The organism is Desulfovibrio desulfuricans (assembly GCF_004801255.1).
GTDB lineage: Bacteria > Desulfobacterota > Desulfovibrionia > Desulfovibrionales > Desulfovibrionaceae > Desulfovibrio > Desulfovibrio desulfuricans_C.
The window spans coordinates 1,064,211-1,121,881 of the sequence record NZ_CP036295.1; the positions used below are offsets into that span (position 1 = coordinate 1,064,211).

Below are 57,671 nucleotides of genomic sequence, written 5' to 3' on the forward strand. Positions count from 1 at the left end.
CTTGTTGGCTGGCGCGTTGCTCCACAGGGTCTGAAATTCCTTCAAGGCTTTGTCGGCGCGCGGGTCGTCGTCGCTAAAACGGTCAAAATTGAACTTGTCAAAAACCTTGGCGGGGTTCCACGATGGCGGGATAAGCTTTTCCCATGTTATCTCGGTATACTTGCCACTTTTTTTTGCGGCGGCGGCCTTGGCGAGATCCTCGTGCGAGGGATGCCACCCTTCCGCCTTTTGGCGCGCGTAATCGTCAGTAAGCGCCAGGGCTGTCGTGCAGTGCCAGCAGCACAGCAGTACCGCGAGCATGCAGACCACGCGTATTGCGGCCGGAGTTGTCGTCATGGGCTATCCTTGTTTACGTAGAAGCATTAAGCCCGTCGGCCAGACTTATGCGGTAAGCGCGCCATGCGGGTATGAGCCCGGCCAGAAAGCCGGCGGCAAGTATGCCCGCCAGCAGCTGCCACTCCGCAGCGGTGGGGCAGGTAAGCGCAAGGCTGAGCCCGTAGACGGACGCCAGCATCGGGCTGAATACCAGCAGCAAGGCTGCCATAAAGGCTGCCCCGGTCAATGCGCCCGCCAGCACCAGCAGCAGGCTCTCCAGCGAGAGCAGGGCGACAATATCCCATGGGCTGGCCCCGGCCGCCCGCAAGACAGCCAGCTCGCGCCGTCGTTCGCCCAGCCCGGCAAGAATGGTCGCCACCAGCCCGGCCAGGCCAGCCGCTGTGACCAGCCATGATAGAACCCTCAGAGCGTTTTCGCCAGAGCGCAGCAGGGTCCACAGCTGATCAAGGGCAACGCCGGGCATTACGCCCATCAGGGCCTCCTGCTGGTCCGCGTTGATTTCACGCTGCGCGGCAAAGACGCGGGAACGGCTTTTTAACCCGACCAGCACAGCGGTGACGTTCTTGGGGGTAAGGTTGAACTTGGTTACCTGATCCGGGCGGACATGAAAACCCGGTACAGGCGCGCCGCCCTGCCAGTCGATGTGTATGGCCTCCATGGCGGCAAGGCTGATGTACAGCCCCCGGTCTACGGGCGTGCCGGTGTGCGCCAGTATGCCGCAGACCGTAAAGGGCTTGTCCGCGTGCTGCGCAAGCAGGGAATTGCCGTCGCCGTGACTGAGCACAATGCGGTTGCCGGGCTTGTAGTGCTCCCTTGCTGTGACCTCCGCCCCCAGCACCACGTCAAAGATGCCCTCAAAGGGCCTGCCCGCGGCAAACTGCAGGGATGCGTGGCGGCGGTACTGGTAGCGCGTAAAAAAATCAGTGGTGGTGGCCACCACGGCAAAGCCCTTGTGCGAATCGCCCAGCGATACGGGGATCGTCCAGGCCACGTCCTTGCGCTGGGCAATGCGTTGGGCGCTGTCCCAGCCCATGTTGTTCGACGCCTTGCCCATGTGGAAAACGGCATAGAGCAGCAGCTGCAGCTCGCTGCCGCGCGCGCCGACAATCAGGTCAGTGCCGGAAACGGACTGCATGAAATTTTCACGCACCTGGGTGCGGACGCGCTCCATGCCCAACAGCAGGGTGGTGGAAAGCGCGATGGAAAACACCACAAGGCACAGCGTGCCTCTGCGGTTCCAGGCGCTTGAGCACGCCAGACCCAGCAAAAAACGCCAACGCTTCATGCGGCTACTCCTCATGGCAGGGCATGTTGATTTGCGCCATGCTCGCGCGCCGTGCAAAGGCATCCGCAAGTGCCGTGTCGTGGCTGACAAAAAGCAGGCTCGACCCGGCGTCGGCGCATTCGCGCAGCAGCAGATGCATAAAGTCCGCCCGGCGGTCAGCGTCAAGGGCAGAGGTGGGCTCGTCGGCCATGATCAGGGGCGGTGCGCCCACCAGCGAGCGGGCGGCGGCAACCCTCTGCTGTTGTCCTACAGAAAGGCGGCCCACAGGGTTGCCCCACATGTCCGGGCCCAGACCAAGACGCTGCAGCAGGCGTTGCGCGGATTTTTCCGGGCTGCCGTCGCGTGCTGCCGCCCGCGCGGCCCGTGTGGACGAAAATCGGCAGGGCAGCAGCACGTTGTCCAGCATGCAAAGGTGCGGGATAAGGTTGAACTGCTGAAAGATCAGGCCCATGGCGTCGCCGCGAAAGGCGTCGCGCTTTGATCCGGGTAAACGGTCCACGCGCACGCCGTTTACGCTTACGCTTCCCGAGGCAGGCTGCAAAATGCCCGCAACCAGGCTGATCAGCGTGCTTTTGCCCCCGCCGCTGGGGCCGGAGAGAAAGAGCGTTTCTCCCTGCCCAAGACAGAAACTGGGGATACGCAAAATGGGCTGTTCTTGGCCGGGCCAGGAATAGACGACGTTTTCGAGCTCGATTGCCTGCCCAGCGCCGTCCGCGTCTGGCGACGCCGCTTTCGGCATGCCCCCTACCATGAGAGCTGGTGAGCCTGACCGGTCAGCTCGGCGGCGTGCTGTCCAGCGGGCGTCACAAGCTGCACGCGCAGTTCGTGCAGGGCGGGCCACTGGGCAAAAAGGCGCACGTCCATGCCGTGCAGCGCCTCTGGGTGAGCGCACTCAAAGGCAAACGAGGCGTCCAGATCAGCGTGCTCAGCGCTTTGCTCGTGCCCGTCGTGCTGGCCGTGTCCGTCTCCCGTTGCGGCGGCTGGTTGCGCACCCTTTGCGGCTGAGGTTTGCGGCTGCGGGCTTGCAACTGCCTGCAACAGGTCGGCGGGCAGGGCCTCGGATTCGAGCGTTACGCTTTTAAGCCTGCACTGGGCAGCGGCGGGGAAAACAAAAATATTCTCCGCCCGGTGAAGGTTCACAGCCATGTCCTGCACGGCCTGACGCTGTTCAGGGGTGGACGGGGCGTGCTCAAAAGACAGCGGGTTGGCGAGCGGGCTTTCAAGGTCAATATCCACAGTGGAACCGTCAACCGCCACGTTGAGCCGGGCCACGCCGTGCTCGTGCGCGCCATGGGCAAAGGCGGGGGCGGCTGTAAACAGAACGGCGCAGGCCGCCAGGACAAGTGCGTTTTTCATTATATCTCCCTTGGGCAATGAACTTCTTGCGAGATTGCTGAAGTCAGAATTGAAATGATATAATGTTGCATTTTTGTCAACGCACAAAGTTGCGCCAGCACGTCAGCAGCCGGAGGGGCTGGCATGCACACCCCCAATGCTATGCCTGATGCTGCCCCTGGTGCACGCCCAGGCGTTTCCAGCGGGCGACGCGCAACATGTCGGCCAGCATGCAAAGCCCGCAAAGAGCTATGGAAACCGCCGTGGCGGCAAAAACTCCGCGGTAGCCAAAGCCCTCGTACATGACAAGCCCTCCGATGATCGGGGCAAACATGCCGCTTGAGTCAAAGGTGGCCATCATGACGTTGGAATTGATGGAGCGGGTGCTGTTGGTGGAGCGGTCGTAAACCATGGCCGCCAGCAGGGGGTAGAGCAGCCCCAGGCCCAGCCCGTACAGCAGGGTCAGGGGAATAAAAGCCCACAGCGGACCCCAGGCCAGCCCCAGCATGCAGCACACAAGCAGTGCGCTGCACAGTATGGTGATCTTGTGGCGCGGCAGGGTATCAAGCCTGTTGCTGCCCAGCAGGCGCACAAATATGATGGTGAGCGTATAGGTGGTGAAAAACCAGGCGGGGTGCGCGCCGGTGATGGAGCAGAGGCCCTTCATAAAAAAGATAGCCAGTACGGTCATGATGCTGAAGGTCATGCAGCTCATGTACACAAAGAACAGACCGGAATGGCTGACCGCATGCCACAGCTCGCGTCCGGACAGGCCGCCCTCGGTCTCGTGCGGCATTTCGGGGGTACGCAGGCGGGGGGCCAGCGGTATGAGCATGAGCAGCGAGGGAATGCCCAGCAGGGCCGTGACGGCAAACAGGTGCGGCTCGCCGCCCAGCAGGGGCAGTATCTGCTCGCCCAGAGCGGGAATAATGGAGTAGGGCAGCAGCAGGGTAAGCGAAAAAAACGCAAACCCCCGTGCGCTCTGACCCCTGGGTATGCAGCTTACCAGCACGGCCACCGTGCAGCACGAAAAAATCGCCAGCGCGATGCCCTGCACCACGCGCAGCAGCAGGATAAGCCCGATGACATGGGGGCCGCCCACAAAGGGGTAGGCCAGCATGACGCCGCTTGAAACAACAATGGATGCGGCCATGGGCAACAGCTTGCCCCGCCGCAGCAGCGTCACGCTTGCCACCTGTCTGAAAATCAGAACCATGGTAAACATGGACGAGAGCAGGATTCCGCGCCAGTTGGGGCTGACGGAAAGACCTTCGAGCCATTGTTCAAAGCAGTAAAAAACGGCCACAAAGCTGTTGCACGACATGGTCATGCAAAACAGCAGAACAAAATCACGGCTAAAAAGCGTCTGCGGCGGTTCAGAAAAGGCATTGCCTTTTGCGACCTTGGCAGACGACGCGGTTGGCGACGGCATGGGGCCTCAATCGTGTTGCGCCGCGATGGCCCAAGCCGCCGTGCGGGGCCGGGCTCACCCCCGCAAAGGGCGTGCGGCTAATGATATTCGCCATTAAGAAATTTGGTGGCGTAGGCCTGTACAGCGGCGTCGTCCACCATAAGCATATCCATCTGGCGGGTCATTATCAGGAGTCGTCCCAATTGATCCAGGCGCGCGCACAGCTCATGCCTTGGATATTTTTGGTAACGTGCCCGCAGTCTATCACCCGTTATCTCCACGGTAAAGCCCAGCTCCTTGAGGATAAGCCCGATGCAGTGCACGCGCCGTACGCGCTGGGCGTTTGCCGCCGCGCCCCCGGCAAATTCAAAGCGTATGTAGTTTTTGCTCAGGGTCTCGCCGCACCAGCAGTCAAGGATGGCGTAGTGGTAGCCCACACGGGACGAGAAATTGAGGTAGCGGTCGGAGACAATGGCATAGCTGCGCTGACCAAAACGCGAGCAGCCCTCCTGGTTGCCGCCGATGGCTGTTTGCCCCATTACGGAAAGGAACCCGCGCATGTTTACCGGCCTTGGCCCACGGGCCTGCACGGCGGGGTTGAGCATGCCGTCGAGCACGCACTTGAGCGGCGCGCTCAACACGTCGCCGGGCGTAACCTGACGCGACTCGGGGTTGCGCAGTCCGCCGCCGAGGTCGATGACATAAAGATCGAGCGGTACGGTGCACGCCAGTTTGCTGGCAACCCCTGCGCAGTGGTCTGTCACCCGGTCGGATATCTGGAACATCTGCGTGTAGCTCAGCTCGTGCACATAGCGCATGATGTCGTGCAGCGAGGTGCAGTGGCGGGGGGTAAACGTTTCGGCGCGCGGATCCACAAGGTGCAGCGGCAAAATGTAGGGCGCTATGCGGCGCAAAAGCACCAGCGCCGGGCTGCTGGCTTTGGTCTGGGGCCGTACCAGGCGCAGGGGCAGCAACTCCTGTACCTCGCCGTCAAAAACCCTGCCCGACAGCGCATCCACGGTAACCACCTGCCCGTCGGCCAGAATGCTGGTTGCGCCCGGCAGATTCATGATGGTGGGCACGCCGAATTCGCGGCAGATAGACGCCATGTGTCCTGTGAGGCTGCCTGTTTCAGCTATGATGGCCGAGGCCCTGCGCATGGCCGCCATGGCGTTGGGCGACGAGTGGGCCAGCAGCATGACAGCGCCCTCGGGAAAGTGCGTCATGTCTTCACTCTCGCCCACATGCACAACGGGGCCGCAGCCCACGCCTCGCGCGGCCACATCGCCGCCTGAGATCAGGGGCCGCAGATGGCGCAGCGCCGGGGCGGAATGCTCTTCAGAGGCATTGTCCAGCCCCATGGGGCGGGTCTGCAGCAGCACGATCTGGTCGTCCTCGTCCACGGCCCATTCCATATCCTGCGGGTACTGATAGTGCCGTTCGAGCTCCATGACCATTTCGGCCAGTTTGCGCACCTGGTCGTCGCTGAGGCAGGGCACGTCGCGCAGGGCGTCGGGCACAGGCTCAAGCCGGTTGTCCACAAGGCCGCTCTTGGCGCGCACAAGGCGCAGGCGCATGGTTTTGTGGGCAATGGTGGCCATGGTGATTTTTTTTGTGGCGCGCGAGACAAGCCACTGGTCGGGAGTGCCCGATCCGTCCACCACCATTTCGCCCAGACCCCACAAACCGTTGATGACCGTGGCGTTGGAGCGCAGATCAACGGGGTGGCGCGAAAAGGCCACGCCTGCCGCCTTGGCCCGGACCATCTCAACGCAGCACAGGCCCATGCCCGTGGCGTCCAGGTCATATCCGTGTTCGGCGCGGTAGGCCAGCGCGCGTGGCGAAAACAGACTGGCAACGACCTTTTTAAAGGCGGGCAGCAGCTCCTGACGGGTGACGCCCAGGATGCTGCGGTACTGGCCCGCAAAAGACTGCACCCCGTCTTCGGCAATGGCGCTCGAGCGCAGGGCCACCACCACGTCCGCATCTTTGCCAAAGGCTGCGTCCCACTCTGCGGACAGGGCCCGCTCTACCTCTGCGGGGATGGGGGCCGCCAGCACCAGATTTTCTACCTGCTGCGAGATGTCGGCAATAAGCGAGGGCTTTTCGGGGTCAATGCATTTGAGCAGCGAGAAGAGGCTTTTGAACAACCCCGGCGTGCGCAGCAAAAAGAAGCTGCCTGCCCGGATGGTGATGGCAAAGCCGCGCGGCACAGGCATGGACAGCATATTGCGCAGCTCGCCCAGGTTGGCGTTTTTGCCGCCGACGCTGTAGGCCATGCTGGCGTCGACCTCTGAAAGCGGCAGGGTATACTGCGGCACGTCGCCGCGGGCAAGCTGATCGAGCTCGTGCTCGATACGCGAGGCAATGGAATGTACGGCGCTGCCAAGCGATATGTCGCACTGACCTGACATTTCGCTCAAGGTGGAGGCCATGCGCTCGCAGTGAACGATGGCCCTGCGGGCCTGCTTGCGCACTTCGCTGGTTTCCATGTGCCTGTCGCCGCGCAGGGTGGCGTCCAGCCCGGCCATTACTCCGGCAAGATCCGCATTGGCCTGCAGCAGATCCTTGAATGAGGCATAACGTTTGTTAAAGGTTTCCATCGCCGCTTCGCGGCTGACGCGCGGGGCAATGCCAAACAGTTTTTTGAGCAGTGATGCCATGCGGACATCCTTGGTTGCGGTTTGCCTTTAAACCATGAACCGATGGTGCTGTACGCAGGAGCCATGCCCGTCGCTTTGCACCCTTTGCCTGATTACTGACCAGCGCGGCCTCGCAGCCGCTCCATGGCAAAGGGCAGCGTTCGCTAGCGCCCCTTGCCAATGACCACGTAGCGTTGCGCCGGGCCTCGTCCCTCCTTGCGTACAAGCCCCTGCTGCACCAGTAGCTGCAGGTCGTACTGGGCGGTACGCATGGAAATATCCTTGCCCGCCAGCATCTGGTATTCCTGACGGCTAACACTGCCTGCGGCGGCAATGGCTGGCCATGCGTTCATGATGCGCCGGTTGAGCTTTTCCGCCGCTGCATGCCCGTTCAGCGATTCGTCCGGCTGCGCGGACGCGCCGGATTGCCGCGGGGCGTCTTGGCTTTGCCCCGGCAGGCTCCGGGCCTCCGCCAGCGGTTGCTCCGGCGCTGCAAGATTGCCCGTCAGCCCGTCGGGGTTGGCGGCATCTTCGGCGGGGGCGGCGGAGCAGAACCCCTGATCGCACGGGGCATCCTGCAAATTGCGCGATTCCTGCCCTGCAGCAGAGGGCGTTTCGCTTTGCGGAGCCTCGTTCTGACTTTGAACTGCGTGACCCAGCTGTATATCTTCTGCAAAAAGAATGCCGCCTTCGCAAAACGTCAGCGCCCGCGTAAGGGTGTTCTTGAGCTCGCGTACGTTGCCGGGCCAGTCGTATTCCATCAGTTTGGACATGGCCCCTTTGCTGATCTGGGGCAAGGTCGGGGGAACAGCGGCGGCGGTGGCTCCTGCCTCCGCCTTCAGCCGTGCTTTGGCCGCGAGCGCTTCTGACAGAAAATATACGGTAAGTGAAGGGATGTCCGACTTGCGGTCGCGCAACGGCGGGGTATTGATGGTGATAACCGCCAGCCGGTAATACAGGTCTTCGCGGAACGAGCCTTTTTGCGAATCATCGATCAGCGAGGCGTTGGTGGCGGCGATGATGCGCGTATCAAACGGAACGTCTTCATCGCTGCCAAGAGGCCGGATGCGGCGGGTGGAAAGCGCCCGCAGCAGGGCCTGCTGCACCTTGGGGGCCGCATTGCCCACCTCGTCCAGCATAAGCGTGCCGCCCTGCGCGGTGAGAAAGGCCCCCTTGCGCGGTGCTCGGGCCTCGGTAAACGCGCCCTTAACATGGCCAAAAAGCGTATCCATGAGCAGGTTTTCGTCCAGCGCGCCGCAATTGATGGTGATGAACGGCCCGGCGCCCCTGGCGCTGAGCCGGTGTATGGCCTCCGACACCAGTTCCTTGCCTGTGCCGGTTTCGCCCACGACCAGCACGTCGGCCAGCACCTGCGAGGCTTTGCGCACGTTGTCGCACAGGGCAAGCATGGCTGGCGACGTGCCGATAAGCCCGTTGGTGGGCAGATCTTCAGGGTGGGGCAGGTCTGGCGCGGGTTCACGTTGCGCAAGGGCGTCGTCCTCCGCTGCCCGCAGGCGCCGCAACTCGGAGGAATGGTGCAACCGCTCCAGCAGGGAATTGATGCCGAGCTTGAGGCGCTCCAGCTCGCGAGGCAGTTGCGGCAGGTCAAGACTGGTATTGTCCCCTATGGAGTTGCGGCGTTCCAGCTCTTCCGTAACGGCGTTGAGCGAGCGCCCTGTCTGGCGCGCAAGCCACCACAGGCTCAGACCAAGCAACAACAAACCGCCCGCAAATGCGCTGGAATATATGCCCATAAGCTGCAAGCCCGTGCGCGTGCTGGTAAAGCTGGTGTCCAGCACCGCCAGACCGCCCAATACCTCCCGATCGCCCTCGGCCATGGGCCGGAAGGTGATGGGCGCGTAGCTTACGCGCTCAACACGCATCTGGTTGTTGCTCCACAACGTCTGCTGCTGGTAGAGGGGCAGCTGCCCTGAGCGGCCCTCGTGCACGTCCGACACCATATCCCAGTAATTTACGTAGTCCGGAGCCGGGCGAAACGCCGTGGCAAAGCCGGGTCTGCCAAAGTCGCCAGTAAACCCGGCCCGCACGACGTCGGTGCCCAGGCTTTTTTGCAGCAGGTTTGCATCGGGTATTTCGGACTGAAAGAGCATCCAGCCGTAGCGGTCAAAAAACAGCGTGTGTATGCGGTCGGTTGGGGTCGTGGTGGCAATGGGGGCCTCGGGGGCGGAGTATTCTGAAATGATGTCGCGCAGCTCCCTCAGATCGAGCGACAGCATCAGGTGGCCAATAAAGCGGCCTGCATCATCATATACGGGCGTGGTGAAGCGCAGCACCTGCAGGGTGATGCTGCGCGTGCCGCCGTTGACGGGAACCATGGGGTACGTCGTTTCCAGCGGCTGCGCCAGGCTTACATAGCCCAGACGCATGTCGCCCGAGCCGGTGTGGAATGGGCTGGATGCGCTGGCCAGCGCCTGCTGCATGGGCACGTTGACCACTTCATTGCCTGTGTTGATCAGCAGGTAGCGGCTTTCCGGCACGGGGCTTTCAAAGGCGACTTCTCGATAACGTACGCCCTCCGCCCGTGCCCTGTATCTGAGCCGGTTGAGCATGTCTTCCTGGTTCATGGAACCAGCCGCGAGTATCAGCAGCTCGTTGCGCGTTTCTTCCAGGATTTTCTCAAGCGCAAGGCACATGGCTTGTGATTGGAGTTGCGCATTGCGTGCAATTGCACGATCGAGAATGGACTCGATATTGCTGCCGGTGACGGCAAAAATAATCAGCAATACCAGCGCCAGAAGCGGCAGGCCAAGCATGAGCATGCGGCTTGCCAGGCTGCGGTTCATAAAGAACGCAGCGAATTCCAGCGAGTTGCCCTGGGGAAGTGTTCTGTATAAACGCATAGTGCTCCCCTATTTGCGCAAAAAAGCGCAATCTTGAGGACGAGTATAAAAAACAATGCCGGTTGAGACAAGAATTTTCGCGCAAAAATGGCAGATATTCCGCAATTACCGGCAAAAATTATGCAATGGCACGAGCATTGCTACTAATTTCACATTCGAGGCAACGAGGCGATGCCCAAGCCGTCTGGCTGGGGTCGCAAGTGGATGAAAGGCAAGTTGCGGAAGCAGTGGGAAGTCAAATCTTGACGTGGAGGATGTTATGAAAAAGATGCAGAGGCTCTGGACATGGCTTGTCGGGTGCGCGCTAATGATTGCGGCCTTGCCATGTGTTGCGCTTGCAGCGGGCGGCAAGGCAGCCAACGTGGTTGTTGTGGCCGATACGCGCAAGCTTGACGGCATATTGTATTGGTGGGCTGAGATGTATAATGAAAGTCATTTCTTTTTTGCCATTCTGACCATGGCCATCATTCCGGTTACAGGCTGCATATTGGGTTGGCTGGCAGATATCGTCATGACGCACATGGGCATCGACCTCAGGCACCGCGAAATCTCCGAGAAGTAGTCGGAAGGAGGCAAGTATGGACTGGATGTATCTTTTGATGCCCATCTCCGGCGTTTACATTTTCTGGCCGGGCCTTGTCATTCTCGGCTTGGGCGTGGGCATTATCGGTGGTTTTTTTGGTATGGGCGGCGCTTGGATGGTCACCCCCGGTCTGAACATCCTCGGTTTCCCCATGGCCTTTGCCATTGGCACCGACGTGGCGCAGATGGCGGGTAAATCGCTTATCTCCACCATGCGGCATGGCAAGTTTGGCAACGTGGACTACGGCTTGGGCCTGACCATGCTGGTCGGCACCATCGTGGGCGTGGAAATTGGCGCGCAGATGGTTATGTGGCTTGAACGCCTCGGCTCGGTCGACAAGGTCGTGCGCTGGCTGTACGTTGTTCTGCTCGTGTTGCTGGCCTGGCTTGTATTTCACGACATCGCCGCGCGCCGCAGAAAGGAACGTGAAGCCAAGGCGCAGCACCGTGAGCTTGACAGCACGGCCACCGGCGTTGACTGGGCCACCCGCCTGCACGCCATCAAGATCCCGCCTGTCGTCCATTTTACGCATGCCAACATCACCTGCTCCGCGTGGCTGCCCATCATCGTCAGCTTCTTCACCGGCTGGCTGGCTGGCATCCTCGGCATCGGCGGCGGTCTTATCCGCATGCCCGCCCTGGTGTATCTTGTGGGCTGCCCCACCCATCTGGCGGTGGGTACGGACCTCTTTGAAGTCGCCATCTCCGGCCTCTACGGCGCGGCTTCGTACGCATACAAGGGCCGCGTGGAACTGCTTGCCGCCCTCGTCATGCTGTGCGGCGCAGCCGTCGGCGCGCAGATCGGCGTTGTGGCCACCAAGTATGTAAAGGGTTACGGTATCCGCTTTGTGTTCGGTCTGGCCGTTGTGGGCTGTCTTATTTCGGTTCTGTGCAAGCTGCTCCAAGCTGAATTCCCGGCATGGGGCTGGCTGCTCGGACCGGCTGCTACCGTTGACGTGCTCGGTTTTGTGACGGCTATCTCCCTTTACATAACCGTCAAGATGGTGCAGGGCGCCAAGGCGGAAATTGCCGCCAAGAAGAACCAGCCCGCGGCCAACTAAGAGGAGGCACGCCATGAAAATTCGTAACCTAATGCTTATGCTGGCGATGGCCTTCTCGGTCGCAATGCTCACCGGCTGCAACTTTGACGGGGGCGTGGAACAGGGCCGCTGCGTGGCCTATGACGCCAACGCCCAAACCCTCACCATCGTGGTGGACGTGACGCACGACCAGTTTAACCCGCACTACAGCGGCGGCACGCATACCTTCAAGCTGCCTGTGGAATCCAAGGACATGGGGCCGGTACCCGCCGTCGGCGGCCGCCTGATGATCGACACCGCCAAGAACACCGTGCTGGTGTATGACCAAAAGACCAGCAGCGTGCGTGAAGTGTCCGTGCAGTTTACCGATGTGGAAAAGAACGTGGGCTCCGACCATCCCAAGGTCAAGGGCAAGACCTTCCCCGTCATCGACAAGGAACAGCAGACCGTGACCGTGTACTCTGGCCGCCAGAAGTCGCTGCTCACTTTCAAGATTCCTGCCGACGCACAAGACCTGCCCGCGTATGTGTGGACTGCTGGCGACGAAATGCGCATCGCCTTCAGAAATGCTGAAAAGACTCAGGCCATACGCGTCATGAACGTGACCAAGACCAACATCTTCAAGAAGTAAACCCCAGGGTGACTACCCCCACCCTGCGCGCCGGAGCGGTTCTGCTCCGCTCCGGCGCACCCTTGAACGGAGTGGGGCAAGCACCCAGGAGAACGCTATGAACAGCTACCGTCAGACCCTTTATTCAGGCATAATCCGCGTGGCTGCCAACGCCATCATGGTGGCAGCCGTTTTCGTGGGCATGTATCAGTCTGCCCGCAGTGCCGGGGCCTCGGAACTGGTGTTTTGCGCATGGTTTTTTGGCATTACCGTGCCCGCATGGGCGGGCGCCTTCTGGCTTACCCGGCTGGTGCGCCGCAAGTACCCCGCCGAATTTCAGAGCCTTGTGGAATTGCCCAGGCTTGGGCAGCGGCTGGTGAGCTGGCATGTGGGCGATGCCGCCGCAAACCTTGCTTTGGTGCGCAGATAGCGGGGGCAACAGCATGTCGTGCACTTTGACCATACCACAGGCAGGCAGGAAGGAACCCATGGGGGAACTAATCGATTCCAGGGGTTGGCAGGTATGCAGGCAGATACGTTACCGCCAGCGGTATTGGGGCGTGCTCTGCGCCGTGCTGCTGGGGTTTGTCATGCTGGGCATGCTTGACGGGCTGCAGGGGCTGGTGCGGTCTGGCGCGGACGTTATCGAGGTGCTGCCCGGCGGCAGCGTGCCCATATCTGGCCCGTTGACTATCAAAAACCCCGTCAACAGCGACCTCAACGCGCAGTTTACCCCAGCAAATCCTTCGCTTGTCTATGATCTGGAAGGTTTCTTTGCCGGCTACTGGTTTGGCAACGGCATGTGGCGCGCGCATGTGCGCGCAGCTGGCGTGGTTGAACCCGGCAGCTACAGTCTCAAGGTCACCTTCAGGGGCGCGCCCGCAAGCACCACGCAAAACTATAAAATTACGGTGTATGCTGACGACGCCGCCATGCGTGCGGCCTCAACCTCGTATTTGCGGCGTATTACAGGCTACAACCCCTTTGTGCTGGCCGCTGGCTGCGGCGGGCTGGCCCTGCTGGTCGGGGTGATGGTGTACAGGCTGGGCTGCCGCTACATACGGCAGCTCACAAGCCTGGGCTGCGGCGAAATTGTGCGCGTGCAGCCAGATAAGACCAATGCTTCGCAGGCGCGGCCCGGCCAGGTTTTGTGCCTGCTCTATGGGCTGCGCGCCCCAGCGGCTGGCGCACTGTGCGCGGTGTACGACGCCCAGGGGATGCACATTGGTCATGCCCGCGCGGTGGCGGCCAACAAGGGCACGCTTGAGCTGAATTTTGATTCGTTTTCTTCCCCGGCGGCGGATGCCGGTGTAACGCATGACGCCGTCCGTCCTGGCTGCCTTGTCCAATTGCGGCCCCCAAAGCCGCTCTCTCCTCCGGACTAGGCAGGCTGGCCGAACGGTCATCCAGCGGCATGCACTTGGCGCGTCACCTGTGCATGCCGCTTTTTTTGCGCCCATGGCCTCCATCCCGCCTTGCCGCTCTTGCCGCCCGCTTTGGCATAAGCTATGCTTATTCCGTTGCATATGCCCCTGACGGGCTCAAACCAAGGCGGATTTCATGTCTCAACTTTGCCCCTGCGGCAGCGGTCTGGCTCTGGACCAATGCTGCGGCCCCCACATTGAAGGCGCGTCCTGGCCCCAGAACGCGGAAAACCTCATGCGCTCGCGCTATACGGCCTATGTGCTTGGCCGTCACCAATGGCTTGTGGAAACCACGCACCCCGATTACCGGGAAAATGTGGACGCCGACAAGCTGGCCGAACAAACCAAGGATATCACATGGCTGCGGCTTGATATCGCAGCTACTGAAAACGACGTGCCCGCCGGTAAAAACGGCGAGCTTTTTGATGTGGTTGAGTTTTATGCCTATTACGAGCTGGAGGGCATCCCCCGTCAGCTGGGCGAACGCAGCTTTTTTCAGCGCAAGGACGACAAGATATATTATGTGGACGGCGTGGCCCTCAGGCCTGATGCCTACCGCAGGCAGGAGCCCAAGGTAGGGCGCAATGATCCCTGCCCGTGCGGCAGCGGCAAAAAATACAAAAAATGCTGCGGGGCCGCCAAATCCTGATGCCGGACGCCGAACACGCAAAAAATCCTGGCCGGGGCAAAAACAGCCCGCTGGCGGTGATCCGGCAGTTTTGTCTGGAGTGTCAGGGTGCGTCAGCCAAGGCGGTGCGCGCCTGCGCCGACGAGGGCTGCCCCCTGTGGGCCTGGCGACTGGCCGTGCTGGCGGGCGAGACTTGCCCCGCACAGGCGGATGAGGCCCCCCGGCAGGCTCTGCGGGCCATACGCAGGCAGTGCATGGGCTGCGCGGGCGACCGGGTGGAGGTGCGCGCCTGCGCGGCGCGCGAGGCATGCGCCCTGTGGCATTGCCGTTTTGGCGTGCGGCCCCAAACCTACAAGACCGTGCGGCGGCGTTTTTTTGCTCCAAAACTCTTGCGACTTTTGTAATGCGCCGCTGTATGCGCGGCGCAACCCACCAGGAGGTATCCATGCCTCATTTGCTTGAATGGTCAAGGGCTTATGCGCATCGGCTCGCAGCGGACAGCGCTGCGCCGCTCAAGGCACGCGCCCCCGAAATAGCCCAACGACTGGCGCGCGAGCTGACCGCTGGCGAACTGCCCTTTCTTTCCTTGCCCTTCCGCGCCAAGCTGGAAGTGGAAATGGCCCCGCTTATCCCCCGCATCAAGGCTTACCGGCATATGCTGGTGCTTGGCATCGGCGGGTCGGCCCTGGGGGCTCGCGCCATGCAGCAGGCCTTTGCGCCGGGGCAGGACGGCCCCAATCATCGCGGCCCCTGCCTGTGGATTGCCGACAATGTCTGCGCGGAACGCTTTGAGGCGCTGCTTGGCAAGCTCACTCCGGCTGAAACGGTCGTGGTGTGCATCAGCAAGTCGGGCGGCACCATTGAAACCATCTCCCAGTATTTTCTTGTGCGCGACTGGCTCAAGGCCAGCGTGGGCGAGGGCTGGCAGGATCAGATGATCGTGGTCACAGACGAGCGCAAGGGCTACCTGCGGGAAGAAGCAACCCGCTACGGTCTGACGGCGCTTGAAGTGCCGGATTATCTTGGCGGGCGATATTCGGCCCTTTCTGCCGTGGGCCTTTTGCCCGCAGCCTTTTTGGGCATAGACTGGCAGGCCCTGCTGGACGGCGCGGCCGATGTGGCCCGGCCGCTGGTGCAGGCTCCCGAGCGTGTGGCGGAGCACCCGTCGTTTGCTCTGGCCTGCTGGGCCAAGGCCCTTGAAGACCACGGCTACAGCCAGCTGATCTTTTTCAGCTACATTCCGCAGTGGTCGGCCTATGGCGACTGGTTTGCCCAGCTGTGGGCCGAAAGCCTGGGCAAGGACGGGCAGGGCAGCCAGCCAGTGCCGGCCACCGGCGTGACGGACCAGCACTCCATCAACCAGATGTTTTTGAGCGGGCCCCGCAACAAGGGATGCATCTTTTTGACCAGCCGTGATCAGGCGCAAGGCCCCAACTTTGGCATGGATGTGCCCGACCAGTGGGCATGGCTGCGGGCCAAACCCTTTGGCAGCCTGCTGGAGGCCGAGGCCCTGGGAACGCGCATGGCCTTGTGCCAGAAGGGCGTACCCCTGCTGCATGTCGAGATGCACAACAGCGGCCCCCGCGCGGCGGGTTCGCTTATGCTGCTGCTTGAGGCGGCCACGCTGTTTACCGGCTGGCTCATGGGCATCAACCCGCTGGATCAACCCTCGGTAGAGCTGGGCAAGCGCCTGGCCAACGCCCGCCTGGGGGCGGGGGGCTATGCGCAGGAAGAGGCCGATCTGGCGGAATATCTGGCAGTGCCCAGGATGGAGCAAGGCTTTTAGGCGGCCTGCGCGCTGCGCGACTGCGCGCGGCGCAGGGCCGGCTTTTGCCTGTTGAGCCTCCGGCGGTTTTTTATTGTGTGCTGAAATATGCTTCAGGAATGGCGAAGGCCGCAACAGCGGCCTTCGTATGCCTGGGGTTTTTGAAACCTGTCGCGTGTCGGCGGCTTTGCGGCGGGGCGCAGCGGTCGTTTTCCTGCGTCCCGGTGGCGTTGCCATAGGGCTGCGTCCTCCTCAGCCGCCGCGCGCGCAAAGGCATTGCCATGTTCAGAAAAAAGCAGCGCAACGAGGCCTGCATCCGTCAGTGCGAGGATGTCTGCGCTCAAACAGTAGAAGCGGAAAGCGCCCTGCCAAGCTACGCCCGGACGCTTTCGTGGCTCTCGCTGGTGGTCATTTTGCTGACCAGCCTGGGGCTTTCGTTCTTTATTTCCAATTCTGCCCGCGAGACGCTGCTCACCCGGCAGGAGAACTTTGCCCAGCAGCTGGTGGAAAATCTCAACAGCCAGATTTTCCGGCGGTTTGCCCTGCCTACGCTGCTGGGGTATGGCCGCATTGCCCTGCGCCAGCCCGAGCAGTACGACAGGCTTGATCAGGTGGTGCAGTCCGTCATCCACGGTTTGCCGGTGGAGCGGCTGCGCATCTATGATTTTTCGCGTCTGGTGGCCTATTCGACCAACAAGGAAGACCTTGGCCGCGCCGGGCTTTCGCCGCCGTATCTCGACGAAATACTGCAGGGCGGTGCGCCCCGGTCCGAGATCATTTCGTCCATGCCGGTCTGGCAGGCTCCCTTTCGCGTGCCCCTGCAGGAAGGCTCCTTTGTGTTGCGCGTGCTTTATCCCCTGCGCGGCGAACCCCTGCATCCGGGCGAAGAACCCCCGATCATGGGCGCGCTGGAGCTTACCCAGGACATTACCGGCGACTATGAACAGGTGCTGACCTTTCAGGGCATCATTGTGGTCATGTGTCTGCTTTCGTCGGTGGTGATGTTCGGCCTGTTGCTCATGCTCATTCACAGGTCCGAGCGGGTACTGGCCGCGCGTATGTACAAAAACCGCATTCTCGAAAACCAGCTGCACAGCAACGAGCGGCTGGTGAGCATGGGCCGGGTGGTGGCCAGCATCGCCCACGAGATACGCAACCCGCTGGGCATTATCCGGTCAAGCGCGGAGCTGCTGCAGCGCCGTACGGACAAGGCCGACGCAAGCACCCGGCGTATTCTCGGGGCCATTTACGACGAGGCCGTGCGCCTGTCGCAAACAGTAAATGATTTTTTGGACTACGCCCGGCCTCGCCAGCCCAAGCAGGATGTGGTAGACCTTAATCTGGTGCTTGATCAGGTGCTGGCCTTTCTTGAAGGAGAGATGGGGCGTTGCGGCGTTGCGCTTGAGCGGCAGTGCGAGGAAGGACTTTTTTCGTCCGGCGACAAGGATTTGCTGTATCGGGCATTTTACAATATTCTTGTCAACGGCCAGCAGGCGATGGAAGGACCGGGCATCATGCGTATTACAGGACGCAATGACGACGGTGGCAGCGTTTGCATTGAATTTCTCGATTCCGGCCCCGGCTTTGACCCCACCACGCTGCCCAACCTGCTGGACCCATTTTTTACGACCAAGGATGGCGGCACAGGGCTAGGTTTGCCCATTGTGCAGTCGATCATCTCAAGCCATGGCGGCACTATTCAGCTTGAAAACGGCCCCAATGGCGGGGCGCTGGTAAGGGTTCTGCTGCCCAGAGCTCCAGCTGGCGCATAGGAATACATAATGAGTGAGAAAGCGCATCTTCTGGTTGTTGACGACGAAAAAAACTATCTGCTGGTATTGCAGACCCTGCTCGAAGACGAGGGGTATGTTGTTACTGCCATCAGTGACCCTGAAACCGCGCTCGCTTTTCTGGATGAAAGCGAAGTGGACGTCATTGTGACAGACATGAAAATGCCCAAGGTCACAGGGCGCGAGGTGCTTGAAAGGGTCAAGAAAAACTGGCCATATATCCCCGTGCTGATAATGACGGCCTTTGGCTCCATTGAAAGCGCCGTTAAAGTCATGAAGTACGGCGCGTTTGATTACATCACCAAGCCGTTTTCCAACGACGAGCTGCTGCTCTCGATCCACAATGCCGTGGAGCTGTCGCGGGCCCACCGTCAGTACAGGCTGCTGCAAGAGGTCATGGAAGACCGCTACGGCGTGCACAAAATCGTGGGCCGCAGCAAGGCCATACGTGACGTGCTGCTCATGGTCCAGCGCGCTGCTCCCAGCCGCTCAACAGTGCTGATCACAGGCGAATCAGGCACCGGCAAAGAGCTGGTGGCCCGTGCCATCCACTATACAAGCCCCCGCAAAGACAAACCCTTTGTGTCGGTCAACTGCATGGCGCTGAACCCCGGCGTGCTTGAGAGCGAGCTTTTTGGTCACGAAAAGGGGTCGTTTACCGGTGCTGTGGCCATGCGACGCGGCCGGTTTGAACAGGCCGACGGCGGTACGCTGTTTTTGGATGAGATAGCCGAGCTTACGCCTGATCTGCAAGTCAAGCTGCTGCGTGTGCTGCAGGAAAGGCGTTTTGAACGCGTTGGCGGCGGCGAAGAAATTGAGGTGGACATCCGCGTTGTGGCGGCCACCAACAAAGACCTTGCCGCCCTGGTTGAGAAGGGCGTGTTTCGCGACGACCTCTATTATCGCCTCAACGTGGTGCAGGTTCCCCTGCCGCCCCTGCGCGAACGGCGCGAAGACATTCCCCTGCTGGTGGCGCATTTTGTGGAAAAGGTCTGCACCGATAACTCCATGCCGCCCAAAACCTTCAGCACCGAAGCGTTGAACTACCTTACGGGCTATGAGTGGCCGGGCAACATCCGCCAGCTTGAAAACGTGGTGGAGAGTTGCCTTGTGCTCGTCCCCAGCACCGTCATCGACGTGGATAATCTGCCTGCGGAAATCCGCGATGAAGAGTCGCAGTTTAAAAGCGCCGTTGACCTGCTGCCCGTGCAGCTTGATCTGGCTGACACGCTGGAAAAAATAGAGGCCGCACTCATCAGGCGGGCCCTCGTGCGGGCAGAGCTTGTGCAGGTTAAGGCTGCGGAATACCTTGGTATTTCAAAAAGTTTGCTGCAGTACAAACTCAAAAAATATGGCATAACAGGGCATTAAGCCCCCCAAAACAACACTGCAGGTTAAAGCGCCCTGACTTTGGTCACGGCGCTTTTTTTGAAACTTTTTTTAGCAGCGTTACGGTAAAAAAATATTGCAATGCCAAATTGATGGGCTGCGTAGTGTGCTGATAACCCCTCGCGACGAGTTGCAAAATTGCGTCAGGGGTCTTTACAGATTATGTATCTTTTTATAGTTTGAGCAAACAGTCAAGTGCCTGATCGCCGCTTGATTTAACGGGTTTACCCGGTAATTGCCCACAGATATTTTGCATGGTATCACTTCTTGAAATGTTATACTATTGACAGAGCGAGTGATCAAACAGGCTGTGATTACTGGGTCTCCGGCAGTAGAGACGCATGGGCCTGCGAGCCTGCAGGGTATGCGGCAATGCGCCCCACTGAAGTTCGCACAGGGCCCCACATAAAAAAGGGCCGCGCTTGCGAGCGCGACCCTGTGCGGGAATTTTTAAGGGTGGTCTGGCGGTTAGCCTTGGCGTTTGGCCAGACGCTTCCGGAGGTTTTCCGCCACCTGGCTGGGCTCCAGATGCACGCGGGCGATGCCGCTGTCCATTGCGGCCTTGGCGGTGGCGGCCGCGACCAGCGGGGCCACGTCGGGGTTCAGTGTAGAGGGTATGATCATGCTGGGGCTGAGCTCTTCAGGCTTGACAAGCTCGGCCAGCGCCTTGGCGGCGGCAATTTTCATGGTGTCGTTGATGTCTGTGGCGCGCACGTCGATGGCGCCCCGGAAGATGCCGGGGAAGGCGAGCACGTTGTTGATCTGGTTGGGGCAGTCGGAGCGGCCGGTGGCCACCACCTTTGCTCCGCCGTCAAAAGCGCGCTGCAGAGGCCAGATTTCTGGGATAGGATTGGCTTGGGCAAAGACAATGGGGTCTTTGGCCATGCTGCGGATCATGTCTTCGTTGAGCGAGTTGGGTGCGGAGACGCCGATAAACACATCGGCTCCCTTGATGGCTTCGGCCAGACCGCCCTTGACCCTGCCGGGGTTGGTGTGTTTGGCGATTTCGTCCTTGTAGGGATTCATGCCTTCGGGGCGGCCTTCCCAGATAGCGCCCTTGGTGTCGCACATGATGACGTTTTTGAGTCCCACGGCCATGAGCAGCTTGATGATGGCAATGCCGGCAGCGCCAGCGCCGCTAGTGACGACGGTGACATCTTCAAGCTTTTTGCCGACAATTTTCAGGGCATTGATAAGCCCGGCCAGGGTGACGACCGCAGTGCCGTGCTGGTCGTCGTGAAAAATGGGGCCCTTGAACACGCCGTTTTTTTTCAGGGTGTCTTCAATGATAAAGCATTCAGGAGCTTTGATGTCTTCAAGGTTAACGCCGCCAAAGGTCGGAGCCATCAGTTCCACAAGCTCAACGATTTTGCCGGTGTCCCTGGTGTCTACGCAGATGGGGAAGGCGTCCACATCGCCAAAGGTTTTGAAGAGCAGCGATTTGCCTTCCATAACAGGCATTGCGGCGGCAGCGCCAATGTTGCCGAGACCAAGCACCGCGGTTCCGTTGGAGACAACGCAGACAAAGTTGGAGTGATTGGTATAGACGTCAAGCATCGCGGGATCTTTGTGGATTTCCATGCACGGCTCGGCAACGCCGGGCGAATACGCCAGAGTGAGGTCGTCGTTATCGCGCACAGGGGCTTTGACCCGAACCTCAATCTTACCCTGGTATTCCTTGTGCATAGCAAGGGCTTCTTCCCGCAGGTTCTTGATCCGTGACATCACTTGCTCCTTGATCTGTTTTTTCTGCCGTGGCAGTGGAATAAATGCGCGGTGCGGCGCTGGGCAGCCTCAGTTAAAAATTGGCGCAAAGCGTCAGGTGGCCGCCTGAGGCGGGCGGGACAAGGTCAAACTTGCCCGGATGCTGAACGCTCCACGCTTGCAGCCTTTTATAAGTCTACAGAAATTTGCGGCGTAAGGAAATATCTTATGAAAGTTATGTAAACGTTTTTGTGGGATAATTGACGTTGACCACATACATATAAGCTGTTCACGGTGATGCGTAATAACAGCAGAGCGCAAGGAGAAGCGAGTTTCACCATGAGTACCGAAAATTCAAAAAACAGTGATGCCGAGGCTCAGGGCGGGAGACGGCGTAGTATCCAGCGCCCGCGCGTGCATACGGAAGTGCTTAGCTGCCTGCTGGACGACATCCAGAACGGAGTCTATCCGGTAGGGCAAAAGCTGCCTTCCGAGCGCGAGCTTATGGATGAATTTGGCGTGGGGCGCCCTGCTGTGCGGGAGGCCCTTTCCGGGCTGGCAAGGATGGGCCTGATCGAAGTTTCACCCGGCATGCGCGCACGCGTGTGCAGACTTACCCTCAAGCCTCTGCTGCGCGAAATGCGCGCAACGCTCGAAATTTATTCCAGCTCGCCTGATGGCTGGCGGCAGTTGCACGATCTGCGGCTGTTTTTTGAAACAGCCGTAGTGCGCCGCATGGCCCTTGAGGCCACGGACGAGCAGTTGGCGCACATTGACGAGTTGCTGCAAAACCAGCGCAGACTGCTGGACGCTACAGAAATACGCGCCTTTGCGGAAGCCGACATTGATTTTCACCGGTATCTTGTGGAATGCATGGGCAACAATTTTCTCGGCCTTTTGGCAGAGGGCTTTGCTGGCTGGCTGATCACGCCCTTGTACGCCTCGCTGCAGGTGCGCAAGCAGAGCGAGCGCTCGTACCGCGCGCATGTCGGCGTGTACGAAGCGCTGAAAAAGCGCGACCCTGACCTGGCGGAAAAAGCCATGCGTGTCCACCTGGACGAGATGCGCGGCATTTATCAGGTGGATGTGATGGTGACCGACAACGCCCTGCAACACGGTGAGGCCCGGCAGCAGGACGACGCCAAGCAGTAGGCTCTGCAGAGATGGCCGCGCTCTGGGGGAGGCAAACCTTCTGGGCAGGCGGCAGGCTGTTTTCGGTTTGTGCAGGGCGCAGCAGCCCAAAACAAACCGCAAGACGCAAAAAACCGCAACGGGTTACCGTTGCGGTTTTTTGTGGGCCGGACACCCGGCAACGTCTGTTGCCGCTGCTTCCTTTCGGACCTGACGGGGTTGGCAGTGTTGCCGCCGTCCGGCTTGGCAATTGACTTACCCGCAAAGGGGGTGAACTGTCAATGGTCGGGGTGGCTTTTCACCTGCGGGTGCGTTTCGGCCAGCAGAGCGGAGGCGTTGCTCATGATATCCTGCATTTCGCCGTCGCTCAGCCTTCCCAGTTTTTGCAACCGTTGCAGTTCTTCCGCAGGGTCGTAAAGCGGCCAGTCTGTACCAAACAGGATGTGCTCGCGCGGAAAACTGTTAAAAAGTTTTTTTGCCAGCACGGGGGTGGCAAAGGGCGTGGTGCTTGAGGTGTCGAACCAGAGGTTTTCAAACCTGCCGCCCGATAGCGCTGTCAGGGCGTGCGCCCACATGTGGTAGCCGCCAAAGTGCGCCGCTATAACCCTGATGCCCGGAAACTGGCGCATTATGGCCGCCAGCTTGTAGGGGCAGGAGGGGTTTTTGTCGGGCAGGGTCTGGTCGCCAATGTGTATTTCAAACACAAAGTCTTTTTGCGCCGCCTCAAAAATGGGCAAGAGGCGGGGGTCGTCAAGCCGGAAGCTTTGAAAGTCGGGGTGCAGCTTGATGCCGCGAATGCCCGCAGCCTTGATGCGCTCAAGCTCCGCCTCCCATTTTTCGTAACCCGGATGCACCGTGCCAAAGGCAATGACCTGGTCGGGATGTTCCCGTTGCAGGCTGATAGCGTAATTATTGGCCGGTATGACCTGGGCCGGGGCCGTGGCTGCACACAGCACCACGCATTTATCCAGCCCGGCCTTACGCTCCCTTTCAAGCAAATGGGCGATGGTGCCATCGCCCGTGCAGGTAAGACTATAAAAATTATTCAGGTGATCCACGGCCTTGTGTGCAATTTTGGGATGAAAGGCGTGGGTGTGTATGTCGATGTACATGGTAGAAGCCTATTTGACTCCATTTACCACATTGACCGGGGTGCCCGCCTGCCAGCGGCGGATGTTCTCTGCCATGAGGTCAATAATGTTCTGCCGGGCGCGGGTGGTGGCCCAGGCAATGTGTGGTGTAATGAGGGTGTTGGGGGCTGTGAACAGGGGGTTGTCGTCCTGCGGCGGTTCCTGCGCCAGCACGTCGGTGCCGAGGCCGCCCAGATGCCCGGACTTTAACGCTTCGGCCGCGGCTGCCTCATCCACCAGCGGCCCGCGCGAGGTGTTCAGCAATATTGCGCCCTTGCGCATGGCAGAAAGCGACTTGGCGTTGATGATGTTGCGCGTCTCCTTGGTAAGGGGGCAGTGCAGCGAAACAACGTCTGAGGCGCAAAGCAGGTGTTCAAGAGTGGCAAAAGCAAACGGGCTGTATGACGGCGGATCCTTGGGGGTGCGGCAGTATGCCAGCACGCTCATGCCAAAGGCGTGAGCCAGTTCGCCCATGCGGCGGCCAATGGAGCCAAAGCCGATGAGCCCCATGGTCAAACCTTCCAGGCACAGAGGCGGAATCTTCCAGTAGCACCAGCTTTTGCACTTTAGCCAGTCTCCGTTTTTAACGCTCTCCGAGTGCATGCTCGTATGACGGCACAGCTCAAGCAGCAAGGCCATGGCGTGCTGGGCCACATCGCTGACGCCGTAGGCAACCACATTGCAGACAGGAATGTTGCGGGTAGCGAGGGTATCTATGTCCACAATATTGTACCCCGTGGCCAGCACGCCAACCATGCGCACGGTGCTGTCAAGGTGCTCAAGGTTGGGGCCGTTCAGCGGGGTTTTGTTGACAAGCACCACGTCAGCATCGCGGGTACGGTCAGCGATCGCTTCTGTGGGGGTAGCATCATAAATGGACACATCACCAAGAGATGTGATGGGACTCCAGTCCACATCGCCGGGGTTGAGCACGGCGCCGTCAAGAATGGCTATTTTCATGCAAGTAACCTCTGTTGCCTGCACTGTATCCTGTGATGCCCATGCCCGCAAGATCCCGGCCTGCAGGTTCATCCGGCGTTGCTGTGCGTATTGTTGCACTTACGTGAAACTTGCGTGCTGCCTGCGCCTCATTGCGTGCCGCAAAAACGCATGCGACTTCCTGCCGATTTCGGCGGCGGTACGCTGCATACGCGCGCACGAGTGATGCGACCAAGGCCGCATTGACCAGCCGTGCTTAGGGGGCGTTGGCCCTGCCATGTCTAAGCAGAACAGGCATGGCGGCAATGGGTGCATGCCGTGCGCGCGTATGCAAAAAATCTTAGGCGCGGCAAGTGCGGGCCGTAAACGTGCTGCCTTGCCCCCGAGCGGCAATGAGGCGCAGGTAGACGCAAGGAGACGTAAGGCTGGCAATGGCAGTCGGGATGGCAGCTGTGGCGTCTGGAAACCTAGACCGGAAGGTCGCACAGAGCAGAGTGCGCGACAAAAGGGCGGCTGACCAGTAACGGGCGTGGCGCATGGGACGCTGCTGGCAAGGGGCAGCATGCCGGTGACCGCCGATAACAGCAAAAAAAAGAGCCGCCCGTAGGGCGGCTCTTCAAGCACTTGTCTCTAAAGACTAGTGGGCGATCACGCGGAAGTCATCGCGGCGGTTCTTGGACCACGAGGCTTCGCTGTTACCCTGCACGGCGGGGTTTTCCTTGCCGTAGCTGATCATTTCCAGCTGGCTGGGGTTCACGCCAAGCGTAACCATGTATTCGTAAGAAGCACGGGCGCGGCGTTCGCCGAGGGCGAGGTTGTATTCCTGGGTGCCGCGTTCGTCGCAGTTGCCTTCGATGCGCACGCGGATAGAGGAGTACTTCTTCAGCAGATCGGCCTTGGTCTTCAGCATTTCTTTGTATTCGGGCTTGATGTCGAATTTGTCGAAAGCGAAGTAGACGCGGGCGTCAGTGATCTGCTGGATGGCCGCACGCATTTCGGGGGTCAGGCCATCGTCATAGCCGGGTTCGCTGGTGGTTTTCTTAGCGCAGCCAAAGCCGGCGGCCAGGGCCATAACCAGAGCGAGAATAAGAGCATAGCGTTTCATTGTGTGTCCTCCTGAACAGCTCATTCTCCAAAAAAATTGATACCTTTCCTTTCTGCACACGCGAGGCCGTTTCGTCCTCGCATAACAGATGGTATCTGGCCCGCAATTTTTGTCAAGGCGTGGAAGGGGGTTTCGACGCACTTTCGTAAAATATTTTTTACCCATGCCATCCCGTAGGGGCGGGAAAATCGAGTAAAAACGCGGGTAAGAGGCCAATCTGTTAATTTCAAGCTATTTCTGCTGACCGGGCATCCCCCAGCGCGGGAAGTAGGCAGCGCCACCCCCGGTGGGAACCATTTTGGCGTCGCCGCCGTGACGGGTGGTCAGGAAAATACTGTGACCACTACGCGTCGAGGAAAACGCTATGAAGTAACTGTCGGCACAGAAAGCGGGCTGTTCATCGCTGCCGGGGCCGAAAGTGATCTGGCGTTCCATGCCGGTAAGCATATCCTGAACAAAAATGCGATGACCGTAATCGGTCATGCGGCTGAACACTACCAGGGTGCCGTCGGGCGACAGGTTGGCCTCGGTGTTGTACGTGCCGTTTTTGCTCACGCGCGTGACAGATCCGCTGCTCAGATCCTTAAGGAAAATCTGCGGACCACCCATGCGTGAAGAGGTAAATGCCATCTTGGTGCCGGTGCTGTCAAATGTTGGTGAAACGTTAATAGAATCACCCTGTTCCAGCACGCGTTCCTTCTGGAAAACATGGTTCAACTGAAAGATGACGGGGTACTTGCCGTTGGAGAGGGCCACCGCAACTTTGTTGTCGGGCATAAAGGCAGGGCCGATGACCACGTTGCCGGGAAAGCGGATGCGCTGCACCTTGCCGCTGGTGCGGTCCCAAACGCCGAGGGCGTGCGACTTTTCGTCAATATGGGTAAAGACCACAAAACGACCGTCGGGCGACCAGGCAGGCGACATGGATTCGCCGGGCATGTTGGTGATCTGGCGCAGGTCGCGTCCGGTGGGCTTTACAAGCCAGACGTTGGCGCTCATCTTGCCGGTCTTTTTTACAAAGGCAAGTGTCGAGCGGAAGAAAGACCCGTTGCCCGTCAGGGCTTCAAGCAGGTCGGCGCAGAACCTGTCCGCAACTTCCGGCAGGTCGTGCGCGGTTACCTTGGGGTATTCCTTGCCAAACAGACGGCCGCCGCTGTTGGTCTCAAAAGCGCGGATCTGCACCGGGCGGGTGCCGCTGTCGCCCTCTGGCCAGTTAGTGGTCACCACAATGTCCGAGCCAGCAAGCTGAAAGCGCTTGAAGTCAAGGGACGGCGGCTCGCACCCTGCCAGCACTACGCCGCCGAGCACCGCTCTGGGATCGGTAAGACGCATAAAGGGCAAAAAGCTCAGGTTTTGCTGCACAATCTTTTGCAGGTCAGCGCCCATGCCGCTTGCTTCGGCCTGGGGACCCTTGAGGGGAGCCGCCAAAGCAAGATTAACAATGTTTTGCCCCGGACCGTAAATGTCCACGCGCATGGCGGCCTGCGCCCCGCTTCCGAGAGCCAGCCAGAACCCCAGTGTCAGGAGAAGAAGCTGTTTTTTCATGGCGTACGTATTCCTTGTTCAAGCAGCGCGCCTCAGTGGCGCACCAGTATAAGGGTGATGTCCAGCGTTCCCCCCAAGTCGGCAGGCGGAGGGGGCACGCTGCCTGCTCGGCGTATGCCCCGCTGCACATATTTGTCAAGGAGCTTATCGCCTGTGGGCGTAACCACCTTGAAATCTGTTATATCTCCCTGAGGAGAAATTGTAAGCCTTACGACGGATTCATACCTGCCCGGCGCTGTTTCCGCAGGAATAATCATGCCGTCGCGTAGCAGGCGTGCAACCTCGCGGCGGTATTTGTTGCGGTCGGTTGCCTTGGTGCTCGCGCCCGGCGCAGCCACTTTACCCTGGGGCGCGGAAGCTGCCTCCGCCTTGGGCGCGGGCATAGGGCTTGTGCGCGGCGGCGGCGGGGAGATTTTTTGCGGCTGCGGTTCGACGGGCTCTCCGTAGCTCGGCAGAGTGTCGGCCTGCTGCGGCCTGACTGCGGCCTGCGGTTGTGCGGCGGTCGCGCCCTGCGCGCTTGGACCTGCCGGTTTTGCGCCAGCTTTGCCGTCGGCAGCTGATGGCTTGCTTTTGCCTATAAGCTGCGTGGCCGGGCCATTTTCTGTTTGGCCCGCTGCTTGCCATGAGTTAGTCGTAGCAGATTTTTTGCCGTTGTCATCTACTTTTGGCGTGCTGCGGGGCGCTACCGGGGTCGGACGCATTTCGGGGATGTTTTTGCCGTCTGCCCTGGCCACCGCTTCGGCCCGCTCGCGGGCGCGATCTTCCGCCGCCTCGGCGCGTGAATCGCCCAGGGCCGCCTCGGCCTTGTTTCTGGCCTTTACTTCGGCCCGCAGCGCTTCTTCGGTGCTCAGGGGGTCGGGCCTTGGCTTGCCCTTGGGGGTGCCGTTCCAGAATGTGAGCTGCACATCGATGGGGGCACCGTAGGGGGGCGTGCCAAACGAGCCTATCTGGCGCACAGCGCCGCACACCGAGTTGTCAAAGGCTTCAAGGCCAGAAGGCTTAATGGCCTTGCAGTCCTTAACCTGTCCCTGGCTGTCGACGCTGACCTTGAGGCTGACCTTGAAGTCGCTTTTTAACGCCGGGGGCGGAGCCCAGATTTCTGTAATCTTGTCCAGCATGTTGCCTGCATAGCTGCTTTGATCCGCGCTGGCAGCGGAAGCGGCAAATGCCCCGCCCGCCGCAGCGCAGTAAAGCGCTGCGGCGGCGAGGCAAAAAATAATGCAAGAGCTGCTGAGGTTCGTGCGCGGTTTGGAAGGCATACATCCTCCTGAATGCGCGCGTTTACCGGATGCGCGTGTCTGTCCTGGCCGCTTTGCGGCCCCGATTGCTACTAAACCGTGCCTGACGCCTGCCGTGCCCGCCTGACAGATGACCCTTGCAATCCCGCGAAGGTCACCAGCTGGTGCGGTCAGTTGTCCGTCTGCCCGCTTGTGCCTCAGGTTTGCTAACCACTTGCTTGCATCAACCATCGATGCAATGCGGGACCAGCCGCGCACCTCAATTTCGGCCGCGCAACTGCTGCAGCATGCCGCCTATCGGCCCATCAATTCGTCCAGCGTAAACACAAGGTCAAGGTCGCCGTAATCCGCTGATGGCGGGGGCGGGAACTGCCCGCTCTGGCTGGTGCGGATGATGGCGTTTACGGCAGAGGCGTCAAACTGCGAGTTGCCCGAGCCGTGCGTTACCGACGTCTGCAATACCTTGCCCTGCGAATCAACCTTGACGTTGATTATGCAGCGCAGGTTTACGCGCCCCGCTGAGGCGAAGCCCCAGTTGGGCCGCACGGCCAGCATAACCTGACCCATGTATACATCGCCCAGGCCGCCGCCGCCAGGGCCGTTGCCTTCGCCGCCGCCGCCGCCACGGTTACCGCCTGCGTGACGCTGCGCCTGCGCCAGGGCCTGCTCAACAGCATTACCCCGGTCGCCGGATTCGGCACGCGAGGTGGCTTTGCGGGCCTGCTGCAATGCCGCTGCCACTGGATCGACGTTGGATTTGCCATCCTTGGCGTCTTTGGCATCCTTTTTAGCTTCGGTCTTGGTTGGCTCTGGCTTTTTCTGGTCCTTGGGGGCTTCCTTGTGCGGTTCTTCCTTGGGCTTGGGCTTGTCTTCCTTTTTCTGCGCGATGGGTTTGGCTTCTTCCTTGGGTTCCGGCTTGGGCTGCGGCTTTGGTTCCGGCTTTGGCTCCGGTTTTTTTACCGCTGCCGCATCCTGCTTGGGCTGCGGCGGCACAGGCTTGGGCTCTTTTACTTCAACGCGTTCAGGGGCTGCAACTTCCGCCTTGGGCGCAGGCGGCGTAGGCGCAAGCGGGCCGTCGCCGGGCTGCCCCATATGCCCAAGAATGGGCGAGGGCGTGCGGTTGCCGCCTGTAGCGCCTTCCACCAGGCTGATCATGACCGGGGGCGTGTCCAGCTTGATGGGCGGGCTACTGGGCCAGAACCATATCAGCAAAAATATGGCCGCGTGCAGGCAGAATGAAAGAACATATGAGGCCAAGCGCATAGAGCAATCCTACTTTCGGGCGCGGGCGGGCTTGCCGCCCTTGGCATCGTCGGGCTGTTCGGCGATAACGCCAAGTTTTTCAATGCCCACTGCCTTGATGTGACCCATGACTTCCACCACCAGCCCGTAGGGCACGGCCTTGTCGGCCTGAAGAAAGAGCGTCTTGTTCTTTTCCTTAACGAGGCGCTGCAGATATCCCTCAAGGTCGTCCATGGTTTCCACAGGGTACTCGTCAAGGTACAGCTTGCCGTCATTGCGCACGGTCAACACCATGTGGTCGGCTTCAGTGGAGAGCACTTCCACCTGTTTGGTCTGCGGCAGGTCAACGTCGAGACCCTGACTCATCATGGGGGTTGCCACCATGAAGATGATCAGCAGCACCAGCATTACGTCCACGAAGGGCGTGACGTTAATGTCTGAAACAAACTTGTTGCCGCCGCCAACGCTAGCGCCCATGCTACATCTCCGTTGCGCCCGTGCGCTGCACGGGGCGGTGGGCGTTGATCTCGCGCTGTACGCGGTTGAGGAACACGCCGGCAAAGTTCACCAGCAGCGTATCAACCTGCGAAAGCTTGCCCATAAAGATGTTGAAGCCGATGGTGGCCGGAACTGCCACCGCCAGACCGATGGCCGTAGCGACCAGGGCTTCGGAAATACCGGGGGCTACTGTGGCCAGCGAGGCCGACTTGAGCATGCCGATGGAGTGAAAGGAGCTCATGATGCCCCAGACCGTACCGAACAGGCCGATAAAGGGGGCTGTGTTGGCGCAGGTGGCCAAAATCGAAAGCGAGCTTTGCAGACGTGCCAGCTCGGTGCCCACGCCCTGGCGCAGGGCGCGGCGCACGTTGTCGACCACCACTTCGCTGCTATTGCCAAGCTCTTTGGAGCGGTTGAATTCAAGCACGCCCTGATGGGCGATGTAGTACAGCGGCGAGGTCGGGTCAGAACCAAGCGACTGCACCGCTTCGCGCAGATTGGCCGCTTTTTCGAACCGCTCTGTGCCGCTGAGCGCCTTTTTATTGGCAGCGCACAGAGCGATGAATTTCTGGATCATCAGCCCCCAGCTCCCAATGGACATCATGACCAGAAACGCCAGCACCGCCTTGGCCACCAGGCTTGCCTGGGCGATCATTGAAAAAAAACTGAATTCCATGTGGTTCTCCATATCTGCGCAACAACTGTGGTCTTTTTCAGTGCGCCGCAAAAAATGCCAGCACGGCAGACGCATAGACGCGCCAACCGTCACGGCGGAGCTGCGGAATCCCGCAAGGACTCTGCTGCGCAGCATGCTACGACTGGGGTAAACTTTCAAGAAATTTTTTAGAATCCTTGCGGAGGGCGGGTTTGGCTTAAAAAAATGGCATTTGCTACAGGTGCGGCCTGTGTAATTTGCAACAGATGTATGAATATAAGTAAAATTTGTTTTTTGATTTTTAGCAGGGGCGTGAGCGTCAATTTTTTTTGATCTGGCAAAAAACTGGGCTGTGTTGCGCTGTATGGTCTTTTATGATGCGCAAAATATATGTGATAACATTTTTTGTGCTACCTATATTGTCTGCATTTTTTTATTAAAAGAAAGCTATTGCAAGCGTACTTTGACAAAATATCTTTTGTTGGCAAGTATTGCCAATGCCGCACGCTGCGGTGTATGAAAACCGTGATAAAGTAATTTTTAACAGGTTGCGGAACTTTTCCGCTTAAAAATATATGAAGCGCATTCCTGAACTGAGCCTGGTGTTTTTTGTTGTGGGCGCGCTTGCAGGTCCCGTGGGGGAGAGCTCCGCACTGGCCGCCTCTTCTTCTACCTATGCCAACCCTCCCGCCAGGGCAGCCGCGCCGGTTTTTAGCGGCAGAACCCTGCCGTCGGGGCAAAGCAGCGTATTGCCGGCTGGTGATGTGACAATGCCCGACGCCGTGGACAGGGCCATGCGGCACAACCCCAGCCTTGGCTCGCAAGAGGCGCAGGAGCAGTCTTCTGAAGAAGCGCGCAAGTCCGCGCGCGGCGCTTTTGGCCCCAAGCTGGGCACGACGTATTCCGTCGCCAAGCAGGAGACCAAAACCACCCCGTCCACTATCAACAAAACGCCGGAAAGGGGAACGTACACTTGGGCTGTGGAAATTTCGCAGCCGGTGTTTCAGGGCTTTCAGCTTTTGGCTAACTACCAGAAGGCGGCGTTACAGGCAGACAGCGACAAGGCCAGCGTGCGCAACGCAGAGCTGAGCATGACGGAGAACGTTCAGACCCAGTTTCTGAACTACCTGCGCTACGAAGAAAGCGTGCGCAGCCAGCGCGACGCCCTGGCTCGGCTGAAGGATCAGCTGCGCATAACAACCGCTTTTTATGAAGTGGGGCTGCGCCCCCGCCTGGACGTGCTGCAGGCCGAGGTTGACGTGCGCCAGTCTGAAAATACGCTGATTCAGGTCGAAAACAGCCGCGACACCAGCCTGGCCAAGCTGAACACCCTGTTGGGGTTTCCGGCCACGGCCAAGATCAAGTTTACTGGCAAGCTTGCGCACGTGCCCTTTACCCGGTCGCTTGAGCAGTGCCTCGAGGCGGCCTACAGGCAGCGTCCCGACCTGTACATTGCCGCCAAGTCGGTAGAGATAGCGGGTAAATCGCAACAGGCTGTGCAGAGCGACTACTACCCGCAGGTTGAGGCCTATTACAATATTTCGCAGAGCGGCAACTCGCTTGATCTGCAGGAGCAGGGCGACCGAGGGTCGCGTAGCGCCGTGTGGGAAGTGGGCGCTCGCGCCACATGGGATGTTTTTCAGTGGGGAACCACCTACTACGCCGACAAAGAGGCTGGCTGGCTGGTGACCAAGATGCGCTATGCCCAAGAAGATCTGAAGCTTAGCGTTGGCTATGACATAAAGTCGAAACTACTGGCAGTGCAGGAAGCCGCAAAGCGGATTACCGTTGCGGAAAAGGGCGTGGAGCAGTCGACCGAAGCTTACAACGTGGCGCTTGCCCGTTATCAGGAGCAGGTCGGAACCAACTTTGACGTGCTGGACGCTTCGTCCAAGCTCACCACTGCCCAAGCGACATTAACAGGAGCTAAGGCCGACTATTTGACCGCCATGGCGCAGCTATATGTAGCCATGGGCGAATTTCACCCTGATCTCATGCGGCGTTGAGCAACGGCACGACGGTTGCCGCGCCGCCCCAAAAGCGATTACGAATGAATGAACCCTACCTGAACATAACCCCCCTCGGAGGGTTAGGAGAGATCGGCCTTAACTGCCAGCTGTGGGAAACCGCAGGCGGCGTGGTAATGGTCGATTGCGGACTGATGTTTCCTGACGATGCCCATCTGGGCGTGGACGTTGTTATCCCGCATTTTGGGGCCGTCAGCGGCATCAAGGACAAACTGCTGGGCATTGTGCTTACCCACGGTCACGAAGACCACATCGGCGCGCTGCCCTGGATTGTGCCCGAAATCAAGGGCACGCGCATCTACGGCTCGCGTTTTACCCTGGCGCTGGTCGAGCACAAACTGCGCGAGCGTGAGATCCTCGACTGGGTGGAGCTCTGCCCCGTCAATGCTGACACCGTGTTGCCTCTGGGCGATCTGACCTTCCACTTTTTTCCCGTCTGCCACTCCATACCCGAAGGTTTCGGCCTGGGTATAGAGACGCCCGTGGGCCGTGTGGTGCACAGCGGCGATTTCAAGATCGACCCGCACCCCCTGGACGCCACGGGCACGGATCTGAATCTGTTCCGCAATTTTGCGGGGCCAGAGGGCGCGCGGTTGCTGCTTTCGGATTCCACCAACGTGGTGCGCGAAGGACGCTCGCTCACCGAGCGCGAGGTTAAGGATTCGCTGGACAAGATATTTGCCAAGGCGGAAGGCCGCATTGTTATTACGCTCTTTTCCAGCCACATCCAGCGCATCCAGGAAGTTTTTGACCTTGCGCGCGAGCACGGGCGCACGGTGGTGATCAGCGGCAAATCGCTGGCCAACAATATTGAGATGGCGCGAGACCTGGGCATAGCCAAACTGCCGCCCTCGTTTTTTAACGCGCACAACGGCGTGCCCGACCTGCCCGACGACCAGATTGTACTTGTGGTGACCGGCGCGCAGGGCGAACCCTTGTCGGCGCTCTCGCGCATGGTGCTTGGCGGTCACAGACAGCTTGAAATACGCAAGGGCGACACTGTGGTCATGAGCTCGCGCATGATCCCCGGCAACGCCAAGGCCATATCCAAACTGATCAACGAAATGTACCGCATCGGCGCGGAGGTGCTGTACGAAAGCGTGCACGCCATCCACGCCTCGGGGCACGCCCAGCGTGAAGAACTGCGCGACATGCTTGAAGCCGTGCGTCCCGAGCTGTTCGTGCCTGTGCACGGCGAGTACCAGCACCTTGTGAAGCATGGCCGCCTGGCTGCCGAGTGCGGCGTGCGGAAGGACAACGTGATTCTGCTCGAAGACGGCCTGCCGCTGACGCTGTTGGAGGATTCCTTCAGGATCGAGCAGCGCGTGCCCGTCGAGTGCACGCTGGTGGACGGCAAGGGCGTGGGCGACGTAGGCTATGCAGTGCTCAAGGAGCGGCGCATCCTCGGCGACGAAGGCATGGTTATTGTCGTGCTGGTTGTGGATTCCGAAACCGGCAGCGTTCTGCACGGGCCGGAGATGATCTCCAAAGGCTTTGTTTTTGAACAGCACTACAGTCACCTGCTTGAAGACGCCAAGTGCCTTGTGCTGGACGAAATTGAAGTCGCGCGCCCCGGCCAGCTCGGGCGGCTGCAGGAGGGCATACGGTCTTCGCTGCGTCGCTTTTTCCGCCGGGTGCTTGAGCGCGACCCCGTGGTCGTGCCGATCATCAGCGAAGTATAAGCGCTGGTCGAAGCGGTTGCAGGTTGACGCTTCGGGCCAAGGCCCGGTTCAGCAGCACCTGGGAGCACCGCAGGGCGCGGGGTATGCAGCTGGAGCTTTTGTTTCTGCTGCGCGCCGGGGGAGTTTAGTGTCCGGAACGAGGGGAATTAATCCCCGCCGCAGGCTTTATAGACTGTTCATATTGCCGCTGCCGACTTGTCTGTTGGCGGCGGCAATATTTTTTTTCAGGCGGGCAAGCCCTGTTGGGCAAAAAGGCATGGACGCAAGCGGGCAGGGGGCGTCACGGAGCTGCAGAATCGGGGTATGGCGGGGCATGCCGCCGCAGCAGCGTAAAAAACGGCGCGTCTGTCAAACAAACGCGCCGCCGTGCAATTATGGCGTGCGGTAAGGCCGCAGGCCCTGTGCCGCAGGTTGTATGGCCTACATGCCCAGGTAGGCGCTGCGCACTTCTTCGCTGGAGAGCAGGTTGGCTGCGGTGTCGCGCATGACGATGCGGCCGTTTTCCATCACATAGCCGTGGTTGGCGATGCGCAGGGCCTGGTTGGCGTTCTGCTCCACCAGAAAGACCGTGGTGCCGTTGGCGTTGACCTTCTGGATAATGGCAAAGATCTGCTGGATGATGATGGGGGCAAGGCCCAGCGACGGCTCGTCCAGCAGCAGCAGCTTGGGCCGGGCCATGAGGGCGCGGCTGATGGCCAGCATCTGCTGTTCGCCGCCCGAAAGCGTGCCGCCAGCCTGTTTGCGCCGCTCTGAAAGGATGGGGAAGAGGCTGAACACGTAGTCCAGATCGTCCTTCACCCCGGCGGGGTCGCGCCGCAAAAAAGCGCCGAGGTCGAGATTGTCGCTGACGCTCAGATCGGGAAATATCAGGCGGCCTTCCGGCACCTGCGAAATGCCCAGAGTCACGATTTCGTGCGGCGGCAAGTGGTGTATGGGCTTGCCATACCAGAGAATTTCGCCTTTTCTGGGGCGGTTGATGCCGCAGATGGTCATGAGCGTGGTAGACTTGCCCGCGCCGTTGGCCCCGATCAGGGTAACGATTTCACCTTCTTCAATCTTCAGCGAAATATCGCGCAGGGCCTGAATGTTGCCGTAATAGGTGTCTACATTACGCAGCTCAAGCATCGCTTTCTCCCAGATATGCCTTGATGACGCGGGGGTTGGTGCGGATTTCGGCGGGTGTGCCTGTGGCGATGCAGGAGCCGTATTCCATGACATAGATGCGGTCGGAGAGCGACATGACCATGCCCATATCGTGCTCGATGAGCAGGATGGAGAGTTGCTGGTGGTCGCGTATGTGGCACACGAGCTCTTTGAGCTCGTTGGTCTCCTGGGGGTTCATGCCCGCTGCGGGCTCGTCAAGCAGCAACATGCGCGGTTCGGTGGCCATGGCGCGGGCGATTTCAAGACGCCGCTGCGCGCCGTAGGGCAGGTTGTTGGCCGTTTCGTTCCAGAAGTCTTGCAGCTTCACCAGCTCGAGCAGCTCATAGCTGTGGTCGATGCAGTCCTGCTCTTCCTGCCGTGTGCGCGCATCGCGCACAATGGCCCCCAAAATGCCAGCTTTGGTGCGGCAGTGGCGGCCTATCATCACGTTTTCAAGCACGGTCATTTCGTTGAACAGGCGAATGTTCTGAAACGTGCGGGCCATGCCCAGGGCTGTGATGATGTGGGGCTTTTTGCCGTTGAGCAACTGCTTTTCGCCCTTGGCGTCGTGCAGAAACATCTGCCCCTCGGTGGGAGTGTAAATGCCTGTAACGCAGTTAAAGAAGGTGGTCTTGCCAGCGCCGTTAGGGCCGATAAGGGCCACAATCTCGCCCTGGTTCACTGTGAGCGAAAGCTCGTTCAGGGCGCGCAGACCGCCAAAATCCTGCGAAAGGTCTTTTACTTCCAGCACCGGGTTCATGAGCGGCCTCCTTCGGCGTCGTGCAGCGCGCCGATTCGGTAGCGGCGTCGCTCGCCACTGATAAGCCCCTGTGGCCGGAAGAGCATCATGATCACCATGATGGCCCCGAAAAGCAGCATGCGGTAGTCAGAGAACGCCCGCAGATATTCCGGGGCAAGTATGAGTATCAGCGCGGCAATGACCACGCCGGCGATGGAGCCCATGCCGCCCAGCACCACCATGGAAAGGATCATGGCCGATTCCATAAAGGTAAAGCTCGACGGGTTGATATAGGTGGTCTTGGCGGCAAAGATAACGCCCGCAAAGCCAGCCCAGCACGAGCCCATCGCAAAGGCCGAAAGTTTTACGCGGGTAATGTCCACGCCCATGGCTTCACAGGCTATTTCGTCTTCGCGCAGGGCCTGCAGGGCAAGACCCACGCGCGAGTTTTTGAGCCGCGTGATGACGACAATGGTAATGATCACCGCCGCCAGCACCAGATAGTAAATGTAGGTGGTGGAAGCCGTAATATCCATGCTCATGCCGAAAAAGCCGGGGCGGGGAATATCGCTGACACCGCGCGGGCCGCCGGTGACGCTGTTCCAGTTTTGCAGGGTCAGGCGCACTATTTCGCCAAAACCCAGAGTGACAATGGCAAGGTAGTCGCCGCGCAGGCGCAGCACAGGAAAGCCCAGGCCAAGGCCAAACAGCACGGTAAGAAAGCCGCCGATAGGCAGGCAGGCCCAAAAGCCAAGGCCAAAGTACTGGTTAAGCAGGCCGTAAGTATACGCGCCAATGGCGTAAAAGGCCACATAGCCCAGCACCAGCTGGCCCGCCAGCCCCACCACGATGTTCAGCCCCAGAGCCAGCATGACATACAGCAGCGCCGAGATCATGATGTTGGTCTGGTAAAACGAGCTGACCATGGGCATGCCCAGCAGCACAACAGCGAGCAGCGCCAGGCCGCCCAGCCTGAGGCCGCGCCGGTTGCGGAAGGCCTCAATAATTTCAGCCAGGTTAAAGCCCGCGGGCAGCGTAACAATTTTTATGCCCGCCGCCTTGCGGGTAAAGCACCAGTCCCAGATCAGGGCCAGAACAAATATGCCTGCGCCCAGGGCCAGAATGCGGTCAAAACGCCAGATTACTGATTTTGCCGCTACGTTCAGCTTGATTCCCAGCACCGGCAGGGTAAGCAGCATGAACCACAGGGCGGCGATGGCGGCTTTAAGTATGCGCTGCATGGCTACACCTTTTGCACTGTGGCTTTGCCCAAGATGCCGTCGGGCCTGAAAATGAGAATGAGAATAAGGATGCCGAAGGCCAGCATGTCTTCATAATTGCCGGAAAAATAGCCCGTGGTGAAGCTTTCGGCCAAGCCAAGCACAAGGCCGCCCACCATGGCTCCGGGGATGGAGCCGATGCCGCCAAGCACCGCGGCGGTAAAGGCCTTGAGCCCCGCCAGAAAGCCGATGCCAAAGTTGACCTGCCCCATGTGCGAGGCGATAAGCACGCCGCCAAGGGCCGCCAGAGAGGAGCCGACGATAAACGTGAGCGATATGATGCGGTCGGCGTTGATGCCCAGCAAGAGGGCCATCTTGCGGTTTTGCGCGGTGGCGCGCATGGCCTTGCCCATACGGGTGTAACGAATGAAGGTCGACAGCAAAACCATGGCAATGGTGCTGACCATAAGGATCAGAAAATCGCTGGCGCCCATGACGTAGTCGATGTGCTCAAGAAAATCCATTTCTGGCAGCAGGTTGGGAAAAGGCACAAAGTCGGATGTCTGCGCGAGCAGCACATAGTTTTGCAAAAAGATGGACATACCGATGGCGGAGATCAGCGGCGAGAGGCGCGGCGCGCCGCGCAGGGGTTTGTAGGCTACTTTTTCCAGCGTGTACCCGTAGGCGGAGCACCAGACAATGGCCGCCAGCGCGGCCACAATGAGGATGCCGCCAGCGGGGAAGCCGTAGACGCCCAGCGCGCCAGCTATCAGCAGGGCCGTAAAGGCCCCCAGCATATACACTTCGCCATGGGCAAAATTGATGAGCCCGATGATGCCGTAAACCAGCGTGTAGCCCAGGGCGATCAGCGCGTAAATGCTGCCTCTGGTCAAACCGCCAAAAAAGAGCTCTATAAAAAATTGAATGTCCATGCAAACTCGCGTGCGGTACGGTAAGTAATGCCGTTCGTTCCGCCTGACCCGTTGGTGCCGTCAGCGATCGGCAGATGCGTGAAAAGCCGGGGCGCGGCCATGGCCGCGCCCCGGTAGACGTTTAGTCCAGAGTGAGGCTGTGCTTCAGTTCAACAAATTTGCCGTCCTTCACCTGGTAGATGGAAAGGCCCATACCTGCGGCGTCGCCGGTCTTGCTGAAGGTCAGCTTGCCCAGCGGGGTTTCCACGGGGGTGTTGTGCAGAGCTTCCACAAGCTTGGCGGCATCGGTGGAGCCGGCCACTGCGATGGCGTTGATGAGCGCCTGGGTGGCGGCATAGCCGTTGTAGTAGAAGGAACCGGGATCGCTGCCGAACATCTTCACATGGCCTTCAAGGGCATGCTTGTAGGCGGGCAGGTTACTGGTGTCCTTGGGGTAGGAGGCGTACACGCCTTCGCAGTCCTTGCCGGCCATCTTGATGAAGGCATCGTCCTTGAGGCCGTCGGGGCCGATCATGGCGGTGGTCACGTGGTCGCGGCGCATCTGCTGCAGCAGCTTGGAGGCGGTGGGCTGGTAGCCGCCGAACACGAGGATGTCGGGCTTGGCGCGGCGCAGTTTGCGCACAACGGCAGAAAAGTCAACGGCGTCGGGGGTAATGGCTTCGTACAGCACGGTTTCAACACCGGCTTTTTCGAGCGTTTCGCGGTTGTTGTCCACAAAACCCTTGCCGTAATCGCCGTTATCGTGCAGGTAGGCGACCTTTTTGGCCTTGAGGCCGTTGAGGATAAAGTCGCTGGTCAACTTGGCCTGGGCCTTGTCGTTGGCGATGGTGCGGAAGAAGTAGGGGTTGGTGCCACTCTCGGTGAGGTTGGGGGTGGTGGCCGAAGGCGACATGGACACGATCTTGGCTTCGGTGTAGAGCGGCAAGGTAGCCTTGGTAGCGCCGGAGCAGATGTGGCCCATAACCACGTTAACCTTTTCGGAAATCAGCTTGGTAGCCGCGTTGGTGGCCAGCTCGGGCTTGCACTGGTCATCTTGGGCGATCAGCTCGATCTGACGGCCGAGCACGCCGCCCTTGGCGTTGACTTCGGCAATGACAACCTTGGCGGCATTCAGACTGGGAACGCCGTATGAGGCCAGGTCGCCAGAGTGCGCGCCGGCAACGCCGATTTTAATGGGGTCCGCAGCCATTGCGGGTGCGGCAATTGCCACGCAAAATGCCATTGCAGCAAGCCATGTCATACCTTTTTTCATCTCCGCCCTCCGCGAGAAAAGATGTGCGCACAAATCATGCGCCGCTTGTGGATGAAGGCTTTTCTATTGCCTCATTGCGGGCATCCTGTCAATGCAAGCATGGCGCGGCGCTTGAAGCTGAGCGTGCGTGCAAGTGGCTCAAGCCTTAACCAAAACAGGTATTTCAGCCTCCCTGCTGCCGTCAGGGCTCAAGAGCTGCGCGCAGGGCCGCAACCCCCCTGTTTATGGCCTGCTCTGACAGGTGGGCGTAGCCCATGATAAGCTGGTGAGCGTGCGCTCCGTCGCGCCGGAGCGAATGTTGCTCCACGGGCGCAGCCAGCACCCCCTGCCGCCGCATGGCGGCCAGAACCTGATCTGAAAACTGTATGCCGTTAAATTCCGCAATCATATGCAGCCCCGCAGCTTGACCGCTGGCTGTAAACCTGCGCCCAAAGTGGTGCTGCAGGCACTGGAGCAAAAACAGACGCCTGCGTTTGTACAGCTTGCTCATTTTCCAGATGTGCCGCTCAAGGCCGCCGCTGGTTATAAAAGCCGCCAGCGTGCGCTGCGACAGCGCATCAGTATGCACGTCGGTATACCGTTTTTCTTCAATCCAGGCTTGGGCCAGCCGCTCGGGCACAACGGCAAAGCCCAGCCGCAGCGCCGGGGCAAGAATTTTGCTGAATGACCCGATGTAGATGACCCTGTCAGGGGCCAGTTCGTGCAGGGCGCTGACAGGCGTACCCTCAAAGCGAAACTCGCCGTCGTAATCGTCTTCCACCACCATGCAGTCGCTGTCGCGGGCAAAGTCGACAAGGGCCAGCCGTCGGGGTGCGGAAAGAATGCCGCCTGTGGGGTACTGGTGCGACGGCGTCACGTACACAAAGGCACAGCGGTCTGCAATCCGTCTCGGCAGGTCGCGCAGGCGGGCCGTGTCCATGCCGTGCGCATCCGCCGTGACGCCTTCTACCGCGTAGCCAGCCCGGGCAATGACCTCTACCAGCCCCCGGTGCACAGGGTCTTCAACAATTGCCAGGGCTTCCGGGCGGCCGAGCAGGCGGGCCACAAGCCGCAGCCCCTGCGTTGCGCCGGTAGTAATCATTATCTGTTCCGGGTGGGCGCGCAGGCCGCGCATGCGCAGCAGCCAACCCGCGATGGCCTCGCGCAGTTCGTCCACGCCCGCCGGGCTGCAATAGCGCAGGGCAGAGGCTGGTACGGCGTCGCAGACCTGACGGTATAGCCTGCCCCATTCCGCAGCGGGAAAGTGCTCGAGCGCCGGTATGCCCGACTGGAAATTTACCAGCCCCGGCGGGTCGCAATGCCTCCTGACCTGTTGTTGGGGCGACACGTCCGCAGCCGCTGCCGTCTGGGGCGCCGCATACGCTTGCGGGTGAATGCCGTGGGCCACTCTGGTTCCCGAACCGCCGCGGGATTCAAGGTAGCCCTCGGCAAGCAGCTGCTCATAGGACTCAAGCACGGTGCTGCGGGCCACGCCCAGCTCTTTGCACAACAGACGGGTGGAGGGCAGCCGGTCGCCAGCGGTCAGGTCGCCGCGCAGGATGAGGGTCTTGATCTGGCCGCATATCTGGCGGCTCAGCGAAAAGGGGCTTTGCGCATCAAGGGTTAGCCACATGGCGCACCTGAATTGGTATGGTTGTAAGTATAAAAAAGTGGCACTTACATGGACCACTTTTCCCAGGCTACGCTCTCCGCAGCTGGATGGCAATGCGCGCCAGCGGACAACCACCGCCGAAAACAGGCAGGAGAGAGGTTCAGTATGGGATTATGCAAAAACAACACGCCTTGCGCGCCGGAAAACGCGCGTGCGGCGGCGCAGGCCGAACAGGTGCAGAATACGGGGCAATATGCGGCGGCGCAGGCCCCCTCGCGTGCAAAACCCTGGGGCGCATGGATCAGCCTTGCCCTTGCCATGAGCATAGCGGGCAGCGCAGTGGTGGCGGGCAAGGTGCTTGTGGGCAGCTTGCCGGTTTTTCTGGCTGCTGGGCTGGGGCTTGGGGCAGGCCTTGTGCTGATGCTGCCGATGCTGTGGCTGCGGGGCGAAACGGGCGGGCTTGACCGCCGCACGCACGCCACGCTGGCGCTGCAGGCCCTGTGCGGCATTGCTCTGTACCGCGTGTGCACCTTTGAGGGGCTGCGCTTTACCAGCGCGGCCTCGGCTGGTCTTATGAGCAGCGCAGCCCCTGCCGTGATCGGGTTGATGGCGTGGGGGCTGCTGCGCGAGCGCCCTCCGTTGCGGCGTATTGGCGGCATCGCCTGCGTGAGCGCGGGGCTGGTGGCCATCAATCTGTCGCCCTTTTGGGCGGGATCCGCCTCGACGGAGCTGGCGGGGGGCGACCAGTGGCGCAGCTTGCTGGGCAACGGTCTTGTGTTGTTGGCGGTGCTGTGCGAGGCGGCCTTTTCGGTGCTCAGCAAGGCTCGGTGCTGCCCCATGTCGCCCCTGCGGCGCACGAGCATTGTTTCGCTGTACGCCTTTGTCATGTTGCTGCCCATGGCGTTGCTTGACGCCAGAGATTTTGACCTGAGCGCAATGCCGGTTCGTGCCGTCTGGGGCATCGTCTATTATGGAGTAGCCGTGTCGTACCTGTCGTACGTGCTGTGGTTCAGGGGCATTGCCCATGTCCCGGCCAGCGCCGCCGCTGCCTTTACAGGGCTTGTGCCGGTAAGCGGCGTGGTCTTGTCGTGGCTGGTGCTTGGCGAAGGGATACTGTGGACGCATCTGGCCGGGCTGGCCTGCGTGACGGCGGGCATCTGGCTGTCGTGCGCGGCAAAAAATGCACCGGCCCGCAACTGACGGCGGGCGGGATACGGCCCTAACCGCCGGGTGGAAGACACCGAAATCAGTCGCGCAACGGCGCGGTAAATCACGGCCTGTCCGTGGTTTGTGGACGCGTTGACGCGGCAAGACTCAAATACAAAAGGGGGGGCAAAAGCCCCCCTTTTTGTAGTTATCTCACGGTCAGCAAACTATTCTTCTTCGCCTTCAAACTTGATGAACCCGGGGTTCACGTTGACCATGGCGTTGACGATCAGTTCCACCAGGCCGCCGTATGCGAAGTTGTTCTTGGTGTACAGGTCGTTGTGTTCCAGCAGTTCGCGGATCTGGCCTTTGCAGTTGGAGCAGGGAGCGCAGATGTACTTGCGGGTTTCCGGTCCAAGGCAGTCCTTGAAGGCTTCGCCGATCTGCCACATCTTTTTGCGGCCAGAGATGTTGCCGCGCCATTGTTCAATGTTGTTGCGCGTCATGATGGCAAAGCCTGATCCGCCGCCGCAGCAGTAGTTGTCCACGCCGTGGCAGGGCATTTCGCGGAACATGGGCGCAATTTTGCGCACGATTTCGCGCTGGGGTTCAACAATGCCCATGAGGCGCACGATGTTGCAGGGGTCGTGCAGGGTCACGGGGAAGTTGTTGCGCGAGGGGTCGAGCTTGAGGCGGCCGGACATGACGATGTCGTGCAGGGTCACGTAGCAGCTTTCGCGCGGCACCTGGTATTCAAAGGGGATGACGCGGTCGGCGATGACGGTCAGGGCCTTGTGGGCGTGGCCGCATTCACCGATGACAATCTTTTTCACGCCAAGTTCTTTGGCGGCCATCATGTGCTGCAGGGCGATGCGGGCGGTCTGGGCGTCGTCGTAAAACACGCCGTAGTTCACGCCGTCGTACGCCAGCGCCTTGCTCGAGAGCGTCCAGGAGAGGCCTGCTTCCTGGAAGATCAGGGAGAAGGCGGCGATGTTTTCAGGCCAGGCCATCACTTCGCCAGCGTTGTGCAGCAGCATGATGTCGGCGCCCTGCACATCGAAGGGCGTGTGGATGCCCACGCCGGTGATTTCGGTGTAGTCCTCGTCGATGAACTCCACGTTTTCTTTCACCACTTCAGGCGTCATGCCGGTAGAAGACCCGCACTTCAGCTGGTTCATGGTGCCTTTTTCGTGCAGTTCGCGAGCGTAGATGCCCATCTCCTGGCTGAAAAGCTTGCGGATTTCGCGGGCCAGCAGGCCGTTGTCAACGCCGATGGGGCAGGTCTGGGCGCAGCGGCGGCAAAGGTTGCAGCGGTAGGCCAGTTCGCCAAGGCGAGCCACGGTCTTCCAGTTAAGGTCCATGTCGCCGTAGCGCCATTTGGCAAAGGGTTCCTTTTTCACATACTGCTTGTAGATGCGGCGAAAGATCTCGGACCGGAAGTTGGGCCGGTACATTTCGTTTTTGCCGGACATCTCGTACAGATGGCAGGCATCGGAGCAGGAGTTGCACTGGGCGCAGTAGTCCATGCTGGTTTCGAGCATGGGCAGGAAGGTCCAGTTGTTCTCCTTGCTGAACAGTTTACGCATGCCGGTGAGGAACTTGTTGACCATTTCCTCTTCTTCTTCCTTGTTCTTGGGCATGGGGATGTTCAGCACGCACACGTCGTCAAGAATGCAGGCGGTGTTCTGCTTCTGCTCGTCGGTAAAGGGCTTCCAGGGCATGGTTTTCACGTCCAGGGGAAGCTCAGGAATATCCTTAAGGTCAATGCTGACCATCTGCCCTTCGGCAGTGGAAACATCTTTCAATTGCAGGGTATCTTTCATGGTGGAACTCCCTAGTCTTCCTTCTTGGGGGCTGCGGGATTGGTGGTGGCCACGTCAACCCAGGTCTTGGGCTGGCCGTCGCCAGCGATATGCTCGGCAGACCACGCCACGTTGTACTTCATGGCGTCCATGATCTTCTGCTGGTTCTTGGGGCTGAAGTTGGTGGGCTCGTCGCCCCAGCGGATGTCATGGTAGGTGAAGTACTTCATGAAGACGTGGCCCATGTGAGTCATGGGAATCCAGATCAGCAGGAAAAAGCCCACCAGCAGGTGCAGGCTGAACAGCACGTTGGTCTGGGGAGCAAAGTGGAACGTGATCAGATTGTACATAAAGGTGCGGGCCAGCTCAAAGTAAGAGGGGGCGGAAGCCCAGGCAGCCAGACCCAGCACGCCGAAGAGAACAAAAACAAGCAGGTTGAAGTAGTGCTCGGGGGTGCTGTAGCGGCGCAGGCCTTCATCGGCCCGACGGCGCAGCACCAGGCTGACGCCGCCCACGATGATGCACAGCGTGCCGGCAAGAGCACAGGCGCTGATAATATTACCTACAAAAATCATCAGGCCGCCCTGCGGGTCGAGGCCCAAAAGCTGCGCAACGGCAGAGCAGAGCACTACGATGGTTCCACCCATGAGCATGTACATGCCCACATGGAAAGGATAGGTGCGCACCCACAGTTTGAGGTTGTGCTCAAAAGTGGCGTGCAGGAAAAGCACTTCGATCAGCAGAGCCTTTACATCGCCCATGTGCTCAACATGCCGGGGCTTGGTCCACCAGTCTTTTTCTTCCATAAAGCTGCCGCCGTACACCGTCTTGGAGCCTTCGTGGGGCACGGGGTACAGTTCCCACCGAACGTGCAGAGGGCTGGCTGCAAGGTAGGTTTTGATTTTGAGGTAGGCCATGCAGAAAAAGCCGGCTACCGCCAAATAGCCAAGAATGTAAAAAAGTGTGCTCATGCGTTTACTCCCGTGGGGTCAAGATGCCGCTAAATCGTGGGTTAGTTGCGGCCGGCACAGCCGACACGCTTTCAAGCCCGGCATGCGTCTGCCTGCCTGCAACCTCTCCTTTGAATGGGCCGACGCCTGATGAATTCTGACCATTGTAATCAGGAATTGATCACAGTAGGACAGATAGTCAAGGTGTACGGTGACCCCCCTGATACTCAAAATTATGAAAAATGCAAAGATGTCAGGTGGAAACAATACAGTAAAGTTAATCCCGATTAAGCTAATTTTATTTAAATAAATCAGGTAGATTACACTGTTTAAAATTTTTTTTCAAGCCAAACAAAAAATTTTTTGAACAAGCGGCAAATAAATTTTTTATACTGATTTGGTAGGATAAAATTTATCTGTGATGTCGGCCCAATAAAAAAGGCCGGCTTGCGCCGACCTTTAGTGCTGAAAAAATGGTAAATTTTTTGATTTGGTATGATTACTTACATGGGTATCTACATGAGGATGCGATGGTCGTGCATCAGATCGCGCAGGGTGATTGAATCAAATACTCCGTCAAGGGTCGACTGCAGGTTTTCCCAGGCTTTTCTTACTTCGCAGCCATCAAAGCGCGCGCATTCACCGGGTTTTTCCATACAGTTGGTAAGTTCTATCCCGCCTTCCATGAGATTGACAATACATCCAAATGTGAGTTCCTCAGGCTTGCGCAAGAGTACATGACCGCCCTTGGCCCCTCGTATGCTGCCCGTTATGCCCGCCAATCGCAGCTGGCGTAATATCTGCTCGCTAAATTGCGAGCTGATGCCCGTTTGCGCTGCCAGATGGCTGGAAGAGACTGGTTTTTCCATGCCGTTTTGGGCCAGAAATAGAAGGATTCTGGCAGCATAGCGTGTTTTGGCCGAGAGCTTCATTTTGTATCCCTCTTGAGCAGATTAAATGTATATCTGCCATGCCTGCCGGCGACTCTGCGCCGTTAATGCGGCTGTTTTCTTACTTTTGACACGCAACCATAACACATAAATTTGTGCATGGGCAGTATTTTTTTTTTGCCGCGCAAGGGTTGCGAAACTATTCACATTGCTGAAAACGCGGAAAAATCGGGTATGTCATGCGGGTATTTTTGATCAGCTTCCCGCTTGACGGCATGAAAATGGTGCGCTAAAAACATGATCAAAACAGTCTAAATTAGACAGATATGGTTTCGAGCCAATTATTGTCTCCTGCAAAATAAGGAATGAATATGCGTATTTCGACAATGGCCTGCCATGCTTTGCACCTGCTCTTGTGCCTTTCTGAACAAAGTGAGGACATCCCGGCCTCTGCGTCCGAGCTTTCGGTCTGCACGGGCATCTCTGAAAAATTTGTTCAAAAGATCATGCGCCTGCTTCAGGCAGAGGGCATTGTCAAAAGCGTTCGCGGTATTGCCGGCGGTCATATGCTTGCGCGTACGCCTGACGAAATTACCCTGGCGGACATTATTTTTGCAGTTGAGGGCGGTATTTCCCTGCCTGGCGTGAACCAGGCCGCGCCCGTGGGCAAAGTGGCCTTTGACGCATGGGATAAGGTCGCCCGCTCCATGCACAGTTCGCTTGAAGCCGTGACTCTTGGTTCAGTTCGACAAAGCAGCGCTTCGACGCAGCGGCATGCCACCCGCCGCAGGGTGGCGCAACCTTCTTCTCCGCTTCTGCCGGAGACCGACTTTGGAGGCACCAATGCAAAAGCATATTCTCTTGGTAGACAGCGATGCCGAAAGCCAAAGCAGGCTGTCCCAAACCCTTCAGCAGTGTAATTACCGGGTAAGCACAGCAAAAACCTGCGCGGAAAGCCTGGCCATGGTCGAGAGCGACCGCCCCGACTGCATCGTGTTTGATGTGGAACTAGAGGGAACCTCTGGAACCATCATGTACAGTCGGCTGCGCCGCAATGCGGGCACGAGGTCGCTCCCTGCTGTGGTATGCACCTCTGTGGGGCCCAGACCGGTCTGCTTTGGTACGGGCATACCTGTACTTTCAAAGAACTGTTCGAGCGACGCGCTGCTGTCTACCGTCAGCGCCGCCATGGCATAGCAGCCTTGCTGCGTGCCTGACGGTCAGGCTGGGATGATGCCCGACCGTCAGGGCTTGTTTGTTCTGCTGGTGCGCCTTGCAAAAGGACAAACCTAAGCGCACCCTGCAGCGAGTCTCTCTACGCAGCCATGTGAGAAATCAATTACTTTGGGCCCGCCTGCCAACAGGCGGGCTCATGTTATTTGCTGATAGCCTGCCTACACCTCGTTGTGGGGTATGTGGTCGGGGATGATCAGCATATCAACCAGCAGAGGCTTGAGGAACGACCACTTGATGTTGTGCTCTTCGTACACTTCCATCATGTCGCGGATGGCGTCCCAACAGTTGTGGCAGGGCGTGATGACCATTTCCGCACCGGTGGCGTGTATCTGATCCAGTTTGTTTTTGAGGCCAATGTTGCGTTCTTTGCGGTAGATGCCGATGCCGTTCAAACCGCCGCCTCCGCCGCAGCAGAAGTTGTGGTCGCCCTTGGGGTCCATCTCGCGGAAGTCTTCGGCTATGTAGCCCATGATTTCGCGGGTGGCCATGCCGAGCCCGTGGTTGCGCACGTAGTTGCACGAATCCTGAAGTGTGCAGGGCATCTTGAGCTTTTTGGCAGGGTCAATCTTGAGCTTGCCCGTGCGCAGCATTTCCGCGACCCATTCCACGTAGTGCATAAAACGCACCGGCGGGTCTCCGCTTTCGCGTCCGGCCCAGTAAGGGCCCTCAACCACTGTCGCGCGGTGGGCGTGGCCGCACTCGGTACCCACCACGACCTTGGGCTTGATGCGGTCAATGGCGGCGTAGATGCGCTTGACGTTTTGCGAACAGCCTTCCCAGTCGCCCGCAAACATGGTGAGGGACGTGTTTTCCCACCCCTCGCGCGGCACGGTCCAGTTGGTGTCCGTAACGTGAAACAGAATGGCGGCCTGGGCGATGTCGTCAGGGTAGTGCTTTACCTCGCGGGCGTTGAGCACATACATGACGTCTGCATTTTCTTTTTCAACAGGAATTTCCAGTTCAGGCCATTCCTCCTGATGTTCTTCGACCATCCATTCGCAGGTTTCGATCCAGTCTTCTTCGGTCACATCCATCTGCGCGCCGTACACGCGGTGCATGCCCGAGCCGATCTTCATCTCCCACGGGATAAAGCCGTGCTTGAACAAAATGCCGCGCAGATAGCTGAACATGACGCCTGTATCAATGCCGTGCGGGCAGTAAACGGCGCAGCGGTTGCAACAGGTGCACTTGCCCCAGGCTGCGTCCATGCACTTGATCATAAATTCGGCATCAACCTTGCCCTTGCGGCGCAGCAGCTCGCCAAGCGTTACCTGGATCTTGTATGAGGGGATCTGCGTGGGGTCGTTGTTGTTGGTGCGGTAAAAGAAACAGCTGTCCGCGCACATGGCGCAGTGCGCGCATACGCTGAGCCATGTGCGGGTGCGCGATTTGCAGGTTTGCTCAAGGTCGCGGGCCAGGGCCTCCTGGTCGACCTTCATTTCCTTCATCTGGCTGTAGTATTGCGCCCCACCCTTGTCTTTGAGCAGTTCAAGGATGCCTTCTTTGGTGGTTATCGGGGTTGGGGTGCACAGCAATTCGGACATGGTTCGCTCCTTTCAGGCGAAAAGATAATTCGTTTGCCCCGCCTACCAGGGAAAAGCGCCGCCGCGTGTTGCGCCGCCTCTTTTGATGGCAAAGTCCATGCCGATCTGGGCACGAGACATAAAGAAGAGCACAATGTGCGAAAGTTTGGTGAAGGGGGCCAGCAGAAGAAACAGTTCGCCGCTGAGCACATGGGCGATCATCCACGTCTGGTAGGCTCCGCCGTCAAAGCGGGCCATCAGGCCGGTGGCAAAGGGCAGAAAGGTCAAAAGCAGTATGAGCCAATCCTGGCCGCTGTTGAGCTGCCTGAGCGTCGGTGAGGAAAGACGCCGCAAGGCAAGCAGCACAAGGCCGGACAGGGCCATGATGGCAAGCACGTCGGCAGCGCCGCCTGGCAGCGACGGAAGGCTTATGCCCACATAGGTTTCAAGCAGAACGGTGTGCCCAAGAAGAAACAGCGGTATCAGCACCGCGCCAAAATGCAAAATAAAGAAAAGAATCGCGGCAACAGGCTGGGCCCGCCAGCCGCTGGTGCCGCCGGGGACAAGCCATTTAAAGATGGAAACGAGAGCACCCGGGATGGATCGGTCAGTATGATAGCTGTAAGCCACGCGCTCAAGGCGGGCATCAAGGCCGCGCACATACATGACCGCGCGTGCGAGCAGGCCGACGACAAATACGGCAAGTGAAATAATAAAGAGTGGTCCGGTAATGAAATCCAGCATCTGATTCTGCCTCCTACGTATTCTTCAGTGTTCCTTGAGCCTACAGGCTATTTCGTTTTGCCGGCAAACTCAGATGCGGTGCGTTCGCTGTGGCAGACCCGGCAGTCCACAAGGCGCGGCCCCTTGCCAGCCTTGACGTGGCAGTCCGTACAGGCGGCGTGCATGTAGGCGACCTGCTTTTTTGCGGCAACCGAAGTAACGTCTTTGAGGGTTTCAGACATGCCTGCGTCAGTCATGTTGTGGCAGGTCGAACAGTCTCCGTTTTTGGCCTCTAACGCCTCCACATGCTTGTCATGGGGAAAAAAGACCTTGGGCATTTCGGGCTTGCTCACGGACGGAGTCTTGACGGGGACAAGCTCGTTGCCAAGCGCAGCGCCGGGCATCAATGCCAGGCCGCAAATCAACAGTAACAGGCAAGGGAGAGTGGTTCTGAATCTGATAAGTTTTTCCCGCATGATGGATCCTTGCTTCCTGACAAAATCCAGATGGTGTTACCCAGGTCTGAATCGCTCCGGGCACAATTGGGGAAATCCCGCACGAATGCTACGGGATTTCCCGTTGCAAACATTTGCCTAGACCTGGGGCTGATTAAGGGCCTCAGCCGCACTGCGCATAAACACGGCGCACTTGTAGGGTTCGCCCTTCATGCAGCGCATGGCAAAGGCAGCCGCCATGTACATGAAGAGCCGCGATTCATAGTCGAGCCTTGTGGTGTGCAGCCAGTGGTCGTGAGGGTTGCCGCCCTCGGCCAGCTTGCGCGCACGCGCCAGATCTTCGGCATATTCATCGCCAGTAAGCTTGGTGAACAGTTCGCAGATTTCTTCGGCCAAATATTCGCGTTCTGACAAAGCTGACATAGCAACCCCCTGCGTCTTCCGCAGTCGCGCCCCAGTCTATATGAGGCGGTTAAAAAGAGCAATTAATTAATAAAAAACTTGATGTAATTAATCCGTACAAATTTATTCTCATATAAAACATACAGTGTCAACGGGGTATGGATTTTTTTATGCGAAAAAACCAAAGTTAAGCTCAAAGCTTGAAAGGATTGACAATTCAATTTGAATGAGAAAAATTGCACAATCAGCTGCAAGTCTAATGTATTGATATTGCAATGAAGCATGCTATTGCATAGCAAATTGCTACTGTTAATGTAAAATAATTTTTTTCCAAGCGCTGTTGTGTATTGTTTATGTATAATCGTAGCTAAATGATTGTTTATTGTTTCTGTAAGTAATCATGTTTGTATGTTCAACCTATGGCAGCAGCACCCGCGAGTACGCGCAGGGCGAATGGAAACTGCTGGCATGCTCCGGCCGCAACATGCAGTAATATTGATGGTTAGCAGTAGATTGTGCAGGTAGGGCAAGAATGGGGACGCCGACGAGGCTTCAGGCTGTCGACGTGGTATGGGCACGCGCTCCGCGCTGGTTTAGGGTGGCGTGTGCTGCAGGCTGGCTGTGCGGATGTAGGGTAACCCAAAAGGGGACCGACACGCCCCGACGCCCCAGACTGAGATGCTGTACATGCACCACGCAGGCCGTGGATCGGTTTGTTGAAACAGAGGTATGGAAAAAGGCTCTGCCGTGGCTATGGCGATCTGTGGCAAGGGAAGGGCGGTCGCAGGCAAAATGCACATGGCCCAGCCCTGCAGCCTGGTTTCGCCGGCGGTGCGGCACTGGCGGCAAATAGGTTGACCAGGCCCACCCCCGCGATCAACCCGTTGGGCCTCCGGCGGTTGTTCCGTGCGTGCAGTGGAATCAGCCAGGCGATTGATGACTGACGCAAGGCAGAAGCGTGAGGCTGCTAGCGTATGATGCGCATAACGACCACCGCATTGCCGTGCACCCCACATTGCGGCGCAATGCCGCGTAAGGCGTACAGGCGCAGGCTGGATGGCCCACACAGGACAGACCGTACATTGCGTACAGGAGCCCTGCAAAACGCAAAAATCCCCCCGAAAGGATTCCTTTCGGGGGGACAGTCGTATGCTTGCCAGCAGACAGCCCAAGGGCGGCCTGCAACGAGGCTTAGTTGTTCAGGTCAACCAGGACGGGGTTTTCCTCAAGGTCTTCAAGGAATTTGTCCGGGCGTTCCTTCTGGTCGGGAACCACGATGTCGCCGTTGACGTATTCGCGGTAGCCCGTACCGGCAGGGATAAGACGGCCCACGATGACGTTTTCTTTGAGGCCGCGCAGGTAGTCCATCTTGCCCTTGAGCGAGGCCTCGGTGAGCACCTTGGTGGTTTCCTGGAAGGATGCCGCCGAGATGAACGAGGATGTCGTCAAAGAAGCCTGGGTGATACCAAGCACCAGCGGTTCCGCAGTGGCGGGAACGCGGCCCTCGGCTATGACCTTCTGGTTTTCGGCCTTGAATTCCGCCTTGTCCACCTGCTCGCCTACGAGGAAGCTGGTGCCGCCGCAATCGAGAACCGTAACCTTTTTGAGCATCTGGCGCACGATGACTTCAATATGCTTGTCGTCGATACCCACGCCCTGGAAGCGGTACACTTCCTGGATTTCGTCCACGAGGTAACGGGCCAGGAACTTCTCGCCCCTGGTGCGCAGGATGTCGTGCAGTTCGGGGTAACCTTCCGTCAGCGGATCGCCCGCCTCCACAAAGTCGCCGTCGGCAGCGGTGATGTGCTTGCCCTTGGGCACGAGGTATTCTTTGGCCTCGCCGATTTCAGGCGTAACCACAAGCTTGCGCTTGCCCTTTGATTCGCCGGCGTAGGTGACAGTGCCCGCGATTTCAGAAACCACGGCCATGTCCTTGGGCTTGCGCACTTCAAAGAGCTCGGCCACGCGCGGAAGACCACCCACGATATCCTTGGTCTTTGACGTTTCGCGGGGCTTGCGGGCGATGATGTCGCCTGCCTGAATGTCCGCGCCGTCCTTGATCATGATGATGGAGCCGACAGGCAGGGTATAGACCGCCGCCGTGCCGCCGTGGCTGCGTTTTTTGACGCTGCCATGCTCATCGCAGATGGAGATGGACGGACGGAAGTTGGTGGTGCGGTATTCCATAATGGTCAGGGATGCCTGACGGGTAATATCGTCCACCTTTTCCTGCACGGTCTTGCCGTCGACGATGTCCGTAAAACGGATGATGCCTTCTTCTTCGCAGACAAAGGGTTCGTTGAACGGATCCCATTCGGCCAGCACATAGCCCTTGGCCACTTCCTGCCCGTCATGGACAAGCAGACGCGCGCCGTTGGGCAGAATGTATTTTTCGCGTTCGCGGCCCTGTGCGTCCACAATGGTGAGCTGGCCGCTCTTGCCGAGCACCAGTTCCACGCCGTCGCGGTTGGTGACGGCGCGCACGCGGTTGAGGATGACCCGGCCCGCGTTCTGGGCTTCGAACTTGTTCTTTTCAATGGTGCTCGACGCTGTACCACCGATGTGGAAGGTACGCATGGTAAGCTGCGTGCCAGGTTCACCGATGGACTGGGCGGCGATGATGCCCACGGTTTCGCCCGTGTTGACCAGGTGCCCGCGGGCAAGGTCGCGCCCGTAGCACAGGGCGCAGATGCCGCGTTCGGCCTGGCAGGTAAGGGGCGAGCGCACGGTGACCGAAGAGATGCCCTTGTCGCTGATAAGCTGGGCCTCTTTTTCTTCGATAAGCGTGTTTTCGGGCAGCAGCACGGTGTTTGGATCATCGGGATCAAACACGGGGTACAGCAGCACGCGGCCAATCACGCGTTCGGACAGCGGGGTCTTGATGTCGCCGCCGTCCTTGAGGTGGGTCAGCTCGATGCCGTCCACAGTGCCGCAGTCGTGTTCGCAGACAATAACGTCCTGCACGACGTCGACGAGGCGGCGGGTAAGGTAACCGGAGTTTGCCGTTTTAAGGGCTGTATCGGCCAGACCCTTACGAGCGCCGTGGGTGGAGGTGAAGTACTGCAACACCGAGAGCCCTTCGCGGAACGAAGAGGTGATAGGCGTTTCAATGATTTCACCGGAAGGCTTGGCCATCAGGCCGCGCATGCCGGCCAGCTGACGCATCTGGTCCTGGTTACCACGAGCGCCCGAATTGGACATCATGAAGATCGGGTTGAAGCTCTGGTTTTTCTCCTGCTTGCCGGTTTTGGGGTCGGTAAGCACGTCGTACGATATATCCTTGATCATCTCGGCCGAGACGTCCTGCGTGGCCTTGGTCCACACGTCGACCACCTTGTTGTACTTTTCAGTACGGGTGATGATACCGTCGCGGTACTGATGTTCGATGTCGTCCACTTCCGCCTGCGAGGCAGCCAGAATGTGCTTTTTGCTTTCAGGAATGGTGAGGTCCTTCACGCCGATGGTCACGCCCGCCCTGGTGGCGAATTCGTAACCCATGTCCTTGAGGCGGTCGCACAGAATGACCGTGGCCTTGATGCCGCATTGGCGGTAGGCAGCGCCCACGAGACGGGCGATGTTCTTCTTGGTCAGCACGCAGTTGACATGATCAAAGCCGAGCTTTTCGGGCAGGATGTCGCTGACCAGCACGCGGCCGGGCGTGGTGTTGTATATGGCGCCGTCGGGCATGCGCACCTTGATGCGGGCGTGCAGCGATACCTGCCCGCCGTCGTAGGCCGCTTCCACTTCCCACGGGGCGCAAAAGCTCATGCCTTCGCCCTGTTCAAAGCTGCGCTCGACGGTCATGTAATACAGACCAAGCACGATGTCCTGCGAGGGCACAATGACAGGACCTCCGTTGGCGGGCGAGAGAATGTTGTTGGTGCTCATCATGAGCACGCGGCATTCGATCTGCGCTTCAACCGAAAGCGGAATGTGCACGGCCATCTGGTCGCCGTCGAAGTCGGCGTTGTAGGCCGAGCAGACGAGCGGGTGCAGACGGATGGCCTTGCCTTCGACCAGCAGTGGTTCAAAAGCCTGGATGCCCAGACGGTGCAGGGTAGGGGCGCGGTTGAGCAGGATGGGGTACTCGCGCACCACTTCCGACAGAATATCCCACACCACCAGCTCTTCACGTTCCACCATCTTTTTGGCGCTCTTGATAGTGGAGGCGTGGCCTCTTTTTTCAAGCTCGGCATAGATGAAGGGCTTGAAGAGCTCAAGCGCCATCTTTTTGGGCAAACCGCACTGGTGCAGCTTGAGGTAAGGACCAACGGTAATAACTGAACGGCCGGAGTAGTCGACGCGCTTGCCGAGCAGGTTCTGACGGAAGCGGCCCTGCTTGCCCTTGATCATGTCGGAGAGCGACTTGAGCGGGCGGCCGTTGGTACCGGCGATGGCGCGGCCGCGGCGACCGTTGTCGAACAGCGCGTCCACAGCTTCCTGCAGCATGCGCTTTTCGTTGCGGATGATGATTTCGGGCGCGCCCAGCTCCATCAGCCGTTTGAGACGGTTGTTGCGGTTGATCACACGACGGTAAAGGTCGTTGAGGTCAGAGGTGGCAAAGCGGCCGCCGTCAAGAGGCACAAGAGGACGCAGTTCCGGCGGGATGACGGGAATGACTTCCATGATCATCCATTCGGGCTTGTTGTCCGACTCCAAAAACGCTTCAACAATCTTGAGGCGCTTGGTGATCTTTTTCTTCTTGGTCTGGCTCTTGGTGGATTCGCCTTCTTCGCGCAGCTCGGTGCGCAGCTTTTCCAGATCCAGCTCTTCCAGCAGGCTGCGCACGGCTTCGGCGCCCATGCCCACGGTCAGCACCTCGTCAGTGCCGTAGTGGTCAAGAATCTGCAGGTACTGGTCTTCAGAGATGACCTGACGCTTCTGCAGGTTGGTCTGACCGGGATCGAGCACGATGTACGAGTCGAAGTAGAGCACCTTTTCCAGATCGGCCATGGTCATGTCGAGCAGGGTGCCGATCTTGGAGGGCAGGGTCTTCAAAAACCAGATATGCGCAACCGGCGCGGCCAGTTCGATATGGCCCATGCGCTCGCGGCGCACCTTGGAGGCAATAACTTCAACGCCGCACTTTTCGCAGACAATGCCGCGGTGCTTCATGCGCTTGTACTTGCCGCAGTTGCATTCATAGTCCTTCACGGGGCCGAAGATCTTGGCGCAGAAAAGGCCGTCGCGCTCCGGCTTGAAGGTGCGATAGTTGATGGTTTCCGGCTTTTTCACCTCACCGTACGACCATTCGCGAATGGCTTCGGGCGATGCGATGGAAATCTGGATGGCTTTCAGGTTGCGGATGTTCGTCACGTTGGTCGTCGACGCGCCGCGTGCGGTGAAAAGATCGTCCAGGCTCATAGTATACCTTGCTTTGTAAAAAGCTCGTTGAAATCGTTAGCCATGCTGTCGCCAGCTGCCGCGATGGTCGCGGCAGCTGGCGCAACGCGTGTCCGGGGCCGCCAGAAAGGGGGTTTTACGCCTCTTCCTCGCGTTCTTTCATAAAGCCCACGCGTTTGGGCTTTTTCTTGCCTTCTTCCTGGTGCAGGGTCACGTTGAGACCAAGGCTCATGAGTTCCTTCACCAACACGTTGAACGATTCGGGCAGACCTGCCTCAAGGAAGTTGTCGCCCTTGACGATCTTTTCGTACATCTTCACGCGTCCGGTCACGTCGTCCGACTTGACCGTAAGGAATTCCTGCAGCAGATAGGCCGCGCCGTAGGCTTCAAGAGCCCAGACTTCCATTTCGCCCAAACGCTGGCCGCCGAACTGGGCTTTACCGCCGAGGGGCTGCTGCGTCACCAGCGAGTAAGGGCCGGTGGAACGGGCGTGGATTTTTTCGTCAACCAAGTGGTGCAGCTTGAGCATGTACATGACGCCTGTGGTCACGCGGTTCTTGAAGGGAACACCCGTGCGGCCGTCGTACAGGGTGGTTTTGCCGTCGTTGGCAAGACCAGCCTTGTCCATCCAGCCCCAGATTTCCTCTTCGGTCGCGCCGTCGAACACGGGGGTCTTGGTGACAATGCCGTTGCGCAGCTTGAGCACGGAGGCCTTGAATTCCTCATCACTCATTGTGTCAACCAGCGAGCTGATTTCGGGCGAGTTGTAAACGCCCTTGAGCTCTTCGCGCACAACCTGCATGGCCGCGCCCGAGTCAACAAGCTCGGCCAGCTGACGGCCCAGTTCCTTGGCGCCCCACCCGAGGTGGGTCTCCATGATCTGGCCGATATTCATACGAGAGGGCACGCCCAGGGGGTTCAGCACGATGTCCACGGGACGACCGTCGGCAAAGAAGGGCATGTCTTCTTCCGGCAAGATGCAGGAAACAACGCCCTTGTTACCGTGGCGGCCAGCCATTTTATCGCCCACCGAAAGCTTACGCTTGATGGCAATGTGCACCTTGACCATCTTGATGACGCCAGGAGGCAGATCGTCGCCCTCGGTGACCTTGTCGCGCTTGGAGTCGTAGATGGCCTTAAGGTATTCAACCTGCTGGTCGTACGACTTGAGCGCCTCGGTCACGGCGTCGTTGACTTCCTTGCTCTTGAACAGGCCCGCAAGCTTCTTGACGGGGATCTGCTCAAGCACGTCTTCGGTCAGGGCTGCGCCCACATCGGCCAGCACCTCGCCCTTCTTTTTGCCCGGCACTGCGGCCGCGATCTGCTTGCCCAGAACGTGGGGGGCAAGCTGCACGCGGGTGCGGTCGGAAAGGGCGCGCAGATGATCAGATTCCTTCTGGTCCAGCACCGACGTGTCGTGGCTTTCGATGGCCAGGGTACGGTCATCCTTCTCGCCGGAGCGGCGGTTGAAGACCTTGACGTCGATGATGGTGCCTTCCACTCCCGGGGGAACCTTGAGGGAGGTGTTTTTCACATCCCTGGCCTTTTCGCCGAAGATGGCGCGGAGCAGCTTTTCTTCTGGCGTAAGCTGGGTTTCGCCCTTGGGGGTGATTTTGCCCACAAGGATGTCGTCGGGCTTGACGGCCGCGCCGATGCGGATGATGCCGCTCTCGTCGAGGTTGCGCAGCATGTCTTCGCTGACGTTGGGAATATCGCGGGTTATTTCCTCCGGTCCCAGCTTGGTGTCGCGAGCCACTACCTCGAATTCTTCAATATGAATGGAGGTAAAGGTGTCGTCGCGCACGGTGCGCTCGGAAATGAGGATGGAGTCTTCGTAGTTGTAGCCGCACCAGGGCATGAACGCGACCACCAGGTTTTTGCCAAGGGCAAGTTCGCCCTCGTCAATGCCGGGGCCGTCGGCCAGAATCTGACCTTTTTTAACGGGCATGCCGGGGTAGCAGGTGGGCTTTTGCCCAAAGCACGAGTTCTGGTTCGACTTGTGGAACTTGAGCAGGTCATAGGCGCGCACGCCGCCCTGCTTGGGAAACACGTCGCCCTCGTACGAAACGATGAGGCGGTCGGCGTCCACATATTCCACCTTGCCGGGCGCGGGAGCCACTATGCACGCGCCGGAGTCGCGGGCCACGTCCACTTCCATGCCCGTGCCCACGAGGGGCTTTTCGGAGCGCAAAAGCGGCACGGCCTGACGCTGCATGTTTGAACCCATGAGCGCGCGGTTGGCGTCGTCGTGTTCCAGGAAGGGAATGAGCGCGGCGGAGATGGAGACCATCTGGCTGGGCGAGACGTCCATCAGGGTCACTTCTTCGCGC

General features: G+C 59.1%; 47 protein-coding genes and 1 other RNA gene (2 of these 48 cut by a window edge). 16 read left to right on the forward strand and 32 right to left on the reverse strand.

Going from position 1 to position 57,671, the window contains the following annotated elements; translation table 11 throughout:
- The 7 genes from DDIC_RS04450 to DDIC_RS04480 all read right to left on the reverse strand — a co-directional run.
- On the reverse strand, positions 1-336 hold the 5' portion of the coding sequence (locus tag DDIC_RS04450; protein ID WP_136399328.1) for a DUF3299 domain-containing protein. It extends 303 nt beyond the left edge of the window; 336 of the gene's 639 nt are visible here — the first part of the coding sequence; its start codon is at positions 334-336; the stop codon falls past the left edge of the window.
- A 13-nt stretch (positions 337-349) separates the two neighbouring features.
- Positions 350-1,621, reverse strand: coding sequence for an ABC transporter permease (locus DDIC_RS04455; RefSeq protein WP_136399329.1), 1,272 nt, complete (start codon positions 1,619-1,621; stop codon positions 350-352).
- A 4-nt stretch (positions 1,622-1,625) separates the two neighbouring features.
- The gene (locus DDIC_RS04460) at positions 1,626-2,360 is read right to left on the reverse strand and encodes an ABC transporter ATP-binding protein (protein ID WP_136399330.1); all 735 of its coding nucleotides are present in this window, start codon (positions 2,358-2,360) and stop codon (positions 1,626-1,628) included.
- Between the two features lie 5 nt (positions 2,361-2,365).
- Complete coding sequence (locus DDIC_RS04465; protein ID WP_136399331.1) at positions 2,366-2,977, reverse strand: DUF2796 domain-containing protein; 612 nt, start codon at positions 2,975-2,977, stop codon at positions 2,366-2,368.
- Positions 2,978-3,116: 139 nt separating this feature from the next.
- Positions 3,117-4,388 (reverse strand): MFS transporter, encoded by a 1,272-nt coding sequence (locus DDIC_RS04470; RefSeq protein ID WP_136399332.1) that lies wholly within the window; start codon positions 4,386-4,388, stop codon positions 3,117-3,119.
- 77 nt (positions 4,389-4,465) lie between these two features.
- The gene (locus DDIC_RS04475) at positions 4,466-7,030 is read right to left on the reverse strand and encodes a PEP/pyruvate-binding domain-containing protein (protein ID WP_136399333.1); all 2,565 of its coding nucleotides are present in this window, start codon (positions 7,028-7,030) and stop codon (positions 4,466-4,468) included.
- Between the two features lie 143 nt (positions 7,031-7,173).
- On the reverse strand, positions 7,174-9,870 hold the full coding sequence (locus DDIC_RS04480) for a sigma 54-interacting transcriptional regulator (protein WP_136399334.1): 2,697 nt from the start codon (positions 9,868-9,870) through the stop codon (positions 7,174-7,176).
- Between the two features lie 259 nt (positions 9,871-10,129).
- Here DDIC_RS04480 and DDIC_RS04485 point away from each other — a divergent pair, with 259 nt between their 5' ends.
- The 10 genes from DDIC_RS04485 to DDIC_RS04530 all read left to right on the forward strand — a co-directional run bounded on the left by DDIC_RS04485 (position 10,130) and on the right by DDIC_RS04530 (position 19,080).
- Positions 10,130-10,432: a DVU0150 family protein gene (locus DDIC_RS04485; protein ID WP_136399335.1), complete on the forward strand. Its 303-nt coding sequence runs from the start codon at positions 10,130-10,132 to the stop codon at positions 10,430-10,432.
- Between the two features lie 16 nt (positions 10,433-10,448).
- Positions 10,449-11,513 carry a sulfite exporter TauE/SafE family protein gene (locus DDIC_RS04490; protein ID WP_136399336.1) on the forward strand — a complete coding sequence of 355 codons (1,065 nt, stop codon included), beginning with the start codon at positions 10,449-10,451 and terminating at the stop codon, positions 11,511-11,513.
- 13 nt (positions 11,514-11,526) lie between these two features.
- Complete coding sequence (locus tag DDIC_RS04495) at positions 11,527-12,123, forward strand: DUF4881 domain-containing protein (protein ID WP_136399337.1); 597 nt, start codon at positions 11,527-11,529, stop codon at positions 12,121-12,123.
- Between the two features lie 97 nt (positions 12,124-12,220).
- The gene (locus DDIC_RS04500; protein ID WP_136399338.1) at positions 12,221-12,532 is read left to right on the forward strand and encodes a hypothetical protein; all 312 of its coding nucleotides are present in this window, start codon (positions 12,221-12,223) and stop codon (positions 12,530-12,532) included.
- A 58-nt stretch (positions 12,533-12,590) separates the two neighbouring features.
- Entirely contained in the window at positions 12,591-13,487 is an 897-nt protein-coding gene (locus DDIC_RS04505) for a hypothetical protein (RefSeq protein WP_136399339.1), read from the forward strand.
- A gap of 175 nt (positions 13,488-13,662) precedes the next feature.
- On the forward strand, positions 13,663-14,175 hold the full coding sequence (locus DDIC_RS04510; protein ID WP_136399340.1) for a YchJ family protein: 513 nt from the start codon (positions 13,663-13,665) through the stop codon (positions 14,173-14,175).
- Positions 14,175-14,558 (forward strand): hypothetical protein, encoded by a 384-nt coding sequence (locus DDIC_RS04515; protein ID WP_136399341.1) that lies wholly within the window; start codon positions 14,175-14,177, stop codon positions 14,556-14,558. The genes DDIC_RS04510 and DDIC_RS04515 overlap by 1 nt, the downstream gene beginning before the upstream one ends.
- Positions 14,559-14,599: 41 nt before the next feature.
- Positions 14,600-15,940, forward strand: a complete 1,341-nt coding sequence (locus DDIC_RS04520) for a glucose-6-phosphate isomerase (protein WP_136399342.1) — start codon at positions 14,600-14,602, stop codon at positions 15,938-15,940.
- 260 nt (positions 15,941-16,200) lie between these two features.
- Positions 16,201-17,691: a sensor histidine kinase gene (locus DDIC_RS04525; RefSeq protein WP_136399343.1), complete on the forward strand. Its 1,491-nt coding sequence runs from the start codon at positions 16,201-16,203 to the stop codon at positions 17,689-17,691.
- Positions 17,692-17,700: 9 nt separating this feature from the next.
- Positions 17,701-19,080, forward strand: coding sequence for a sigma-54-dependent transcriptional regulator (locus DDIC_RS04530; protein ID WP_136399344.1), 1,380 nt, complete (start codon positions 17,701-17,703; stop codon positions 19,078-19,080).
- Positions 19,081-19,566: 486 nt separating this feature from the next.
- Here the strand turns inward: DDIC_RS04530 and DDIC_RS04535 are convergent, their stop codons facing one another.
- Entirely contained in the window at positions 19,567-20,823 is a 1,257-nt protein-coding gene (locus DDIC_RS04535) for an NAD(P)-dependent malic enzyme (RefSeq protein ID WP_136399345.1), read from the reverse strand.
- Positions 20,824-21,141: 318 nt separating this feature from the next.
- Between DDIC_RS04535 and DDIC_RS04540 the strand changes: the two genes are divergently transcribed.
- On the forward strand, positions 21,142-21,954 hold the full coding sequence (locus tag DDIC_RS04540) for an FCD domain-containing protein (protein ID WP_136399346.1): 813 nt from the start codon (positions 21,142-21,144) through the stop codon (positions 21,952-21,954).
- Positions 21,955-22,093: 139 nt separating this feature from the next.
- Here the strand turns inward: DDIC_RS04540 and ffs are convergent.
- From ffs to tolQ, 9 genes are all read right to left on the reverse strand, one after another.
- An RNA gene (ffs, locus tag DDIC_RS04545) (signal recognition particle sRNA small type) lies at positions 22,094-22,179 on the reverse strand.
- Between the two features lie 32 nt (positions 22,180-22,211).
- Positions 22,212-23,045 (reverse strand): amidohydrolase family protein, encoded by an 834-nt coding sequence (locus DDIC_RS04550; protein WP_136399347.1) that lies wholly within the window; start codon positions 23,043-23,045, stop codon positions 22,212-22,214.
- A gap of 9 nt (positions 23,046-23,054) precedes the next feature.
- Complete coding sequence (locus DDIC_RS04555) at positions 23,055-24,023, reverse strand: D-2-hydroxyacid dehydrogenase (protein ID WP_136399348.1); 969 nt, start codon at positions 24,021-24,023, stop codon at positions 23,055-23,057.
- Between the two features lie 616 nt (positions 24,024-24,639).
- Positions 24,640-25,107, reverse strand: coding sequence for a peptidoglycan-associated lipoprotein Pal (gene pal, locus DDIC_RS04560; RefSeq protein ID WP_136399349.1), 468 nt, complete (start codon positions 25,105-25,107; stop codon positions 24,640-24,642).
- Between the two features lie 231 nt (positions 25,108-25,338).
- Positions 25,339-26,652, reverse strand: a complete 1,314-nt coding sequence (locus tag DDIC_RS04565) for a PD40 domain-containing protein (protein ID WP_136399350.1) — start codon at positions 26,650-26,652, stop codon at positions 25,339-25,341.
- A 32-nt stretch (positions 26,653-26,684) separates the two neighbouring features.
- Positions 26,685-27,911: a TonB family protein gene (locus DDIC_RS04570; protein ID WP_168732465.1), complete on the reverse strand. Its 1,227-nt coding sequence runs from the start codon at positions 27,909-27,911 to the stop codon at positions 26,685-26,687.
- A gap of 273 nt (positions 27,912-28,184) precedes the next feature.
- Complete coding sequence (locus DDIC_RS04575) at positions 28,185-29,153, reverse strand: cell envelope integrity protein TolA (RefSeq protein WP_136399352.1); 969 nt, start codon at positions 29,151-29,153, stop codon at positions 28,185-28,187.
- Positions 29,154-29,162: 9 nt separating this feature from the next.
- Complete coding sequence (locus DDIC_RS04580; protein WP_136399353.1) at positions 29,163-29,609, reverse strand: ExbD/TolR family protein; 447 nt, start codon at positions 29,607-29,609, stop codon at positions 29,163-29,165.
- 1 nt (position 29,610) lies between these two features.
- Positions 29,611-30,306 (reverse strand): protein TolQ, encoded by a 696-nt coding sequence (gene tolQ / locus DDIC_RS04585; protein ID WP_136399354.1) that lies wholly within the window; start codon positions 30,304-30,306, stop codon positions 29,611-29,613.
- A gap of 554 nt (positions 30,307-30,860) precedes the next feature.
- On the opposite strand from tolQ, the gene DDIC_RS04590 reads away from it, so the two are divergent.
- Complete coding sequence (locus DDIC_RS04590; protein WP_136399355.1) at positions 30,861-32,291, forward strand: TolC family protein; 1,431 nt, start codon at positions 30,861-30,863, stop codon at positions 32,289-32,291.
- Positions 32,292-32,335: 44 nt separating this feature from the next.
- Positions 32,336-33,994, forward strand: coding sequence for a ribonuclease J (locus tag DDIC_RS04595; protein WP_136399356.1), 1,659 nt, complete (start codon positions 32,336-32,338; stop codon positions 33,992-33,994).
- A gap of 420 nt (positions 33,995-34,414) precedes the next feature.
- On the opposite strand, the gene DDIC_RS04600 is transcribed toward DDIC_RS04595, so the two are convergent.
- From DDIC_RS04600 to DDIC_RS04625, 6 genes are all read right to left on the reverse strand, one after another.
- Positions 34,415-35,119, reverse strand: a complete 705-nt coding sequence (locus tag DDIC_RS04600) for an ABC transporter ATP-binding protein (protein WP_136399357.1) — start codon at positions 35,117-35,119, stop codon at positions 34,415-34,417.
- Positions 35,112-35,897, reverse strand: coding sequence for an ABC transporter ATP-binding protein (locus tag DDIC_RS04605; protein ID WP_136399358.1), 786 nt, complete (start codon positions 35,895-35,897; stop codon positions 35,112-35,114). The genes DDIC_RS04600 and DDIC_RS04605 overlap by 8 nt, the downstream gene beginning before the upstream one ends.
- Positions 35,894-37,117 carry a high-affinity branched-chain amino acid ABC transporter permease LivM gene (gene livM / locus DDIC_RS04610; protein WP_136399359.1) on the reverse strand — a complete coding sequence of 408 codons (1,224 nt, stop codon included), beginning with the start codon at positions 37,115-37,117 and terminating at the stop codon, positions 35,894-35,896. Before livM ends, DDIC_RS04605 begins: the two co-directional genes overlap by 4 nt.
- Before the next feature lie 2 nt (positions 37,118-37,119).
- The gene (locus tag DDIC_RS04615; protein WP_136399360.1) at positions 37,120-38,028 is read right to left on the reverse strand and encodes an ABC transporter permease subunit; all 909 of its coding nucleotides are present in this window, start codon (positions 38,026-38,028) and stop codon (positions 37,120-37,122) included.
- A gap of 121 nt (positions 38,029-38,149) precedes the next feature.
- Positions 38,150-39,280, reverse strand: coding sequence for a branched-chain amino acid ABC transporter substrate-binding protein (locus tag DDIC_RS04620; RefSeq protein ID WP_136399361.1), 1,131 nt, complete (start codon positions 39,278-39,280; stop codon positions 38,150-38,152).
- 181 nt (positions 39,281-39,461) lie between these two features.
- Entirely contained in the window at positions 39,462-40,892 is a 1,431-nt protein-coding gene (locus tag DDIC_RS04625; protein WP_136399362.1) for a PLP-dependent aminotransferase family protein, read from the reverse strand.
- Positions 40,893-41,036: 144 nt separating this feature from the next.
- On the opposite strand from DDIC_RS04625, the gene DDIC_RS04630 reads away from it, so the two are divergent.
- Positions 41,037-42,071: a DMT family transporter gene (locus tag DDIC_RS04630; protein ID WP_168732466.1), complete on the forward strand. Its 1,035-nt coding sequence runs from the start codon at positions 41,037-41,039 to the stop codon at positions 42,069-42,071.
- Between the two features lie 173 nt (positions 42,072-42,244).
- Here DDIC_RS04630 and DDIC_RS04635 read toward each other — a convergent pair whose 3' ends face one another.
- The 3 genes from DDIC_RS04635 to DDIC_RS04645 form a co-directional block, all read right to left on the reverse strand.
- Positions 42,245-43,840, reverse strand: a complete 1,596-nt coding sequence (locus DDIC_RS04635) for a (Fe-S)-binding protein (protein ID WP_136399364.1) — start codon at positions 43,838-43,840, stop codon at positions 42,245-42,247.
- A gap of 11 nt (positions 43,841-43,851) precedes the next feature.
- On the reverse strand, positions 43,852-44,790 hold the full coding sequence (locus tag DDIC_RS04640; protein WP_136399365.1) for a respiratory nitrate reductase subunit gamma: 939 nt from the start codon (positions 44,788-44,790) through the stop codon (positions 43,852-43,854).
- A 494-nt stretch (positions 44,791-45,284) separates the two neighbouring features.
- Positions 45,285-45,701, reverse strand: a complete 417-nt coding sequence (locus DDIC_RS04645; protein WP_136399366.1) for an RrF2 family transcriptional regulator — start codon at positions 45,699-45,701, stop codon at positions 45,285-45,287.
- A 329-nt stretch (positions 45,702-46,030) separates the two neighbouring features.
- On the opposite strand from DDIC_RS04645, the gene DDIC_RS04650 reads away from it, so the two are divergent.
- Both DDIC_RS04650 and DDIC_RS04655 read left to right on the forward strand, forming a co-directional pair.
- Positions 46,031-46,579: an RrF2 family transcriptional regulator gene (locus DDIC_RS04650; RefSeq protein ID WP_136399367.1), complete on the forward strand. Its 549-nt coding sequence runs from the start codon at positions 46,031-46,033 to the stop codon at positions 46,577-46,579.
- Positions 46,503-46,856, forward strand: a complete 354-nt coding sequence (locus DDIC_RS04655) for a response regulator (protein WP_136399368.1) — start codon at positions 46,503-46,505, stop codon at positions 46,854-46,856. The genes DDIC_RS04650 and DDIC_RS04655 overlap by 77 nt, the downstream gene beginning before the upstream one ends.
- A gap of 197 nt (positions 46,857-47,053) precedes the next feature.
- Here the strand turns inward: DDIC_RS04655 and hmcF are convergent, their stop codons facing one another.
- The 6 genes from hmcF to rpoB form a co-directional block, all read right to left on the reverse strand.
- A complete protein-coding gene (gene hmcF / locus DDIC_RS04660; protein WP_136399369.1) occupies positions 47,054-48,439 on the reverse strand; it encodes a sulfate respiration complex iron-sulfur protein HmcF in 1,386 nt (461 codons plus the stop codon).
- 42 nt (positions 48,440-48,481) lie between these two features.
- A complete protein-coding gene (gene hmcE, locus DDIC_RS04665) occupies positions 48,482-49,162 on the reverse strand; it encodes a sulfate respiration complex protein HmcE (RefSeq protein ID WP_136399370.1) in 681 nt (226 codons plus the stop codon).
- Between the two features lie 47 nt (positions 49,163-49,209).
- Positions 49,210-49,617: a cytochrome c3 family protein gene (locus tag DDIC_RS04670; protein ID WP_136399371.1), complete on the reverse strand. Its 408-nt coding sequence runs from the start codon at positions 49,615-49,617 to the stop codon at positions 49,210-49,212.
- 117 nt (positions 49,618-49,734) lie between these two features.
- Positions 49,735-50,019: a hypothetical protein gene (locus DDIC_RS04675; RefSeq protein WP_136399372.1), complete on the reverse strand. Its 285-nt coding sequence runs from the start codon at positions 50,017-50,019 to the stop codon at positions 49,735-49,737.
- A gap of 1,170 nt (positions 50,020-51,189) precedes the next feature.
- Positions 51,190-55,362 carry a DNA-directed RNA polymerase subunit beta' gene (rpoC, locus tag DDIC_RS04680; RefSeq protein ID WP_136399373.1) on the reverse strand — a complete coding sequence of 1,391 codons (4,173 nt, stop codon included), beginning with the start codon at positions 55,360-55,362 and terminating at the stop codon, positions 51,190-51,192.
- A 115-nt stretch (positions 55,363-55,477) separates the two neighbouring features.
- On the reverse strand, positions 55,478-57,671 hold the 3' portion of the coding sequence (rpoB, locus tag DDIC_RS04685; RefSeq protein ID WP_136401020.1) for a DNA-directed RNA polymerase subunit beta. The gene runs 1,943 nt beyond the window's last position; the window shows 2,194 of its 4,137 coding nt (coding positions 1,944-4,137); its start codon lies off the right edge, out of view; the stop codon is at positions 55,478-55,480.

Bases quoted from the DNA above. Each gene is read 5' to 3' on its own strand.
- DDIC_RS04455 (WP_136399329.1), bottom strand. From the start codon at position 1,621: ATGAAGCGTTGGCGTTTTTTGCTGGGTCTGGCGTGCTCAAGCGCCTGG.
- DDIC_RS04460 (WP_136399330.1), bottom strand. From the start codon at position 2,360: ATGCCGAAAGCGGCGTCGCCAGACGCGGACGGCGCTGGGCAGGCAATC.
- DDIC_RS04465 (WP_136399331.1), bottom strand. From the start codon at position 2,977: ATGAAAAACGCACTTGTCCTGGCGGCCTGCGCCGTTCTGTTTACAGCC.
- DDIC_RS04470 (WP_136399332.1), bottom strand. From the start codon at position 4,388: ATGCCGTCGCCAACCGCGTCGTCTGCCAAGGTCGCAAAAGGCAATGCC.
- DDIC_RS04475 (WP_136399333.1), bottom strand. From the start codon at position 7,030: ATGGCATCACTGCTCAAAAAACTGTTTGGCATTGCCCCGCGCGTCAGC.
- DDIC_RS04480 (WP_136399334.1), bottom strand. From the start codon at position 9,870: ATGCGTTTATACAGAACACTTCCCCAGGGCAACTCGCTGGAATTCGCT.
- DDIC_RS04485 (WP_136399335.1), top strand. From the start codon at position 10,130: ATGAAAAAGATGCAGAGGCTCTGGACATGGCTTGTCGGGTGCGCGCTA.
- DDIC_RS04490 (WP_136399336.1), top strand. From the start codon at position 10,449: ATGGACTGGATGTATCTTTTGATGCCCATCTCCGGCGTTTACATTTTC.
- DDIC_RS04495 (WP_136399337.1), top strand. From the start codon at position 11,527: ATGAAAATTCGTAACCTAATGCTTATGCTGGCGATGGCCTTCTCGGTC.
- DDIC_RS04500 (WP_136399338.1), top strand. From the start codon at position 12,221: ATGAACAGCTACCGTCAGACCCTTTATTCAGGCATAATCCGCGTGGCT.
- DDIC_RS04505 (WP_136399339.1), top strand. From the start codon at position 12,591: ATGGGGGAACTAATCGATTCCAGGGGTTGGCAGGTATGCAGGCAGATA.
- DDIC_RS04510 (WP_136399340.1), top strand. From the start codon at position 13,663: ATGTCTCAACTTTGCCCCTGCGGCAGCGGTCTGGCTCTGGACCAATGC.
- DDIC_RS04515 (WP_136399341.1), top strand. From the start codon at position 14,175: ATGCCGGACGCCGAACACGCAAAAAATCCTGGCCGGGGCAAAAACAGC.
- DDIC_RS04520 (WP_136399342.1), top strand. From the start codon at position 14,600: ATGCCTCATTTGCTTGAATGGTCAAGGGCTTATGCGCATCGGCTCGCA.
- DDIC_RS04525 (WP_136399343.1), top strand. From the start codon at position 16,201: ATGTTCAGAAAAAAGCAGCGCAACGAGGCCTGCATCCGTCAGTGCGAG.
- DDIC_RS04530 (WP_136399344.1), top strand. From the start codon at position 17,701: ATGAGTGAGAAAGCGCATCTTCTGGTTGTTGACGACGAAAAAAACTAT.
- DDIC_RS04535 (WP_136399345.1), bottom strand. From the start codon at position 20,823: ATGTCACGGATCAAGAACCTGCGGGAAGAAGCCCTTGCTATGCACAAG.
- DDIC_RS04540 (WP_136399346.1), top strand. From the start codon at position 21,142: ATGAGTACCGAAAATTCAAAAAACAGTGATGCCGAGGCTCAGGGCGGG.
- DDIC_RS04550 (WP_136399347.1), bottom strand. From the start codon at position 23,045: ATGTACATCGACATACACACCCACGCCTTTCATCCCAAAATTGCACAC.
- DDIC_RS04555 (WP_136399348.1), bottom strand. From the start codon at position 24,023: ATGAAAATAGCCATTCTTGACGGCGCCGTGCTCAACCCCGGCGATGTG.
- pal (WP_136399349.1), bottom strand. From the start codon at position 25,107: ATGAAACGCTATGCTCTTATTCTCGCTCTGGTTATGGCCCTGGCCGCC.
- DDIC_RS04565 (WP_136399350.1), bottom strand. From the start codon at position 26,652: ATGAAAAAACAGCTTCTTCTCCTGACACTGGGGTTCTGGCTGGCTCTC.
- DDIC_RS04570 (WP_168732465.1), bottom strand. From the start codon at position 27,911: ATGCCTTCCAAACCGCGCACGAACCTCAGCAGCTCTTGCATTATTTTT.
- DDIC_RS04575 (WP_136399352.1), bottom strand. From the start codon at position 29,153: ATGCGCTTGGCCTCATATGTTCTTTCATTCTGCCTGCACGCGGCCATA.
- DDIC_RS04580 (WP_136399353.1), bottom strand. From the start codon at position 29,609: ATGGGCGCTAGCGTTGGCGGCGGCAACAAGTTTGTTTCAGACATTAAC.
- tolQ (WP_136399354.1), bottom strand. From the start codon at position 30,306: ATGGAATTCAGTTTTTTTTCAATGATCGCCCAGGCAAGCCTGGTGGCC.
- DDIC_RS04590 (WP_136399355.1), top strand. From the start codon at position 30,861: ATGAAGCGCATTCCTGAACTGAGCCTGGTGTTTTTTGTTGTGGGCGCG.
- DDIC_RS04595 (WP_136399356.1), top strand. From the start codon at position 32,336: ATGAATGAACCCTACCTGAACATAACCCCCCTCGGAGGGTTAGGAGAG.
- DDIC_RS04600 (WP_136399357.1), bottom strand. From the start codon at position 35,119: ATGCTTGAGCTGCGTAATGTAGACACCTATTACGGCAACATTCAGGCC.
- DDIC_RS04605 (WP_136399358.1), bottom strand. From the start codon at position 35,897: ATGAACCCGGTGCTGGAAGTAAAAGACCTTTCGCAGGATTTTGGCGGT.
- livM (WP_136399359.1), bottom strand. From the start codon at position 37,117: ATGCAGCGCATACTTAAAGCCGCCATCGCCGCCCTGTGGTTCATGCTG.
- DDIC_RS04615 (WP_136399360.1), bottom strand. From the start codon at position 38,028: ATGGACATTCAATTTTTTATAGAGCTCTTTTTTGGCGGTTTGACCAGA.
- DDIC_RS04620 (WP_136399361.1), bottom strand. From the start codon at position 39,280: ATGAAAAAAGGTATGACATGGCTTGCTGCAATGGCATTTTGCGTGGCA.
- DDIC_RS04625 (WP_136399362.1), bottom strand. From the start codon at position 40,892: ATGTGGCTAACCCTTGATGCGCAAAGCCCCTTTTCGCTGAGCCGCCAG.
- DDIC_RS04630 (WP_168732466.1), top strand. From the start codon at position 41,037: ATGGGATTATGCAAAAACAACACGCCTTGCGCGCCGGAAAACGCGCGT.
- DDIC_RS04635 (WP_136399364.1), bottom strand. From the start codon at position 43,840: ATGAAAGATACCCTGCAATTGAAAGATGTTTCCACTGCCGAAGGGCAG.
- DDIC_RS04640 (WP_136399365.1), bottom strand. From the start codon at position 44,790: ATGAGCACACTTTTTTACATTCTTGGCTATTTGGCGGTAGCCGGCTTT.
- DDIC_RS04645 (WP_136399366.1), bottom strand. From the start codon at position 45,701: ATGAAGCTCTCGGCCAAAACACGCTATGCTGCCAGAATCCTTCTATTT.
- DDIC_RS04650 (WP_136399367.1), top strand. From the start codon at position 46,031: ATGCGTATTTCGACAATGGCCTGCCATGCTTTGCACCTGCTCTTGTGC.
- DDIC_RS04655 (WP_136399368.1), top strand. From the start codon at position 46,503: ATGCAAAAGCATATTCTCTTGGTAGACAGCGATGCCGAAAGCCAAAGC.
- hmcF (WP_136399369.1), bottom strand. From the start codon at position 48,439: ATGTCCGAATTGCTGTGCACCCCAACCCCGATAACCACCAAAGAAGGC.
- hmcE (WP_136399370.1), bottom strand. From the start codon at position 49,162: ATGCTGGATTTCATTACCGGACCACTCTTTATTATTTCACTTGCCGTA.
- DDIC_RS04670 (WP_136399371.1), bottom strand. From the start codon at position 49,617: ATGCGGGAAAAACTTATCAGATTCAGAACCACTCTCCCTTGCCTGTTA.
- DDIC_RS04675 (WP_136399372.1), bottom strand. From the start codon at position 50,019: ATGTCAGCTTTGTCAGAACGCGAATATTTGGCCGAAGAAATCTGCGAA.
- rpoC (WP_136399373.1), bottom strand. From the start codon at position 55,362: ATGAGCCTGGACGATCTTTTCACCGCACGCGGCGCGTCGACGACCAAC.